The organism is Legionella nigrisilvae (genome assembly GCF_977063395.2).
The window spans coordinates 346,029-403,699 of the sequence record NZ_CDRUGZ020000022.1 but is presented as its reverse complement, the minus strand read 5'-3'; the positions used below and the strand labels follow the sequence as shown (position 1 = coordinate 403,699).

Below are 57,671 nucleotides of genomic sequence, written 5' to 3'. Positions count from 1 at the left end.
TTTAGCTGCCGATCCCCTTTTGTTTTAAACTCTCTATTATTATGTTTTGGTAAGGAGTTGGGATTACCTAATCTTCAAACCTATTTGTTGGACAGTCATTACAAATCGGCATATGAAATGGTCTTACGTTCTAAAGAAAAGATGGCAAAGGCAGAGAGATTGTCTCACTATTCAAAAATTGATATTTCCAATGAACGAATATATGAGCGTTGTATGGAATATTTCTCTACAATGGCAGAAAGTTATGGCGATGTAGGGGGAAATTCCCCTTTTACTCTTGATGAATTAACAATGCTCTCCGACGATCGCTATATATCATCAATGTGGGGACCTAGTGTACGAATAAAAGTATCCTCACCCCAAAAACCCGGGATTTATACAGATTGGATGGAATTTTTTCAGAGCAAAAGCAAAGAAAAGGAACCTATTTCAAACCAAAATAAAAAACACCAACGAACTGATTCGGATGAGGATGAAGAACAACGATTTAATAAAAAGAAACAATGAATAGGGAATAGGATTAGGTTTGGTAAACTTGGGTGCCCATCTATGTCCGATAATTTAAGCCCTCAGTTTAGTGCTCTTTAGACGTAATTGTTTTTTGAGTTTAGGACAATGAAATGCTCCAAATTATAGGAAGAATCTATCTGATTAAAATATAGGGAGAAATATAATGCATACACGGATTGATTATACTAAATTTGCTCCTGACGCAGTGAATGCGATTTTAGGTCTTGAACAGTATGTTGTTCATAGTGGAATAGAACGATCTCTTCTTGAATTGGTTAGGCTACGTGTGTCACAAATTAATGGCTGTGTCTATTGTGTTGATATGCACAGTGCGGATGCTAAAAGAGATGGGGAGTCTGAGCGTCGTCTCCATTCATTGGTTGTATGGAGAGAGTCTCCTTTTTTTACTCCTCGGGAACGAGCAGCTTTAGCTTGGAGTGAATCAGTTACTTTATTATCAGAATCCCACGTTCCTGACGAACTCTATAATGAAGTTTTAAGTTGTTTCAATGAAAAGGAGCTCATTGATCTGACTATGGCTATTATTACCATTAATAGCTGGAACCGCATGGCTGTGAGCTTTCGAAAATTACCAACCTGAAATTTTGCGAAAGGTTTCAACCGTCTTGAACCGTTGTTATTACATCCGGAGGGGGATCAGGGTTCTAGATACCGTGCTTTATGCGCGGTACGTGGGAGTTAAATTTTTAGGGCCGGCCAAGTCCAATTCGAAGCTAACCCAAATATAAAGGAGTAAGCAATTTATAGGTTTCTATTTTTGAAATAATGAAATAAAAAAATCACAAAAAAATAAATGAACAGTGGTTTAATAAATACATTAAATATCAAAATCATTTGTAAAAACAAATTGCTTGAATGCCATAACTTCTGACATAGCTTTAAGAAACCTAGAGATTGGTAGGGCTTTATATACAAAAGCATTGCCACGTACTGAATGATAATAAAACCGAGTAGGGTACAAAGAATTGCAATGGGATGCCTAATCGTATAGAAGAAATGAAACCATGAATTTTTTTTCATTGATTTCCCTAGGGTTAACTGCACACATTGAGTTATAAGATAGCACTTCTTAAGACTAGAAACCTGTCAAGAATCAAAAACTTGTACGCAATTTCGTCCTTCTTTTTTTGCTTTATATAGAGCCTGGTCAGCGTTTTTGATGGATTCTTCAATTGTAATACCTGTCTTAAGATGCGATATACCAAATGAAGCTGTTAAATGAATAGTTTTAAGGTTATCTATATTAATTTTTAGTGAAGAAATTCCTATCCGAATACGTTCCGTGATCTCAAGAGCGAGATCAGTATTAGTATTTTGATAACACAGTAAAAATTGATCGCCGCCAACTCTAAAAATTTTGTCGTAAGGGCGCATATTCTCCATAATAAATCGACATACGGAAGCTAATACGCTGTCACCCGCTGCATGTCCGTATTTATTATTAATTTCTTTAAAATGATCTAAATCAATCATTACTAAGCTGCATAATTGTATTTGTCGATTAACTAATTCCTGTTGTTCTCGTAAGATGGGTAACATATTATTCCGGTTGATCGAGCCCGTTAATGGATCACGATTATAAAGTAATTCACTTAATTCTCGTTGCATTGCCAAAATTTCGAGATGTAATTTTTCCATGGTATTTGAAAAAATATCATAATCATGAGGGGATACAGCATTGCCTTTACTTATTGCGACTAACAGGGTAGCGGCTGCTCTATGCATTTGCAGATGCTCTTCTCCCAGTGCGATAAATCCTGGATGTTGATTTAATCTCTTGGACGCAGTTTCATAATACCATTGGCCGAATTGACATTCTTTATGAGCACTCGTACTCATGTCGTGTAAATCAGGCGGTAATCTACATATAAGGGAACGTATGATTAGATTATACCATTGGTGATGATTGTAGAGTGCTTGTTCAAATTGGAATATAAAATCTTGTAATTCCTCACGACTAAAAGAATCAAAGTACATGTATCTGTCCTTAATAGTTAGTTTATTTCAATCCTAAAAATATTTGATTCGATACTTAAACAAACTCATCACGGAACTGGTTCAAAAATATCTATTAAAATGAGAAATTATAAATTTCATAACTTCAAATAATTACATCAATAAGTATAGGAAAAAACATTTGATTCTGCTTCATAGTCCTCTTGGAATTAAAAATTTGTAAAGAAAACCAACATCGCTTTTGGTAGTTCATAGAATATTATTTTCAAGATTTGACGATCTAATAAACACCGTGATCAATACGGTATCCAAATTATTAAATTCATAACAAACTAGGAAGATGCTTATAAAATAATTAAGACGTACCAATGAATGGATTGATGAAATTATTTTCTAAAAACGAGCAGGGTAAGGCCCTAGTCATGTTCGTTTTTTTGGCCGGGGTATTAGGTATAGTTATCTTATTTTTTGAACTTATATATTGGTATGATATTCGAGAGAAATTCGACCGTATCTTATTTGCAATTTCAATATATATTTTTCTATTAGCCTTTTTTGTAGGGAAGCCAGTTGAACATTTAGGATCATTGTGTACTATTTTATTCGGATTAGTCTTCATGTGTTTTTCTATTTTTTTTCAAGTCTTTTATTTCAGGACCACTTCAATTGCACATATGCTATTTCTATTTATCTGTCTTGGAGGTATGTGGGGTCTTGGACGTATGTTATCTGTTATTGTTAATTTTTCTAATTCCGTGGAGGTGGGCTCTTAGTAAGTCAAACCTTGCTAGAAAGGGAATTCGATATCAGTGGGATTCTGTACACAAGTTGCTCATTATTGTATAATAATCCTAATAAATTATTATCGATGTACTAGGTAATGCATAAAATTGATCACTATATACACACGGAAACAGCAAATGTAGACAATATTCTAGATACCACTCTGGCAAATATCTATTTAAAAGATAAAAAAGGGCGTTATCTAGACTGCAATCAGAACATGTTATTTGTAAATAAGATGCAAGATATGAAGGGAATGAGGGATTCGGACTTATTGTGGAAAGAACAAGCTCCTATACTCGCAAAAAATGATGCAGAGATAATACAACAGAATAAAGCAAAAACATTTATTGAGACAGTCCAAGTGGATGGTTCTATTCAGCATTATCTGAGTCGTAAAGCACCATTGTATACGCGACAAGGAACGATCATGGGGGTTGTGGGAATATCTTTTTTGATAGATGATGATGCTTCATTGTTTAAAGCCATACACGAGACACTACCCTTGGCTATGCCCAGCCCTGTTGAGTTCAATGTTCTTCCTTCTCAGCGGTCAGATCAAAATTCGTACCCTCAACTCACAACGAAACAAATTAAATGCTTATATTATTTGGTTAAAGGAATGACAATAAAACAAATTGGTCAACAATTAAACCTATCACCAAGAACAGTTGAAGATCACCTTAATGCAGCTAAAAATAAACTCAACTGTCATAGCCGCAGGGAGTTAATTACAACCGCATTACAATTGCCAATTATTAGAAACCAATTGTAACAAGATCATTTTAAACTGATAAACAATCGGAACTATTATATGGTGAAATCAATTCCTCCAGTGAGCCCGTATGCACTTTTCACCTGAGTTCCGTAATAGTTTTGGACTAGGGGAACATTAACTCCAAAATAACACGAGAAATTGGTATTCATATTTACTCTTAAGCCAGGTAATAAAAAAATACTATTTCCACCGCTGTTTGGATCACTTAAACCTGCAATATTATCTTTTTCAGCATATTCGCCAGTAAGTTCGATAATACCATCAACGTGTAATTTTTTTTTTGTGTACATCTCTATGACAGCCGCAAAATTATAATCGAATATGGAGCCTTGAGTTGTCTCTTGAGAACCTTCAGTACTTTGTGTATATAATAAGTTTGCGCTTAAGGAAAACTTCTTAAATTGTTTTGAAATAATAATTCCTGCAAAGGGAGTCCAGGCACCACTTCCTGGTTGATCGGATGCAGAAAAGAGTACACCATAATTATCTCTTACTGTGGTTTTACCTGTCGGGGCATTGATGCCATAGAGTAATGCCAGTGAAGCAAAAGCTTTGTTCCCATTCAAAAATTGCCACAAAGAAAAGATATTGGTGTCGCCTATACCCGAAGGGCTTCCCAATTGAATAATGTTTTTTATATTGGTTTCCGCATCAAAATTAACAGCAGAGATGGATGAATTAACCACATAAGGGATACTGATGCCTATGGTTATATTATCTTCTAGTCCATAAAATCCCTGAAGATAATTCGTAAAAGTAGACTTCTGGCTTTCTGCTAAGGGATGTTGTAAAAGTTCAGTACTAGACAAAGGGATGCTTGGATAATATTCTGCGCGTTGACTGATCCCTATTTGGCCTTTATCCAGGGTATCCGCAGTCGCCGTAGTAATCGGCGACCCAAGCCCCGGTGAATAACTAATTGAGGTTTGAGTAGCTGCATGAAGAGTAAAAGAGAAGCAGTATAAGCCTATAATTCGCTTTAAAATTTTGTTCATTTCATACGTATTAATTAAAAGTTTATTCTAACTTACAATTTGGTTTATGCCCATTACGTATAATGATAAGAGCTCACAGTTAACCTATTAAAAGGTAGCTCCCTCATCAATGCTTCGAAAGTTTAACCTATCAAGGACTTTTATTTAGGGTGTTTATTCTTTGTTGTATGGGTAAAAGTGATTTATACTGCTACTATTTGTTTGCCTTCTTCTACAAAAATTAATGATCCGAATGTCATTAGTTTAACTAACGACAACAGTCGTTGTCCTACAGCGAATACCTCGCGTGTAACCAATATTGGTTCAAATTGGGGTGAAAATTTCCGCTCTTTACTAGATACAACGCAGTCAGCGAACGGCGTGGCTCGGTTTGATGCATCACTTTTAGAACCCAATTAATTCAAGCGATTAAAACGAATAATTTTAGCAACACCGATCCAAATGTTATCGCAGATTGGTTGTTGGGGCCTAATAATGATGGGAATAACGGACATCTAGTTTTTGCCCCCATATATATGGATCTCAGGTGGCTGGGTGGCAGTCCGATGCAAATGACAGTCCTATACGATTTGATTGGAACTTTGGCTTTTTATTGAACTCAGGTTTTCCATTTGTAATCGGTGAATTAGGATATGACGTTCAAATACCTGCAACTGGGGGCGAAGATTTTTTTCTAAATTCAGTTGCACCTTATTTGATTAATAAAAAAATAAATTATAATTTATTTTTTTGGACCTTCAATAATGCTGATTTTCCTGTAGGGCTTCGAGCAAGTGACTCTGATCTAAGTCTATTTGCATGGAAAGAACAAGATTTGCATGATCTCTTTAATGCACTCTTACCCGTGCAACAATACGGCAAATTATGCGTAACAGTACCTATGCCAATTGTATATACGGGAACAAAATTTCCTGTGACCACAGCTACAACGGTTAATAACAGTTATCAATTTAACTTAACCGCTTTTGATACATTGACCTGTTTAAACAACGTCCTTGTAGGAAATTATACGTTAACCGGAAACTCAATTACCAATAGTGACGGCATCAATTATGTGCCCGAAAATACAAACACGGCTCTTGTTTCTTTAAATACTGAAACGGATATTAAAGTTAAATATGTTGAAGAGCCTAAGGGCACTCTCAATATTCAGATTACAGGAGATAGCAATTGTCCTATCAATGCGGACCAGCTATTTACGGTAACTTATTCTTCGAACTCTAATACCAGTAGTGTTCAGCTACTTGGCTCAACACCAAAAGATGTTTCCCTTCCTGTTGGTAACTACACAATCAATGTTACACCGCTTCAGTTACCCCAAAATACACTATGTTCTGCTCAGTTTAATACAAATTTGAGTATCAGTGCGAATACGGCTCAGCAAGAGACTATTCATTATACCGTGGTGGCATCTAATAATTGTAGTGTTAAGTCCCAATGTAGTACTTGGGGGGCCCCACAAGACTCTTGGGCTGGGAGTTCTTGTAACCTATACATCAGCACCAAGTCACCTATGACTAATCCTGCGATATTAAGTCTAGTAGCTAAGGGGATTACTGCGGTGACCTCAGTATGGAATGCAACTATATCCTTTACCAATGGAAATTTAGCAATGACTTTAAACGATGCGGTATATGTGCCAAATATTGGTTTCAACGCGAATGGTATTATTAGCTTACCCTCTCAAGCAACCCTTTCCACGAAGGGACAAACGTTCACTTGTCCGGTGAATGCTTCATATAAATAAGAATGCATGGGCTCTGCTCAGAGCCCATTATTTCAATCTTATCTAAGGAATGGTGAGTGCTTTGCGCTGCCTTTATAGGGCTTAAAACTGTGACCTGACCAAGAAAAATCTTACAATGGAAAACGAGTGACTAATAATTCACATTATTATATTATCATTTTTTTTTTACAGTGAGTTAAGAATGCCATCAAGTCAATTAGCGTTATTATGTCACCAGATTGAAAATCAAAATACTGACCATTTTGGTAAATTTTATATGTATGTCAGTTTGTTAAATACTCTAACAGTAAGAAATAAAAGTTTTGCTGACGGTTTACCCAAATACTCGAGTGGATTGGCTTTTTGGAGAACAAATCATCTGGATATCGGCAAGGAATTGTCGGTTGAGTTTATTCAAAAGTTGGATCTTTATTCTCGAGAATTTATGAATACCGAACCTCATTGGTTGAAGACACTTTATAACATTGTAATGGTATATATTCGTAAAGGGACAATAACAGATTTAACCTATATCATTGAGCAAATGTTAAATCATCTCAGCGCGATGCAAGGTTATCAAAGTCATAATCAAGACATTTATGATTACATTAATTTTGAACAAAATAAGAAGGGGTTAGCTGAATTTATTAAACAAGTTTCAGATTTAAATCAGCAATTATTATCTATTGCTGATAGTGGTTGTAATACTGTGTTATCCACATTGGCGGTTGCCACAGGCTTGGTGCTGGTTTTAGCTTCGGTTACTTCTATAGCGCCTCTGGTTATTGGTTTGTCGCTGGTAGTTGGAGGTACATTTGGTATCTATCATTATGTGACCCAGGCAGAAGCACAAGCAAAACAATTAGAATCTCAAGGAAATAAAATAGTTGAAACTATGAGCAAGCTACCGCAAAACGTGAACTTTTTTGGTAATAAAAACTACAGCAGCTTTTATGCTGCAGCAGTTAAACCTTTGCCCTATACCGTGATTACAGCACTTGAGCAATTGATGTTTGATAAGTCCCAACAAGACGAACTAACAAAACAACGCAAGCAAATTGATGAAGTAAGCACATTATTATCTATTTAGTCGATCTCGCTTTTATGCTTTTAAGACTTCATTTGTGCATGCAGATTAACTTTGCATGTACGAAAAATTTAGGGGGCTTCAATTGAGTTACCTATCATTAGATAACTAAGACCATTATTTTTGAGTCCATATCATTGAAGCAAATTAAATATATTTTATTTCTCGAATTAGGTATGATTACTCGAACAAGAAAAATAAATTTATGAGTCAATTATGAAAAAATTAGTTTTGATTTTAGCATTCTGTTCGTTGAATGCATTTGCTGTTAATGCAGTAAATCCAAATAATAGCACTTGTGACGATATACAAGATCCTGCGGAGCGAAAGGATTGTTATAGTATTGAAAAAAAGGATGAAGCGGAAGAAAATTTTAGAAACTTTCAAGGAAACCTTCCGGATTCTTATCAGGAAGAGTTCTAATAAAAAGAGTTTGATGAATAGCGGTAGTGCATTGAATTGATCGCTTGAATTTAATGTATTACCTATAAAAGATGTTGCTTTTGCTCCCCTTCTCTTACATTAAATAGACGCAAAATTTCAATTCAGATGGCTATAATTCAATTTTGATTTGTTTATAAAATTAAAACAAATTTCGAAAGATTATGATTAAAATTCTTTATTTTATCCTGAGCCCAACAAATATTTTCTCTAAAAAATCCTAACAAATGTTCAATTTATAAACTATAAATACATATAGAAGTCATTTTTATGGGTTCAAGGAGAAAATAATGAAAGCAATAATTACATCTACAGCATTACTCATGTCTTTAAGTTTAGTGGGTTGTAATACGATGAACCAAGCTGCCCAATACAGTAATCAAACTGTAGGCGCTGGAGTAAAATATGGTGCTAATGTGGTAGGTACCGGGGTAGGTTTTATAGCTAATACGGGTGCAGCTGTAGGTCATGGTGTAGGCAGGGTAGTTGGTACTGGCGTTGGAGTTGTAACTGGACATACAGTTTACAAAGCACAACCCCAATATGTGGATCACAATGGCCATAAGTATATGTTACAAAATGGTCGCTATGTTCTTGTGCACTAATTTTTAAAAAGGCTCTTCATTTAAGAAGAGCCTATATCAATCCAAGCCTACGCAATAATTCATAATGTATTAGAGCTGTTTACGTGTGTAGTTTCCTCTAAGGCTTTTGTACTTCTAATCTCTGCCGCTATGCATTGAATTAAGGGCTCTTTTAGGCCCAAAGGAATATCTTTATGGACTTTTGCAACTCTAAGAGTAGTTGGGACGCTGTAGCGGGAATTTAATTCTTCTAATTCCTCAGAATCTACTACGCTTGCCGCATCATGAATGGTTAACAAACGTTCGTGCATTCCTATTAAACCTAATTCTCGAGCTCTTTTATTCATGCGTTCAAAGTTTTCAAGCATTATTCCATCTGAGAATACTACTTCAAGAGACCACACTCTTTTTTTGAAATCTGGATTTTCTATATCTTGGACGTGCACTATCTCATTGGAAGCCATAAATTTTCCTAGGAGGCGACCAGGACCTCGTACTTGAATTACTTTCATTACGTCTTCAGAAACGTTTAATGCCCAATTATCGTCTTTAGCAGCACCAATAACAATCGTTACTTCATTGTTGCTCGCAGTGGTTTCCTTTATAGGATAAAATTTTTCATGCTTGTCCAATTCTTTAATTTTTTTTCTTGTATAACTATCAAATAATTCCTCGTTTAAAAATAAATGTTTTTGCGGAAGCGTATATACTTTAGGCAGTCCAGTGACCCAAATGAAACCGCGACATGGAATGATTGATATGCCAGCTGCATAGGGCTGTGCTGTATATTTGCAGGGCGATGCAGAAAAAAAATATCGACTGTCATTATCAACGAGATAGCTCACAATATCATGATTGGATGATTTTTTTCTCTGAACGGAAGACATCCCAAGATAATTACTCGTCATGGCTTCAAAAACTTCTTTAGTACCTTCTGTTCCTCTGAAAAGTAAGTCACTTCCGGATGGAAGGCTATTATGTAATTGCTCAGCTCCAATCTTTATTTCTTTTGATGACAGAGATGCATACGAGATATCCAGTTTGTCTGAAAACAAGGGATAATTTGATTTAGTTAAAGACTTTAATACGCGTTGAACAAAAATCGATCTATTTATGGGGGTTAATTTGGATAGCACACAGTACTCCTATTATTGCGGATCAATTAATTGCCACCAGAGTCATTAAATGAGCTCTGCGAATGAAAAAGGATCATAGCAGATAAATTTTGTTTAGTGGAATAGAAAAGAGGTTTATTAATGTTCAATCGAGAAATTTATAAGATATAGGCCTATCTGAGTCTTTTAGGAAAGCAATATGTGAAATGAGAGAGGACATTATTTTTCAGAAATAGCGCAACTTTTTAAATGCTGCGCTATGGGAATAAGAAACATTGGATTTTGACTTACAAGATAGTACATTTCCATGGATCCGAAAGTTCTTCTTTGGAGGGTATCTGTACTTTCTTAGTTCCTTGAGCATACAAACCATAGGGATTAAGCTCTACGGGTGTTTTGGTATTTGATTTGGTTGCTAAGTTTCCCAGTTTTATACCATCTAAATGTTTTTTAAACACCTCGAAGTTAGGTCTATGTTCAGCATCTATAATTGGGAATATGATATGTTGAAAATGTTGTGCTCGTTTTTCAATTTCTTCGGAATAGATTTTGGCAACAACCTCTGGATTATTTTTAAAACTTCCGCATCCCCATGCTCCCATAATGGCGTCCGTTTTTCCTTTGAGAATTAAGGTATCTAATTGGGCACCGATACGACGACTTAGATCTTGGGTATATTCTCTTACAGAATCTTCATTCTTGAAGTCAATCGTTCTATCAACAAGCTCAGGAGCGGCTGACCGCAATTCATAAAAAGGAAAAATTTTGTTTTTTGGAAGGAAGGTATAACTCAATGCACTGTCCGCTACAAATTGTTTTTTTGATGCGAGTTCATCAGAACTTATTGGAACCAAAATTTCCGGGCCACGAAAGCAAATCTGTGGCTCATCATTCATAAAGACTTTATAAGCTTGGGGTATTTTTATGCCTCGTCTTATACCTAAGGATTCCAGTTCTTCTGGGCTCATTTGTTCTTCAGCAGTTAGGAGTCTGCGCGCGTGTTCATCATAAAGAAAACATTTTTGAGTTTCATCGTAATAAATTCCTCGGGAGCCTAATGAACGGACACAAGATGAACGATGCCACATATTTTCTTCTTGAGCACTCCCACCTTCTAGAGCAGCTCCTCCCGGAAACAAAGAATTGGCCATATTCAAAATAGGATATATTCTTCCATGCTTTTTAGTTGCTTCCAAAGCGGCATCTCCAAAGTCTCGGCAAACCACTTCAACTTTTTGGGGAGGCTCTACTTTTTCTTTTTCCCATGCTTTTAAATTTTCAGCAGCATGTGACTTTAACTCATTATATAGCTTAGGATCTGTCGAGTGGTCTATTGTTTTTTCCATGCTTTTATGACGCCATCCATTTCCTGAAAAAATTCCTAAAAGAAAGCCGGGTCGGCTGTAAGAATGAACTTCCTTTATTTTTGATAAAGGAATGGAATTTGGAAGATGGCGTAATTCTCTATATGCTCTCATAAAATAACTCCCTTGATATTTTGTCTCATTCTGGTTTTTCGGAGACAGATCCTGTTATTTATTGATATAAATTCATCAATAATGATCCTTAATTTGCATTATTGTGCTTTTTATATCGTGTGGGTTATCTCACATATTGTCCTATTTGGTCAATAAAAATCTTTTGTTGAATTGATTGGCAGGAAGTGAAAATATCAGCTCTTTCGTGTAAAAATGCTTTTAAAGTGAGTAGTTTATTTGAATATTTTTTATTTGCTGCTCTTGAATTTAATTGGATAAAAATATTCCAAATAAAGTTTCAATAATGAGAGAGTTTCTTACAACAAGCATTCAAATTAGTAAGTCGAAGTTTTAGATCTTTTTGTTCCAGCTTTCGATACATATGAAATTTTGAACTAATATAAAAACAACGATGATATGATACTTTGGCGCATCTCCAGCTGGTTGAAGTTTTGGCTCTGTTATTTCTGACTATAAGAGATGCATATCTAAAAGGAAATTATTTTGAAAAAAGTACATGTCTGTTTTCAGCTTGTCCTATTGCTGTTAGCTTTTATGTTGAGTGAAAGGGGGTGGTCTGCACAAAGATTGCCACTTTTAAGTGATTATATGCGGATAAAAACTGTCGCTGAGCCCGATATGTCGCCAGATGGAAAATGGATAGTTTATACAGTAGAAGAAAATATCAACGAAACAAGCGCAATAAGAAATATCTGGTTAGTGTCTTACGATGGCAAGGTCTCCAAACAACTGACTCATAATAAGAAAGCCAGTAATTATCTACCTAAGTGGAGCCCTAATGGCCAATGGATTGCTTTTTTATCGGATAGTGATGATAGTCTTAGATTATTGAGTAGAAAAAGTGGGCAAATTATCCGATTAACTAATAACCAGTACGAGGTAAGTGATTTTACTTGGGCACCGGACTCTCAAAGCATCGCTTTTATTGCCAGCGATCCTCAAAAAAAATCTTCTAAAAACAAACCTATAATCATTACACGGTTTTTATTTAAAAAAGACTCTGAAGGTTATCTTGGCGACAAAAGAACGCATCTTTATCGTATCGCACTTCAAAGTAAACAAATTGAGTTATTAACTCCGGGACCATATGATGAATGGGCTCCGGCTTGGTCACCCAATGGAGACTATATTGCATTTGTCTCTAAAAGAGGGATGGAACCGGATAGGAATTATAACTCAGATGTATATGTGATAAGTAGTAAATCTGGAAGTAAGGCGATACAATTAACTCGTTTTCCTGGAGCTGGCATGGATCCCGATTGGGAATCTATTCCCTCCTGGAGCCCGGATAATTCTCAAATTACCTACCTAAGCTTTAATAATAAATCACCTATCTATGCGCCAACACAACTAGCGGTTGTTAAATTAACCAGTCATCAAGAACGAATTATTGCCCCTCTTGATCGATGGTTTACAAAGCCGGAATGGTCTGAGGATGGTAAAAAAATTTATGCGCTAATTGAAACAAGCAGAAATACCCATCTTAGTGAGGTTGATGTGCTTACAGGTAAGGTCAAAACATTAACTCAAGGAGAACAAGTTGATAGTGAATTTTCAGTAGCGAAGGAACATATTGTAGTTGTCTCTTCGGATGATCAACATCCACCAGAACTCTATGCAGTAGAAAATTCATTAAGACCCTTGACTCACCATAATCAAAAACTTTTGGATGAGGTTATATTTCGCCCTGTAGAAAATATCCAGTTTAAAAGTGCTGATGGCACGTTGATCGATGGTTTATTGCTAAAACCTGCAAATTATAAACCTGGGACACAATTTCCCGCGCTTTTAAATTTACATGGTGGTCCCGTTTATCAATTCAGTCATGAGTTTAATTTTGACTGGCAGTGGCTTGCTGCTCAAGGCTATACCATCATAGCACCTAATCCACGGGGTAGTTCCGGAAAGGGATTTGATTTTTCTAATGCGATTAACGCAGATTGGGGTAATCTGGATGTTAAAGATGTTCTTGCTTCAGTGGATTATGCAATTGAGAAGGGTATTGTCGACCCCCATAAACTAGCTGTGGGAGGCTGGAGCTATGGCGGCATGCTTACGGATTATGTGATTGCCAGCACTGACCGTTTTAAGGCGGCGGTAAGCGGCGCAGGGACTGGCAATATTTTGGGCAACTATGGCGTAGACCAATATACTTTAGATTATGAATCAGAGTTAGGTAAACCCTGGTTAAACACTCAAATTTATATGAAACTGAGTTATCCGTTAATGAAGGCCAATAAAATTAAAACACCTACTTTGTTTATGTGCGCTAGTTTGGATTTTAATATGCCATGCATCGGATCGGAACAGTTATATCAGGCATTAAGATCACAAAACATACCCACCGAATTAATAATATATCCTGAACAATATCATTCTCTTGATAGACCCGATTTTCAAATCGATCGTTTACAACGATTTAAAGACTGGATGGATTTTTATCTTAAAAAAACCAATTAATTCAATAAAAAGTGCGAGTTTACGGTTCAAAAAAATTAAAAAATATCTTTTTTATTCTAAGCATTGAAACTGGCCAAAGTGATAGCCAATGGACTATAAATATCTATAGGGTTTCAATTTGTTGCGAAAGAGTTTTTTATGGATAATGAAAAATGTAATATCCTGTATGTTGATGACGAAGCGCATAATCTTACCGCATTTGTCGCGACATTTCGCCGTCATTTTAATGTGTATACTGCTACTTCAGGACGGGAAGGTATGGATATTATGCGTCATAATAATATTCAGATTGTTATTACGGACCAAAGAATGCCCGAAATGACCGGCGTTCAATTTTTAGAGTCCATTATTCCTGAGTATCCTCATACAATTCGCATGATTTTAACGGGTTTTACTGATGTTGAAGCAATTATTAAAGCCATTAATACGGGACGAGTTTTTCGTTATATAACTAAGCCATGGGATCCTGTTGATTTAAAGATCAATATCGATACAGGTTTAAAGATGTTAAATCTTGAAAAAGAGCGTTTGTCTTTGGTTGAAAAACTGAACCAAGAAGTATTATATCAAAAACGAATTATGGAGTTATTTCAAAAATACGTGCCTAAAAATATAGTTGATGAAATTTTAAATTCTCAGGGAGAAGAATCTCTGATCCGCGGTGAATATCGTATAGTTTCAGCCATGTTTGCAGACATACGCCAATTTACTTCTATATCAGATAAATTAGGGCCAGTTAAATCTGTGGAACTACTCAATGCTTTTTTTGAATTAATGACGCATAAAATTCGCGATCATCATGGCAGCGTAAATAAATTAATTGGTGACGGAATATTGGCTTTATTCGGTGCACCTGTTTCGCATATTGATAATCAATTAAATGCTGTACTTTCCGGGTTAGCAATGATTGACGCACTGGGTGAATTTAATGAAAAATACCGTGATGCAATTGGCCAAGAAATTGCTATAGGAATTGGCATTAACACAGGAGAGGTAATCGCAGGGAATGTAGGCACTAGTGAACATATGGAATATACAGTTATTGGCGACACGGTCAATACAGCATCGCGAATAGAAGAGCTTACCAAAAATAAACCTAATACTTTATTGATTAGTGAAAGTACCTATAGACCTATTGCTAATGAAATTTTGGTTGAAGAATTAGGGCCCCAAGTAATCCGAGGCAAACTAGAAAAAGTCAAACTTTACAGAGTACTTGGAAAGAAAAAATGAACTGGGACACTCTAAAAACATGGCAATTCTGGTACCAAAACCTAATTATAGTTTTGCTTTATACCATAGGAGGGGTAATAAGTAATATTTGGATGGTCCCTAATACCTTAGTTACCCCTCTTTGGCTTCCATCAGGTGCCGCATTGGCTATGGTGCTGTGGTGCGGAAAGAATGTTTTCTTCGGAATCGTTATTTCTGAAATAATAGTCACTGGGACATTAGGTAATCTGATTTCTTGGCAAAATTGGATTGCATCCACCTTGATTGGAATTGGAGCGGGACTACAAGCAATTTGGGGGGCTCAATTTATTCAACACTACACTCGCACCAAAACACCATTCTATACAGTCAGAGATGTTTTAATTTTTACATTCGGAGGTGATTTTCTTATATCTCTTACGAGTTGCACTATAGGTATTACATCGCTCGTGTTATTTGATTTAATTAAAACTGATTTTATCATTAATAATTGGTTTATTTGGTGGATAGGGGATGTGGTAGGCATTATCGTTATAACCCCTCTTATTATGACTTGGTATCATAGTAAACCTACGTTCAATTTGAAGCAATTTCTTGAATATACTTGCTTAATCACCCTATTATGTGGCGCAATTAGCATGATCTATATGCTGCATTATCCTCTAGCTTATATTTTACTGCCCTTTTGTGTATGGTCAGCCGTGCGTTTTAGTCTTCGATTGGCAGTCATTACTGCATTTTTAATCTCAATTTCGGTACTCTGGCTGGAGATCCACGGTTATCAAGAATTTAATTTCATGAACATTTCAACCAGTTTAATATTTTTACAGGCATTTGTTGCAGTCATTTTTTTTACTACACTAATCTTGTCTGCAGTAATTAACGAACGAAAAAAAGCGCAAGAAGAATTACTGCAAGCAAATATCAAGCTCGAATCCCGGGTGGAACAACGTACACGGGATCTTAATAAAAAGAATATGCAACTCAATAAGACATTAGAAACGTTAAAACAGGCTGAGACTCAATTAATTCAAGCAGAAAAAATGTCTTCTTTAGGAGTATTAACCGCAGGAATCGCGCATGAAATTAACAATCCAGTTAATTTTATCTCCGCCAATATTGGCCCATTAAAAAATGATATTGACGATATTATGAAGCTGTTAAATAAGTACGAGGAAATTAACCCTGAAATACCAATAAAAGAAAAACTGCTCGAAATTTCAAAATACAGCAAAGAAATAGACTTGGCTTTTACGCTCCAAGAAACGCATAATTTACTTGATGGTATTGAAGAGGGTGCAAGACGCACCGCGAGTATTGTAAAAGATTTACGTACTTTTTCGCGGCTTGATGAGGGGGATCTGAAAAAAACAAATATCCATGAGAATATCGATTCCACCTTAACTTTATTACACAATCAATTTCGTGATCGAATTATCATTAATAAAAACTATGGGGATATTCCTGAGATCGAATGTTTTCCGGGAAAAATCAATCAAGTATTTATGAATATTATCACCAATGCAGCACATGCAATTCCTGAACAGGGAGAAATTACTATTACAACCTCTAAGAAAAAGAATCATATTTTAATTAGTATCCGTGATACAGGTGTAGGTATGACTAAAGAGACAATGGCTAAGATTTTTGAGCCCTTTTTTACGACCAAACCCGTTGGAAAAGGGACTGGCTTAGGTTTGTCTATTTCTTATAGTATCATTCACGAACATCACGGAACCATTTCAATAAAGAGTGCTTTAGGAAAAGGAAGTGAATTTAAAATCACTCTGCCTATTAAATACATCAAATAACTGATCACGTAGTAGAGGACCCAGAAAGCGCTTAAACTCAGTTAACCTGGGTCCACTTCATTTTGCCTGCAAATTTTGCGCGCCTACTTCTATCATCTACATTTTAGCCATGGTTGAAACAAAATTCGGAATATTAGGTGAACCTATACCCACTGCATCATTCCAAAATTGATCTTCCGGTTCTAGGGTAAGTGAGGAATCCCATCCAAAAGTTTTATTTTTAATAGTAAAAGCTGAAGCTGGAGGAGGGGTATCTTGAATCGATGTAGATGGTGGTGGTGTGGCACCACTAATAATAAGAGCTGGAGGAATAATAAGATTGATTGCTCTATTGGCGAGTAATACATGATTCATTTGATACAAATAAGGTGCTGCCTGACCTATTGGTGTTTTTTTATTGAGTAAACTACGAGCTTGATTTACTAAGATTAAAGTGGCGGAAAATAACGGACATGCCAAGCTGGTGCCTCCGTCCTGAATTTGTGCTCCATCTGCAATAATCAGTAGTCCGGTTTGTGGATCTCCAAGCATTGCAATATCAGGTAATGCGCGGCGATTTCCAAAGCTACTAATAACTCCATAACCACCTGCTGTGAAATTTCTAATGGAGTTCTGCCATTTAACTGGACCATAAAATTTGCTAATGCCTCCACCAGTTCCCCCATCATACACATAGCTCCCTTTGGATGCTTTCACTGAGCCCCATACGGTTTCAAATGCATAATTGTATTTTTTATCTACAAATAAGGCTGTCGCTCCAACTGCAGTGGCATAAGCAGAACTGGCGGGATAATTAACTTTCGGAGGAGAAGGCCAAGTTCCAGTACATTTTTTTTGGGTGCTGTAGGTAAAATCTCCACAATCTCCGGAAGAAAAATTCACACTGAGCCCTGCGGCAGCAGCTAATTTCAATGTTTGTTCGAGCGAAGTATCTAACGTTTCTTCAGCACCCCAACTATTAGAAATCACATACGCATTAGGAAAACCTGCAATGTTATTTTTATTCTTAATCAGATTGTGGATTACCTCGATTAGTAGGGTCTTTTGATCTTTACCCAATACCAAAACTGTATTATTCCCAGGTGCTATTGTATGGGATGATTCAATATCCAGGAAGATTTCATTGCTCGAAGAGGTTGCATTAGGGCAATGTGTAAAGGGGGTGCCATCAGGATTAATTATCGCAAAATTCTTTAATGGCCCTGTAGTCACAAAAGGTTTTATTTTGTTTGCTTTAAAATATTGATTTGCATCTCTTAAAATCTGATCTGGCCTGTTCGTGCCGCAAGAATCAACAATTACCAGAGTCTGGCCTGTCCCATCGAGTTGTTTTCCATTAATACGAGGAATGTTCTTCAGGTTATAACTCTTTTGCAATTGTTCACCTGTAAAACCTTGTAATGAAATATCTGTGGGAATTGCAAATGGAGTAAAAGTATTCCAAATAAAATTTAAATCATGGACTTCATCCGTATTGTTCTTGATACTTTCTATATTCGAATGAAATTCAGGAATGGTACTAAGTCCCGTAATTTCGGCGATATATTGCGCAATCTCTGCATTTACTTTGGGCTTGTTTGCATTAGCATAAACGATTTTATTTTGATACTGATAAGAGTTCATTTGCACGTGAAGCGCTTGCGTAATTTGCGCTACTGAACCGGTGATATGAATACTATGATTAACAATGCTTGCTTGCATTCCTTGAGATGAAAAAAATTGTTGTACTACTTCTTCTGCTTCTTTATTTGGCGCAAATTCTTGTTCATAAAGAGTATAAGTTAAAAACTGATGGTATCGGGTACTATTGGGGTCATAAATATCTTGCACAAGCTTGTCTAATTCTGTTTCATTTCGTATTTTTAATCTCACTATAAATGAAATATGTATATTAGAATCCAGAGGGCGAATCAGAGTAGCCTGATTTAGTAAATTTAGTCCTGGGCTGGGTATGCTCGATAAGCTAGTTGCTGGATTTGCATAGGGAGTGGTTGCCACAAAACCACATGACAATAAAAGAAATACTACTTTTTTAAGTTTCAACATGAATTATCTCCCTATGTTATCCGAAAAAAAATAGACTAGTAATCGGGCTATATGTGATAAATCCCAAATCATCGCCAGTGGTTAAAGAAAATACATGACCATTTTGAGTTCCTGCATGGATTACAGTTGCATCTGCATTCACGAACAGGGTGTACGTTATCTGGGATAAAAAAGTCCATATCGGATTTGAATTAGTTAAGCTGTTAGTAAAATAGGCATATTCAAAATTGATAGTACCAGGGGGTAGGGTACTATTCGATGAGGTTTGACGGGTATTAACATAAAGTTGGCTCTTGGTAGCAAAAACATTTTGGATAGGAACAGGGATACTTGGTTGTGGACCGTTGATTTTATTCCAAGTAGTTCCATTATTTAGTGAATAATAAACATTTCCATCATCGCTTCCTGCATAAATAGTAGAGGGAGTTAAAAAGATACTATTGAGCGCTCCTGTACCTGGATTGGTTGGGGTAGATACCCAAGTAATTCCTTTGTCATTTGAGTAGTAAACTTTCCCCTCTTGTGTTCCAACATAAATGTTTGCTGCTTTTGTAACCGAAACACTATTTACGGCTGAAGTGCCTGGGGCGGTGGTAGCGCTCCAAAAAGTACCGTTGTTAGTCGAGTAGTACACTTTACCATCTCCACTTCCTACGTATAAGGTAGTGGGGGTTACGAATATCCCATTCACTGAATTATTCGAGGAGGGTATTTTGGGCGTAGGAGTCCAAGTCAAACCATTATTAATAGAAAAATAAACCGTACCGCTAGCAGTCCCTGCATAAATTATACCGGCTCTTGTGAATGTAACCTCCACTGTATGATTGCTATCAATATTAAATAGCGTGAACGTGGATCCACCTTTTTGCGCCGTACCTCCGTCCAGTAACCATTGATCAACTTGGTAACCTGCATTTGGCGTTGCCGTAAAAGTCAAATTACTACCCGCGATGATAGTTTGGGGCTTATTAGGTTTAATTGTTCCCTGTGCACCCGCTGTTGGCGTAATTACATATTTTGTTACAGGAATTTGCGTAATATTTAGAATGTTAGCTGAGGCAGGTCGATAACACTCCAGTCCATTTCCTTGTTCACAAACAATAGGACCACCCTTAATATTGCCTGATAGTTTACTTCCATTCACCAACAAATTAAGTGTACAGGATTGATGATAATTTAATTTAAATGGATTTGGGCAATTTCCCGTTGAAGTAACCTGGGTAATCCCCTCAATACGTTTCATAGATAAAGTGTGGGTTTTACGGGATTGATTGGTTATCGTATATTTAATTGTCGCGGATCCTATCGGGGTTATATAAATTTTGGGGGGATAATTGGGATCTGGTGTAAAAGTCCATACAGGTTTACTGGCATGGCTAAGTGTAAGGAATAGTATAGCAAACACACCGATACAAAGCTGAGGCAAAGTAGTTTTTAATATTTGCATCTTCAAATCCATCTTCGGATATTCATTTTAGTGTTTATCTTAAGTTGATTACTAATCCCAGATCAATAAAATTAGATATTTTTTCAAAGAGTTAAAGATCACTCCACAAGACACGCTTATTCCACGTATATTTTGGTATTTAGAATAGAAATATCAGTCATCGAAGGAGAGATATAAGGCTAATCACCAAAGTACTTATTATAAATGGTTAAATAAGTGCCATCGGTTTCTATTTCTAATAAGGCTTTATTAATTTTATCAATTATAGGAGCATTTTTTCTCAATGCGATGATTCCATACCCGTTTCCTATCACGATGGGTTTTCCTACGAGTTGGAAGCCTTGCAGGGTATTATTCAACAGATATTTAGCAACATTTTCATTGACTAATGCGGCATCAATTTCATGATTGTTGAGGGCTTCTATTAATGAGGTGATTTTAGAATATGCTTTAATATTTTGTTTCGAAGTATAATTAGGTAATACATTATATTGGATGAATGTTGCTTGCAGTGCGCCAATTTTTTTGTTCTTAATATCGTTGATTGAATTGATATTCGAATTTTTTAATGACATAAATTGTCCATTACTTGTTATATAAGGCAGACTGAAAACATAATTTGTTGGTTCAGTTGAAGGAAGAGGGCTGGGTAAAAAAGTAATGTCAATAAAACCTGTATTCAGATCTCTAAATTGAGAATCCAAATCTGTGGGTTTATAGATACAGTCCGTAGCAATGCGTTTGCATATTTCATCCATAAGGTCGACGCTAAAACCAAAATAATGATTGTCAATGTCGGTCGATGAGAAAGGTGGTGCAAATTTCAAAACCCCAACAGTAAGTGGGCTACTATAAGCAAAGAAAGAGCTTGCTAATAGGATTATAAAAACAAGTTGCTTAATAAGCTTCATGTTGTAAATCCGTATTTTATATAGTTAAACTCTAGGATGTTAGAAAAGGGTTGTCAATGCAGTCACTGAATGCCAGCATTTTTTTGAAGGGTTAACATTGTTTTTGGGTCTTCATATAAGCGAAAAATTTAATTAAATCATTCAAGTCTTTATCGGATAGAGATTGTCTATCAGAACCAGTCATTCGGCCCTGTGGAAGAGAACGCACTGATTTGGGATCCCGAATAAATTTTTTCAATTGAGTCATGTTAGGATAATAATTCAAAGGATTTTTAGGACAATTCAAGTCCGGACCGATATCGCTTTTTCCGATATGATTTATGGTATGACACCCCTCACAATGACTAATATAAATTTTGTACCCATTAGCAATCGATGTATTTTTTGTTTTGGGAGGGGAGAGCACATGGTGGTAATTAAGTTCTCGAGTAATTTTTATCGCAACAACACTCCATGCCCAAAATTCTGGAGATATATACGAACGCTCTGGATAAAGCCAAATTATCTCATAAGGTCCTGCTGTAAGCCCGGTGTGATTTTCAATTATTGACCATTTTGATGAGGGTTCTATGGCCAACATTGCTATGGATGCATTTTTACTACAGTCCATAACTTTACCTGCAGGCACATAGACATGGAAATTATCTTTCGCTATGAATTCAATGATATCTTGTTTTTTTATGTGAAAGGGAGCGAGCAACTTGCATAAAGGGATGGCTTTATGGTGCATGACTTTATCAGGATAAGCGCGGTCATTATTAATTGTTACTTGGGTTAGATTTGGATGGGATAGCAATTCAGTTCGAGTCAGGGTAAGGGATTTATTCGGAGTAGTGATATGAAGCGTGCTGGATGATGAAGCGTTCGCGCTGGAAGCAGTTACACTTATAAGCCAGAGACCTATCAATAAAAAAAAATATTTCAATCCGTTCACTTTAACTCCTGGCATTTATCGATGTGTGATCTGAACAGCCAAATTATATTACATTGATGTGGGAATTTTTCCAGGGAAAAATCAACCTACTTGTTTCTACGGATTTTTACATGACAGCTGAAGGATAAATGGAGCTCGAAAATAAAATCTTGACTTTTTGCCTGCATACTCATCATAGTGCAGAGCTAAAACCGGTGATACGTAAAAAACCTCCGTTTGACATAAATATATTCTTAACAAGGAGTATGAAATGGGCTACAAATTTTGTTTAAGCGTTGCCTTACTACTGAGTCTACCATCGTTATTATTTGCAGATGATACCCTAATTTTTGCAGTGGATATCATTCGGCATGGGGATAGGACTCCGATTGTCCCACTTTCAGTTGTAAATTATCAATGGCAAGAGGGTCCGGGGCAGCTTACAGCAGAAGGTATGCAACAAGAATATAAAATGGGTATCCAGTTCCGTAAAAAATATATTGAGCAAAACCATCTATTGCCTGAGTGCTACGAGCATGGAACAATGTATGTGCGCTCTACTGATTATGAACGCACATTGATGAGTGCACAGTCATTATTAATGGGATTGTACCCGCCAGGGACAGGACCAAATACAACGGAATCTTCTCTTCCAGCTTTGCCTTATGGATTTCAACCCATTCCTGTTTTTAGTGCTCCCTCTAAATATGATGAAGTGATCATCCAGCAATTAAGTGCCGTGGAACGAGCAAAATTAATGGAACAATATGTGTACTCTACGAGAGAATGGCAACAAAAAAATAATGAACTCAAAGATAAATATCCCCTTTGGAGTGCTCTGACAGGGGTTCAAATTAAAAATCTGACTAATCTTGAATTATTAGGCGATGCTTTATACATTCATCAACTCCATAATGCACCGATGCCCGTTGGTTTGAGTAGTCAAGATATAGAAACAATCATTAATGCCAGTAACTGGGCTTTTATGGCACAAGAAAAACCTCAAGCAGTAGCAGCTGCTTACAGTTCAAAACTCATGACAAATATTGCCAATTTTCTTAATAGTGGTAGCCAGAAAAAATCCAAGCTTAAATACGTTTTGTTATCTGCACACGATAGGACTATTGCAAGTGCATTAAGTTTTTTGGGATCTCCTTTGCAAACCGCACCGCCGTATGCTTCAAATCTTAATTTCTCACTTTATGAACATGATGCAAATTATTACCTTGTAAAAATCACTTATAACGGTAATCCAGTTGCAATTCCTGCTTGTGGTGGAACTACTTGTGAGTTGCAGCAATTTATAAAATTGGTGAATGACTCCAAGAATTATTCAATTTGAGATTCTTTTCTCCCACGCAAAGCGAGAACTTAGGTGGATAAGTGTCTTATCCAAACTATTTATTCCACAAAACTTAAAAGGGGAACCTAGAAATAAAAAGTTTAATTAATTATTCTCTCAATTAAATAAACATTCTAATTTAAAAAATAATGCTAATTAGTGGTGATAAAATAGGTATCGGTTTAAGACCTCCACATTATACGCAAATCATCAGGAAAAAGCCTGAAATTGATTGGGTAGAAGTGCATACAGAACACTTTATGAGTGACGGAGGCCCATTATTAGATATCTTATTTTCAATAGGGGAGATCTATCCTATAAGTTTTCATGGGGTAGGCTTATCTTTAGGTTCTGCCTGGGGACTAAGCAAGAATCATTTAAAACGAATTAAAACATTGATTAAGCGTTTTGAGCCAGTTCTAGTTTCAGATCATTTATCTTGGAGTAATAACGGGCGAGCTTATCTTCCTGATTTATTACCTATTCCTTATACTGAAGAAAGTTTAGTAATGATTGCGAATCATATTGATGAAGCGCAAAACTATTTACAAAGAACCTTGCTTATTGAAAATCCAACTTCTTATTTGGAGTATCGAAGTTCAACTTATTCAGAGGCTGAATTTTTAGCGGAGTTAGTAAAACGCACTGGGGCTCAAATTTTATTGGATGTGAATAATATTTTTGTGTCGTCTGTTAATCATGACTGGGATCCATATCAATACATCCAATCTATTCCTTCGGGAAAAGTACAAGAAATTCATTTGGCTGGACATTCAGTTCAGGTGTTTGATGAAAAAAATAGTTTGCTTTTAGATACCCATGATCGACCTGTATGTGAGGAAGTGTGGGGATTATATCAATATGCTGTAAACCGCATGGGGCATGTCCCCGCGTTGATTGAATGGGATGCGGATCTACCTGATTTGGAGGTTTTACTGAATGAAGCAAGAAAGTCAGTTAAATATAGCAACAATAAAGCAGATCCAGGAGGATTTTACCCAAGCAGTGTTTTACCAAAACGATAATGAACTGACAGAACATATCTCCAAAAATCAAGTAGATCCTGAGTTTAGACTCAGCATCTATCGAAACAATATTATGCTGAATTTATGTCGTGCGCTAGAAATTACCTATCCCTTTATTTGGAAGCTGATAGGGGAGGAGTGTGCCCATCAAATTGCCCGTATGTTTTGCCAAAAAGAAATGAATTTACCTGTAACAAATTGTCTTGATGATTGGGGGGCGAATTTTCCAGGATTTTTACAAGAAATTAATTCAATTCAACATCTTGTTTATTTGAAAGATATAGCAGAATTAGAATGGTTGATACATAAAAGTTACCGTGCCTTAGATTTTAAAAGCCTTAAACCCGGGAAATTACAAAAAAAGTTGGAAGGTTCAGGGGATTTACGTTTGGTTTTTAATCCTTCGGTGCATTTATTTTCATCACTGTATTCATTAAAAGAAATTATCGAGTTCATTGAGTGGCCAGATGGAAAAAAAATTGATCTACGTCACATTCCTTCTTATGCAGTGATTGCTCGTCAAAACAGCCAAGTAATCACTCATTGGATTTCTAAAGATCTGTTCTATTGGCTCGTATGCCTCAAAAATCGTACACCTTTGATGCATGCCTATGACCATATAACCACATTCAATCCTGATTTTGATTTGGTTGCAGGCTTAGAATTTATATTAAAAAATCGTTTATTGTGGAAATGCTTGAGTTGAAGTATCCAATTTGTTTGTCTCCTAACTCAGTAGTGATGGTTACTCAGCTAAAACCACCAAATCCATAGGATCGTCAACTCCTGCAACACTCCGGGATTTTCGTTCTATTTTTGGAGCTTCACTTTCATAGTTTTGTTTTAGCGCTTCTGTTAGTGTAGATGCAGTAGTTAATGCTTTTGAATGTTCCACTTTATTGTGCTTCTCTAATTTTGCGGCTAAATTCGCAGTTTCTCCTATCACTGTATATTCAAGTCGGTCTGCATTACCAATAACTCCAAAAACGATTTCTCCCACTGCCAGTCCCATACCCACATCAAGCACAAAATCTCCATTTTTTTTACGTGCTTCATTCCATACTAACAGCTTTGCAAGAATCTCATCTACTGCTCTTAAGGCATCTGCTGCATAAGTATTTGAAGGGGTGACCGCACCAAAACTCGCCATGATGCCATCTCCCATAAACTTATCAATCGTGCCATTATGTTTTTGAATGATTGGCACGAGCAAACGCTGATACTCTCCTAGTAATTGGATCAAGTCACTTGGTGACAGAGTTTTAGATGCTTTGGTAAAGCCGCGCATGTCGGTAAATAAAATTGCTGCATGACGTGTTTCTCCATAACCTGCTTGCAAAATCGAATCAGAGTGGATGATTTTTTCGGCAACGCTTAAGTCAAAAAAACGGGAGAGATCTTTTGCGGCACTGGTTTGCGCTACTGCTTGGAACAGTGTCTTTTGGGCGCGTTGGAGTACTAATGCCAAGATCACTGTAACTAAGAAAATAGATAAAAGTATATCGAATACTGCGCCTAAATAAACACTCTGGGTGGAAGCATAAGTTATATAGTCCCAGGTAATAACACTCATTCCGGTGCTGGATAAGGTTTGCCAAACAATAACAGTCCACCCTATAACTGCGGTAAAGCCTGAAAGTAATACCCATTCTGGTTCAAAACGCAACGCGCGAAGAGCTATCAGGATATAAACATAATTGATGTGGGTATTTTTTAAATTAATGGTTGCTGAGGTTTCATATTGTAGGTAATAAGTCCAGATAATAAACAGCAATAAGAACATTTCGGTGATGACGAATAATCCAAGTACTTTAGGGGTTAACTGATTTGTATAAGCAAACCATAACCGCGTTAATATTAGAATAGTAAATAATGATAAGCCCAAAGAGGTAGAATGCACTGGAGCATGAGGGGTATAACCTATAGGAGTTAAATAGTCTATGATCATCAACAAAAATATAACCCCTAATTGCACCCCGCCAACCAGTAATTCGCTTCGGTACTGTTGGGACTTCATATCATCTCTAATGCGCTGCGGTAATTGATTATAACTAAGCACTCTTTTCTCCTACGATGCGCTCACATAATCCTTTAGGTAACATGATGTATTCCTCTGGATCTCCATCCTTCGTTGCTTGCGCGGCACAGGAGTGTTTCGATGTCGCACAATCATTTTTACTCGCACGTACTACGCCATAACATCGCTCAAGCTCCTCTGTCTGGTTTTTTTCAGACAACCAATCAGTATTGGTATATAAAGCCACGAGCGAAGCACTTAAAGCTGCAGCAATAACGGCACTATTTTGAATCTTGCGTTTATTCATGATTTTAATCCCATTTAGGATTTATAAATATCGTTCTTTAATATGTGCAAAATAATAATCAGGATTTAATGTTTCACCTGTTGCTTGACGCAATAGTTCTGGAAAGGTTAATAACCTTCCTTTCTGATGTATATGTTCCCTCAGCCAAGCTAACAATGATTTGAAATTACCTTGCTGCAATTGATCTTTCAGATCCGGAATGGATTTCTTTACGGCTGAAAACAATTGAGCAGCAATTAATGCTCCAAATGTATAAGCAGGAAAGTATCCAAAAATTCCGGATGGCCAATGAACATCCTGCATCACGCCATTTTTATCATCGCCTTTGGTGGATAAGCCTAAATACCTTTGCATAGAGGTATCCCATACTTCCGGCAAATCAGCAACAGTAATCTCGGAAGAAAATAATAGTTGTTCTATTTCATAACGTAGTATTACATGTAAAGGATACGTTACTTCATCCGCATCAACCCGGATTGGGCTCGGTTGTACTTTCGTGTATTGAAAAAAAAGGTTTTCTGCAGTGATATGCTCTACATCTTTGAAATATTTTTGTGCTATGGGCTCAAGAAAACGGAGGTATTCCAGGCTTCTGCAAATTTGCATTTCAATAAACAAGGATTGACTTTCGTGCATAGCCATTCCTAAAGAATGACCCACAGGTTGTGTACTCCATTCTTTTGATAATCCTTGTTCATAAAGAGCATGACCCGTTTCATGGGTAATTGCCATTAAGGACGATAAAAACTCGTGATCGTTATAACGTGTTGTGATACGAACATCACTAGATATTCCACCACAGAATGGATGATGGCTTACATCAAGTCGCCCATGATTAAAATCAAATCCTAGACGAGCCATTATTTCCATTCCCAGTTGCTTTTGTTTTTCTACCGGAAAAGTTCCTGTAAGTGTTTTAATTTGCCTATTCTTTTGATTTTCAATAATACTGGGAATAAGTTGAGCCAGTTCTTGTTTTAATGAATTAAAAATCGGAGTAATTGTATTACAATCCAAATCTGGAGAATATTCATCAATTAATACATCCAACACTGGCTTATTAAATGTTTGGGATTTAATTTCAGCAATTGTTTTTACTTTTTGAAATAATTTTTCCAGGTAGGGTTTAAACGATTTCCAATCATTTTTTGCGCGTAATTCTCGCCATGCTTGACCACAAATTAAAGATTCATTAGTAAATTCTTCGACTAAATGCACGGGAATACAGGTCGCCTGTAGGTATTCTTTCTCCATCCAATAAAGATTCTTTTGCTGCCATAATGATAAACCCTCAATATCTTTTGCGTGTTTTATCAAGTCACCAACTTTTTTATCAGTTAACCAATCATGCTGAACAGCACTTAATGTAGCTAAAGCCTCTGCTCGGGCTTTCCCCCCACCAGGTGGCATCATGGATGCTTCATCCCAGGAGACAATTGCGGCTAGATTTTCAAAATCATAATACTTTTTAAAATGATGTTCTAACTGTTGGTATGCATTCATGTAGGGTTCTCATTAGTCTGTTTGGATTTAGGCATGCTTAAAAATATACATATTGAGATGATGCAATAAATTTATGGGTAGGGTCAAACTAAAGCCCTAGAGCATCGTTATCTATTTAGCTTAGAATTATTCTAACAATGTAAGCCCAAATTGATCGTGGAGTCAAAATTAACTGCACGAATTCACATAAATTTATTTTAAATCATTTGGTTATGTACGGTTTTTAAGACTATTTTCTAGAGAATGAATATCTGATGATAATTAAATTTGTACATTTGCTCTACCAAAATTTGTAAATTAACTGTAAACTTTTTCCTGAAAAGACATGACCGTTATAATGCGTGGTCATTTCAGAGGTATTTTTATTATCGGATATAATTATTAATTCTAAAGGAGCCATGTCATGCCTCATACACCACCTGCCTCACCTAATGCTGAAAGAAAAACTGAAGAAGCAAAAAATTTATACAGTTCCCAGGATAGTAGCTTTGATGAAAGCAGTTTTGAGGAAAGTAGTTTTGAGGAAAGTAGTTTTGAAGAAAGCGATGAAGAGAACTCCGAACTAAGCGAAGATGAAGGTAATGAGCAAACTTCTGAAGAGAGTTCGCAACCTACCACCGAGCCGACTGAAGAATCACCAGCCCCCCAAAATCATGCGGAAAGAAGAAATGCCAATACGCTCTTTGGTTTTGCTCCACGAGCCCCTCAAGTCTTTGTCTGTCAACATGGGCATTTACACCTTATAGATGCCATTGATGAAAACACTCTAATTTTCATGACCTTAAATGGCTCTCCTGAATTAATGCGTATGATAGCTCTCGCTACACTATTGACGGCTCTAGATTTAGATGAAGAAAAGAACTTGGAAGAACAAGTTGGTTCACAAACTGAGCAAAAGCCGGAAGAAGGACCAATAAAAGCAAGCGAAGAACAAAGTCAAAAAGAAGAAGAAAGTAGCGAGGAAGAAAATAACGAAAGTTGGGGTTATAACTACTTTTCAATGTAGCACTCGGACTCCGCAGCCAAAGTTGCGGAGTCCCTTATCTAAATAGGTGTTTTTTTACCCCCTCTAGAATGTCCAGCATTGATAATCCATACCAACATCTTATATCATCGCACCTAAAATGCGCTTCTGAAATTTAAAAAGGAACTAATAATAATGCGTATGCAATGGATGTTAATAGCACTCTTTACTTCAATGGCTCACGCCAACTTACCTTATTTTCCTTTAGACTTTCCTCGAGACGAGGCAGCACACCATCAAAACATACCCTACTCATTTACACACATGATTGAATGGTGGTACTTCAATGGCAAGTTGGTTACTGATGAGGGAAGGCATTTAAGTTTTGATGTTGCTTTATTTAATGCCGCTATAAATGTAAAAGGACGTGTCTATACACAACCCATGCTCCACATGCAACTTGCTGATTTGGACAATAAAATAGCCTATGGAGTAGGTAAAGATTATTTTGTTAATGAAGGTAAATTTGATACTGAAAAATTAAATATTATTGTAAAAAATGACTATAGTTTACAAAAAAAGGGTGAAAAAGAGAAAGAAGTTTATTTGTTGAACGCAGAAGCTCATCAAAATAACACTGCCTTAAAATTCAATTTAATTATGGAGCCAAAAGGATCTTTTTTCTTGATCAATGAAAATGGACTGATGCCAATGGCTGATAATACCAATTCATATTATTATTCCATACCTCATTTCAAAACAACGGGGACGCTTAAACTCAATGATAAGACGTATCAAATCAATCTAAATCCAGGTGATGCCTGGATGGACCATCAATGGGGCGACTTTAACCTTGACTCGAATGGGTGGGAGTGGTTTGGAGTGCGCCTGAATAATGGTATTGACGCCAATATCTTCCTTATCTTCAATTTTAATGATAACAAGGTAATTGGCGGGCTAGCAAACGTAATTTTGCCTTCTGGCGAAAAGCGATTTATTTCTTACCAAGATATGGAAGTGTTTCGCGAAGATTATTGGTTTGACCCCTTATTATCAATTCTTTATCCCACTACATACAGAATTAATATACCCAGCATTGGACTATCCCTTACGAATGTTGCCGCTTTTCCCGAGCAGGAAAAACATGGTTACTGGGAAGGATATTGCGAAGTATCAGGAAGCTATAATCAGCAAGAGGTTACTGGTTTTTCTTATACAGAAATTGTTTACAGCACTCCAAGCCTATCTGTTTTCTCCAATCTTGAGGGTAGTTCAGTGGTAGATGAAATTAGACCTGGTATAGTGTCTAAGGAAGAACTAACAAAGACTGAGTACAAATGAGATTTTTAATAAAGGCTATAATGAAATTTTTCCTGTTCTTTCCTTTCCTAGGAATGCTTCTTTTTGTTAAAGCCCTTGCGGTCAATGGAACTCCTGAATCGAAAGAGATTCAACTGCAGATAAATCAACTTTCAGAAATCAATAAAATAGCGACAAAAGTTGCACCTTCTCAATTGCCAAGTCCCTATAATGAATTATTGACTCAGCCCCTAATGACTAAAAGCATAGAAAAATATTATGCACGTAGTGCCATTATAAAAACAATTTTTGCAGCCCAGAGGCCTGAAAAAAATACTTATCAACGTACTATAGTTATGTTTATTGATAGCAAGAAAGAGAGAAATCAACCTGAGTTAGCCCAAACAAAAAAAGAAGTGATTGTAGTTGAGTTAGCATTTATTACGATGAACTTTAATGAGCTGCCCAAAAATATGATAGAAGAAATACTCCATACGAATACTCCTTTTGGTAAATTGCTCCTCAAGTATCATCTGGAAATAGTCACACAAGATCGAACGTATTATAAGGTTAGATGTGACCGTGCATTAGCCTCACTAATTAATTGCAAATTTAATGATTTCATCTATGGACGCACCAACAGTATTCTTAGGGCTGATAATAAAAAATGGCTTGCGCATGTTGTAGAGATTTTACCTAACCCTGCTGAGGTAGGTGAAGGAGGAAAACTACCCCCAGCTCCAGATTAATGCATATTAAATGTTTCTTATGATATTATAAAGCTCAATTTTCATGATGTCCTAATAGGACTCCAATTATTCAAAGTAAAGGAACGTGGTGATTTATGTGGAATGAAAAAGTAACAAAGCCTTTTCTGATTATTTATATTGGTCTGTTGTTCCTTGCAACCTTTTTCATCATTCCAACCATAACCAGTTTTTATTACTACGCTTGGGGTAAACAATTAGCTTGGTCTTATTTTGACGGACCACCCATGATTGCCTATTTTTTCCATATTTCTCGAGCAATTTTTGGGGATACTTTTTTTTCCATTAATATTATCGGTTTTTTATGCTTGATTGTAGGTGCTTATTATATATACAAAACCGGTACACTCTTGCACAACCAACAAACAGGATTAATTAGTGCGCTGATATGGGTTGTTTTGCCTACTACCACCGAAAGTGTTTTTGTTCGTGTTTTATATGATGCACCATTGAATTTATTTACGATTCTGTCGTTTTATTCTTTTGCGCGTTACATTTTATACAAACGCATTCTTGATGTGTATCTTTGTGCTTTATTTATTGCAGCAATGATCTTATCTAAATATACTGCTGTTGTAAGTGTGATGGGGCTTTTGGTCTATGTTATTTTTTCCAAACAGCGGCAACTTTTTAAAAATGGACATTTTTACTTAGCCTGTCTAATCATTATTTTAATGATTTCTCCTGTAATCTATTGGAATATCCAGCATGATTGGATCTCAATTACTTATTTATTAAATTTCCACAGTCAAACTCAAAATCATACTACCATATCCCATAGTCTCTTAAGGCTTTTAAGTACATTAGTAGTTAATTTTTCAGTTTTCCTCTTGTTGACTGCATTTGGATGGTATAAGTATCGAAAAACCCAGCCTACATCCGATAACCAAGTTTTGGAACTCACTTATGCAGTATTATTTGTAGGCTTATTATTTTGGTTCATATCAACCCTTCTGGGTGGAAGTGCCCGTGCTATTTACCTAACACCTCTAGGCATGAATATTGCCTTAGCAACAGGATATTTCATTACAAAATATAATTACCACCGTTTTTTTAAGTGCTGTTATCCCGTTTTTTTAATCTTTAGCCTCATGGTGATTGTTGTTAATTCATGGCCAATCGCAACATATATGAAAAAAGGTAAGTTTTACACGGTATTACAAAAAGCGATTAAAGAGCCAGAAATCATAAAAAAAGGACAGCCTATAGCTGCTGGATATTATACTAATGCTTCAGCGTTGAATTTTTTTATGCCCAATGAGTCAGTTCATGCAATTCCTTGCAACGATATCAATCAATATCAATACTGGGATAAAGCCTTTTTAGAAGCATTATCCAAAGGGGAAATTGCTAAAATCTACTATTTTGATTTTAAAGATACGAAACAATGTCCTGAACAATTTTTTAATCAATGCCGATCAGTCGCAACAATTTCTCACAATAAGATCATCCCAGTAATTCACAAATTAACTAAGCCAAGATATTTGTTTGTGTACGAATGTTCATCGCCACGTACCCAAATTTCAAATGCAAAGACCTAATATAACCAGGGAAACAGGAGCATAAATACTTGAGTTGGATGCCCTCGAGCTGCTCCTGAACTTATTTCTTGGTTCAGATTTTTCCGATTGCACTCCTAGTCTTATAAAGTAATAATACATTCTGAATTCCACCCGTCGCAAACATGTTGTGTTTGTATGGCTTATTTTATAAGGATGATAAATGAAACAAAAACTGCTCATTGGATTTACAGCTGTCGCTCTGACTTTTGCAAGCATATCTTATGCTGATTTTACCTTTTACTCGGGTTCAAATAAATGTGAAGATATTCCTGGAAATTGGGCTGGATCAGGTAAGGCTTCTAATTGGTTGATAGGGGAGTGTCATTACAATGGAGCAGGAACAGTTGGAGCTGTAGATACTACAGGTCATTTTGCGATTGAAGTCAATGCAGACAAACGTTCAGGAAGTCTTATATGTCCAGAACATCATTCAACGAAACTGCGTGGAATTTGTGTGAATGGAACGGTAACCATTAAGACAGAATACGGTAACTTGAACGGTATTTTTTCACAAAATTCAGGAAGCGCAAAAGGCAAGCTCACGGTTTCACCTGGCATGGACGTCGATGTTGCTATTCAATTTAAACGAGTTAGTTAGATAACTGGGAAGCGGGGAGGTGAAATTTAGAAAGTTTCGAGTCTAAATTTCACTTCGAGCGTCTAGACTTAATTTGAAGAAATAAGCCCTTTAGTTTAATGATTCTTTTAAAGTCACAATGTGCTGATAGGCTTCATTTATCCGTTCTTGGCTGATTTCTCCAGAGCGAACTTTGGCTTCAATAATATTGATGACTTGAATTGGGTCTTGTGATGGAACCGATAAATTATTACCAAATATCAGCATATCTGCACCTGCATTGATCGCCAATACTAAAGCTTGCTCAAGCCCATAATTATCGCTAATCGCCTTCATTTGCATATCGTCCGTGATGATAACCCCGCGGAAATGGAGTTGATTCCGTAGAAGCTCGGTTAAGATTTTATGAGATAGAGTGGCTGGCAATCCTGAGGGATCTAACTGACGATTCACGATATGTGCGGTCATAACCACTCCACATGCTTCAGGTGAATTCAGTGCGCGTTCAAAGGGTTCTAATTCGTAAGTTCGCCAAGTATCTGTAACATCGACAAAACCCTGATGTGAATCCTGGGTTGAGCTGCCATGCCCTGGAAAGTGTTTGTAAGCACATTGAATTTTCTGATTTAAGAAATGATGGCTATAAATATTTGCATAGCGTGTCACTTGTTTTGGATCACTAGAAAAACTTCGATTTTTTTTTCCAATGATTGGATTATCAGGGTTAACATTTACATCCAATTCTGGAGCAAAGTCTAAGTTAAATTCCGCCATTTTTAGAGTATGAGCCATAGGTGCAGCAGCAGTTTCTGCTTCTTTAACACTTCTATTACCCACTTCGGCTGCAGATAAAGTTGGAGGAAACCCGTATTGCTCTCCTAAACGATTGACTTGGCCCCCTTCATAATCTACCGAAATTAATAAAGGTAATTGCACTCGATGATGTTTTAAATTACCTTGTTCCGCAAAATATTGGAGCTCATGATTCAGCTTTTTTACTTGTTCTGGATTTTCAATATTCTTGTCAAATGTTTTTGTCCGAAAATTGTAGTCAAATAAGATAACACCACCGATATTATGATCTTCAATTGTTTTTACTATTGGGGATCGATTATTAATTTGTTTCCCATCAAAACCAATAAGAAGCATTTGACCAATTTTATCTCGTAAACTTACTTCGGTGGTAATACCAGCGAAACAACTTGCAGAGAAAAATAAAGTGAGAAAAAGCGAAAAAAAATAATTCATATGTGGTCCATATACTTACCAAATAGGTCAAAGTGTACCATTTAGTTCCAAATTGTTCAATCTGTATCTTATTTCGCCTATAGTAGTCCAGTATACCTTAGTGTTGAGAGTTGCTATTATTCGCTTATACATTATCAAATATTGTAGGAAATAGGCTATGACTACCGTCAGTGAATACTTTAATGAGAATTGGCAACGCTATCAAAGCACTATTAAAAATAATACCTTATATCATCGTGAAATGGTGCAGGCATTACAAAGATTTCTCTCGACTCATATAGGAAATCGTTCTTTTTCTTTTGTGGATGTTGGATGTGGTGACAGTAGTACGGTTGCTTCTGTACTTTCAGCTACCTCAATAGAAAGATATATAGGTATTGACGCAGCGCCAGACGTTTTAAAAATGGCTGAAAATACCTTGGCCTTACTTCCGTGTAAAAAAGAGTTCATTGCGGATAATATGACGGTGGCTCTTCCTCGTTTATCGGTTCCCGTGGATGTAATCTTTACCAGTTATGCTGTTCATCATTTATCCCTACAGGATAAAATCAACTTTATTGCTACTTGCAAACAAAAACTAAATCCCAATGGTTATTTGTTATTGATTGATGGTGTTCTTCAACTGGATCAGACACGGGAGGAATGGTTGAATGCTTTGAAATCACGTATTGTTGAAAGTAACCCTGATATTACTAATGACGAAATCATAGCACGGATGGAACATCCGCGTGCGGATGATTACCCCGAATCCATTGACACCTTCGCTCAAATTGCCCAGCAGCAATCCTGGAGTAATTTTCAAGTTCTTGTAGATAAAGGAATATTTGCTTTTATGGCCTTTTCTAAATAATATTTTGAGTTCCTTAGAACTTAGCGATTCTGAGGAATTTATCCATAACCCGTTTCGACATTAAGTATACAATTGCGCTTTTATTGCATTCATATAGATTTTATCAATTATTCCAATAATTAATGAAGCAGGGCCTGAAGCACTACTGGAAGTAGGCCCAACACATTCAGCATAAAAATGCACAGCATTCTTAGCTGCTAAAAATGGATCAGGAATTACAGAATTAAAAACACTGATAATTGCTGAAAGTAAATTGCTTATCCCCGCCACTTTTTGAACCAACTCAGAATCAAAATTAAATTGATTGATTTGATTCTCCTTAACAACGAGATGTCTTTTTCCACTGACTACAACAGATAATTTATATTTTTTTGATAATGATTTCGCATTATCTAATATCATTTTCTCTTCGAGTAGATGATTGTTACCTTGAATTATAAGTTCATCAGTCCCTAAACTCACAATTTCATTAGGATAGCCACGGATAATTGAAATTTGATGCATCTTTATCATTTTGGATACAACATCCGTTCGGTATCGACTTGCACCTGCTCCGACTGGATCTAAAATGATGGGGATATTCTTCTGGTTTGCTAGGGTACAGATGTAATTACTTAATTTAACAAATGGGTTATCTAATTTGCCTATATTGATTACCACGGCTTTAGAAATTCCCAATAGTTCTTCAACTTCTTCTTCCGCACTACACATTAATGGGAAACCACCAATACTACGTATTCCACTTGCTACATATCCCATTGGAAAATAATTGGTAATGTTTAAAATAAAAGGTTTTTGGTGTCTGATATTCCTCAAAGCTTCATTTACTTCGGGTGTCATGAAACAAATCCATTCTTCAACAAGTTCAATTAAAATTACTTTAGCGCACTTTTTTAATTAAGTGAATTCATAACGAGTATAAAGAATGATGCTATTTAAAAGGATGATTTGCTTTTTCAAGCATGTCGAACTAAGTTTAAATTTGAAGGAATTTTAATCTCAAGGAGAGTATAAATGTCAAAACATGATAAATTTAAAAAAGAGTCACAAGATGCACGTCGCCATGATCAACAGCACTCTACTCATCCTGATAAGATGAAACCTACTCACGAAAAAACTAAATTAGAGACCCATTCTAATAAGAAGAAGTAGAATAAAGTAAAGATAATTTGTTACAAGCCTTACCTTCTAAGGTAAGGCTTTGTTTGACGGTATTAATAACAGCGTAATTGTCCCCAAACATTTCTCCAGCAGCCTGGATGGTATGGAGCGGGTCTTGCATTGGGTCCTGGGCTGTTGTATACGCACATGCCATATATATTCCTATGAAATCCATGTCCACAACCTTGAGCTGCGCTGGCAATAGACGTATAACCTAGGGCGAAGAATAATGAACCGACTATAATTGCTGTACGTACTATTTTTGAAAGATAGAAACTTGTATCCATTACATCCTCCTTGGGTTTATCTTTTTTTTCACTCAGCTTAAGTATAGAGTTTATTTTTTAATTTGCATAAAATTTAAGCAAATATCTTTGATAGTTTCTATATGATTGTAAATCGCTGAAAATATCTTTTTTAAACATACTTTTGAAGTGAGTTTAAATTCAAGGAGATGCTTAAAAATTGCTTACCACGACTCATCCCATAAACTTAATTGTTTGTAGGTTGAATCTTCTTTTTTGCAAAATTTGCTGATTTCTAAATCTGGAGAGGGTTCGATATTTAAGTGGAATTTTTTACAGGCAAGGTGGAATCGAGTTTTTAATAGATTGGCATATTCCCCCTCTCCTCGCATTCGAATTCCAAATCGGGAATCGTATTCTTTTCCACCGCGCATTTGACGAATTAGGCTCATTACATGCTCGGCTCTTTCTGGGAAGTGTTTGGTAAGCCATTCTTTGAATAATTCTTTTACTTCGTAAGGTAGTCTAATTAACACATAACTGGCATGTTTGGCCCCACTCTCTGCTGCAGTCTTCATGATTTTTTCCAATTCCATGTCATTGATCATCGGAATGATAGGGGCAATCATGACACGCGAGGGTATTCCATGGTCAGTTAAGTGTTTAATTATTCTGATTCGTCCTGCCGGTGCAGTAGTTCTTGGCTCCATAATTCTTTTCAAATCTTTTGATAGAGAGGTGATACTTACTGCAACTCGAACTAGATTTTGTGCAGCCATGGAGGACAGGATATCCAAATCACGTTCTATGAGCGCATTTTTTGTAATGATAATCACAGGATGACGATGAGCAGCTAATACGTTTAAAAGACTACGCGTAATAGCAAGCTTTGCTTCTGCAGGTTGATAAGGATCTGTATTTGCACCTAAGACAATAGGTTTGCAATGATAACTTGCTTTATTAATTTCTGTTTCCAAAAGTTTTGCAGCGTCCACTTTATAAAAGATTTTGGTTTCAAAATCGATTCCAGGAGATAAATTAACATATGAATGACTGGGTCTGGCATAACAATAAATACATCCATGTTCGCACCCTCGATAGGGGTTAATTGACTGCTCAAAACCAATATCAGGAGAGTCATTATGACTAATGACTGATTTGGCGCGTTCGGGTAATAAAAAAGTTTCTAAAGGAGGAAGGATCTCTTCTTCTATATCCCAGCCATCAGCGAAATGTTCACGGGTTTGCGGTTCAAATCGACCGTCTGGATTGCTTAGAGCACCTCGATTTTTAAGAGTCAGATTAGGTTTCATAACAGCAGAGACTAAAATAAATGCTGGTTATTGTACCATTAATGCCCAAAGAAACAGAGGAAAAACTGGAAGATGTCTTATTGATTAGGCCGATTTATTAATGAGGCCGTCATTCTCGATATGCATGTTAGTTTTCCTTCTTCATTAAAAATTTTCACGTCCCAAACTTGAGTAGAACGTCCCAGGTGAAAAGGGGAGGTAATTGCTGTGACTATTCCTTCTTTAACCGAACGAATATGATTGGCATTAATTTCCAAACCGACACAAAAAAATTGATTCACATCAATAACTGCATTTGCTGCAGTACTGGCAACTGTTTCGGATAACGCGACATTAGCCCCTCCATGAAGAATACCTATAGGTTGTCTGGTGCGAGCATTTACTGGCATCGTTGCTTTTAAGAAATCATCACCTATTTCAATAAATTCAATGCCAAGAAATTCAGACATGGTATTTTTTCCGAACCGATTGAGAGCATCTAGAGTAATTTCTTTAAACCATATAGCCATTTTTATCTCCTTTAAGGACGCTCAAATTTGTAAAATGTAAAAAGACACTAAAATAAGATAAACTTTATTTCTCCAAAAACCAATAAGAAATTTTTATGACAAATCAAGCATGCATGAGATGTTATATCTCGGGAAAAGTCCAAGGAGTATGGTATCGCGCTTCAGCACAGAGAGAAGCGATTAAGTTAGATATCACAGGATGGGCGCGAAATTTGGACGATGGGCGCGTAGAGGTTTTTGCTTGCGGGACAACTGACAAGTTAAAATTATTTTATGCATGGTTAAAAAAAGGTCCCCAACTTGCTTTTGTAGAGGAATGTACTTACGAAGAAGTCAATTGGCAAGAGCATCAAGGATTTGATACTTTTTAATGAAACATAGGTATACCTGGGAGGCAGAGCGGTGCTTTTCCTGTTACTTAGAGTATACCTTAATAAAATATTCTATGGATTCAATTAATCGTGAGACTTGATCGGGTACAAATATTTCAAGTTGCGCAAAAACATGGATCATCCCTTTAAATTCCTCTAATTCAACGGTAACTCCTAGGTTTTTTATTTTTTTTGCAAAATCAATTGCTTCATCAAATAGTGGATCATATTCAGCAGCCGCAATATAGCAAGGCGGTAATAATTCCAAATGTTTAAAATACATCGGTGATGCTTGAATTCGATCTCCACCATTTTTGAAATAATTGTCAAAATACCATTTAATTTTGTCGCGTGTAAGTAAATATCCTTCTCCATTTCGTTGATACGATTGATAGTTCATGGAAAAATCTACAGACGGATAAATTAATACTAATCCTTTAATCGCTTGATCCCCAAGCTCTTTCATTTGATGACAGACAGAGAGTGCTAAATTCCCACCAGCACTGTCACCTGCTAAAAAAACATGCTGGGTATCCACTTGAAACTCTTTGAGTAATGCAACTCTTTGCTCAAAAACAGCAATACAATCCATCAGTCCCGCTGGATAAGGAAATTCCGGAGCTAATCGATATCCCACAGAAACGACTACAACTTGACAGGTAACCGCAATTCGTCGACAAAGTGCATCATGGGTATCTAGACTTCCTGATAAATGTCCACCACCATGGAAATAAATAATTAAGGATAATTTTTTTTGGGGGGCGGGATGATAAATTCGTGTGGGTATCTCAAGATCAGCAACCCGTAATACAGGATTGCTTACTAAAGGTACGTATACTTTGGGTAGAGCAAAAGCCTCGGCTGTTTTTTCAGCAAGATCACGTACTTCCTCCGGAATAAGGACAGCTTGCTTTGTATGGGTCAAATCCAAGAAGTTTTGTAATGATTGTGGTATATGACCCTGTCCCATTGCTGCCTCCCTCTGCAGAACTATAGTGTCGATGGTTAATCTGAATCTCCTGATAACAGCAACGTATTATTTACCCTTAAAGCCTTTATCAGCAAGAGTCCAACAACCAGGAGCCAAATAATACCTAAAATAATAATAAAACTTAATAAAGGATTTACCATCAGATAACCCATAACTATCACACCCAGTGTTGCAAAACACATGTTAACAAAACTCATCATTGCTGCAGCGCTGGCTTTGTCACTCAGTGCATTTGAAGCAACAAATGACCCACCTGAAAATAAGAAACTGCTAAATAAATAAAGACTTCCTGTGATTAGGAAGAACCACAATGAAGATTCGCTTTTTATGTGCCACATCATCAATAAATTAAATATGCCTAAAGCAACTCCTAAAAAGCCAATGGCAATGAGTCGATTTGCCGAGAAACGAGCCAGTAATTGTTTGGCTAATAATCCTCCACAGAGCATGCCAATGATGTTGAGAATATTCCAATAGCCATACTCTGCTGCTGAGAGTTTCAATATTTCTTCAGCTATTTGAGGACCTGCAGCAGAAAAACAGTACGAAATTGCAGAGCAACATCCTACTACTAATGAAAAAATTACTAATTTAGCAGAAGTCAATGCAGCATAGTAATCACGGATAATGGCCAAGACGTGTATTGATTTGGGATGAGTTAAGGTTTCACTAAACACGCACGTTCCCCAGAGCATAATTACGCCATGTACCAGTAATATCCAAAAACATCCTTGCCAATTGAGGTATTCTGTAATTAATCCACCAAGTACTACAGCGATTCCGATGCCAAGAGCAAAAGACAACACAGAATAGGCCATAGCAGTTTTTCTTTGAGTTTCGGGTAACCATTCATTGATTAACATGAATGTACAGGCAAGTCCGCTTGCCGCACCTAAAGCCGTTATGAGGCGTCCCCCGATTAGTAACCAATAACTTCCTTGTAATAAAGCGAACAAACAAATGAGAATGCCAAATAAATTAATCAACAGTCCTGTACGTAGGGCTTTTAAGCGTCCATAGCGATTAGCAAGAGGTGCATAGACCAATTGCCCTACTACATACCCAATTAAAAAAGCAGAAACTATCCATTCGATAATACCCGGACCTAGAGCATATTCAGATTGAATTTTTGGAAGAGCAGGGGTAATAATCGCTGCTGAAACTGAAGCGATGGAGATGTAGTTGAGCAACCAAAACAGATTAAATGAAGATGGTTTTCCAGTTGCGCTCATGATTGTCCTTAATGAAACTTAAAAATAAAGGGGTCCCATTGTAAGTTCTTCTTTATCTTAGTCAACATATTCTTTTACTGTGTGAACGCATTCTGACCCATAGTTTAGGTATTCCAGAACCTGATCGGAGCTTATTCTATAGGGGCTTTGCGAAATGTTCTCACGGTTTTGTTTGTAGTATTATCGATAATTTCACCGCGGATATCATCAAAGTGCCCATTAACTTGAATCAACATCCATGTGTACAGCTGATCAAGATCATCTCCTGTTTGGGTCGCAATCATAGCTTCTTTACAGTAAACATTTGCAGTAAATTGCTTGCTCATTTTAAAGAATCCTTTGATCCAAACATATATATAAGTTTAGCTATTTTTGCCTGATTCACCACGTTATAAAGGTGGATATTCTACTATAATTTAAATAGGAGAGTTTTATATCAGGAGATTGTTATGGGTACCAATTTTTTAGCAGCAGTGCTAGGTTGGTATCTGGTAATTGTGAGCTTGCTTTTACTTGTACGACGTGAAATTGTAGTTACCGCGATGAGGGAATTAATGGGGCAACGAGCGGTCATGTTGGTTGTTGGCATAATAACATTAATAATTGGATTATTAATGGTTCTGAGTCATAACGTATGGGTATTAGGTTGGCCTGTTATTGTAACCGTCTTTGCGTGGTTAATACTGATTGGCGGCTTATTTAGGCTCTATTTTCCAGATACCGTATATAAAGTTTGGAATAAAATGATAACTAAGACGGAACTATTCATTATAAGTGGGGTAATTACATTACTCATCGGTCTATTCTTACTGTACAAAGTGTATTTCGGTTGATGCAATGTATAAACTGGGGAGCACCCCCAGTTTTATTTTGTATGCCACTCATTAGAGGTATTAGCAATTCACTTAGTGCACGGCAATCAAAGAATTCACGAATAAATCAATGATGTGCTTGATTCTGATTCGGAAGTATACTCGCTATAAAAATCGCTCACGTCTTCAAAAAGTTCTTTTAATTCTTCTACATCATATATTCCTCTTTGAGCTTGTTTGTTTAACTCACTGTATGTTTCAATGAAATCTTCCATTTTGTTCTGTATTTGGGAGTCGCTCAAGTCGTCATTTTTTTTGATTTCGATAATAAAGTCATCGAATTTAGTTTTAATTTCTTCATACTCCTCTTTGCTTCCTAACAGTTTCACTTTGGGTTCTGATTTATTAAAGGATAGGTACAATAAATAAAGTGCTAGAAAGCCAATGGGAACTAAAATAATCATCCCTAGATACATCCCTGTAAGATCGTTACGGGGTGAGTCATTTTGCACCTTACATACAGTCATATCTTGATCAGTACAGGCTGATGCAATCGCAGGTGGTTGTTCAATGGGAAGACGGCATGTTGGTGGTTCATAGCTCAAATTAGGAGAGCAATGGTCTATAGCTTGCTTTTTATTTGACTCAAAAAAGGAGGAGTGCAGTTTAGGTTGGTAATGAGGTTTTTGCTGCGCTCTGGGCTCGGGTATTAACTGTAGTTTTTCAGGTTCTTTAGGGGGCTGCAATCCTTTAATGGAGTATTGGAATGAGATCCAACGATGCATAGAATCCATTAATGCATTTAATTCCTGAGCTTGTCCAGCTAATGTTACGAAATCAGTATCTTTCAATTTAGGACCATTTAAATGAGCAATAACATAATTGACCTGTTGTTTTAATACTTGATTCGTTTTCGAAAGATCACTTGTTGTAGAGGGAAATTGTGCCAGAGTATCTTGATTTGTGATAAAGGTATTCAATTTTGATTGTTCAGAAGTTATCCATTTTTTAATTAAAGATAAATTTTGTTCCTCCTGAATCGCTTTATGATACGCATTGGTATTGGCGTGGATAATTGCTTCAATATGAACGGAAGATTCATCAATAAAGGAGTCAATTTGTTTCAGTAGTGAAGATAATTGTTCCTTAAATTGAAGAACGGTAAACACCTCACCTGCTTGCCCCAAAAGATCCATTGTCTGAGTAATGACTTTTTGAAACTGGTCGAGTTCATTTAAATCAGTTATGGCTTGAGCATAATTTTCTAATACATTATCTTGCATATTTACTAATTGGAAATCCGGGCAGTTTTTAAGTTGATCCGCTGTCAACTGCAATGTAGAAATAGGACTGTCTACGACCGCAGTTGAACTTTTCCCGCATTCTTTTACTGCTTGAGTAGGATAGGCTTTTAAATCAGCAGGTTTATCGATTGCAAAGGTATAGGGATGAGGATTAACCTGATTTGCATTCAGAGCAAAGTGCAAAACGCGGTTACGTTCAGTGGATAGTTGTTCAATTGTTTTGGATACGTCACCTAGGCGATCTCTTAATAGTTGCGATTCAATCTTGTGGGCTAACAGGGGATGAATTTCATCGTCAATTGTACTGCGAAAATTAGCTAAAAATAATCGATCTGAACCTATAAAAGGAGATATATTCTTTTCAATAGTACGTACATAACGAGTGACTAATTCTAATTGTTCGCTTGTTTGCTTGATATTGGGATTTTGACTTATTCCTTTCAGTATATGATTAAGATCCAATAAGAAAAAATTCATAGGCTGATTTAAATGATCTGGACGTAAGTTCTGATTCCTTAACAATAAATAATCACCAATTTTTTGCATTAGTTGATATAAGGCAGTCCATTGCAAACGTTGACTATCGATGGGTTGGACATGAAAATCATCCCGAGTTAAAGCATGACGTGTTTTGAATGCATTAGAGTAAAACCAAGAACGCTCATAAACGTTAATTAAAGCTTGGGAATCATCTGCAAACCAAGAACTGGGGTTGGCTAAATAATCCGGATGAATTCCTGAGTTGGCACGTGTTTTAAGAATCCATTCTCTTTGCGCTAATTCTTCATCTGTATAACATGACTCCGAATGAAGCCAAAAACGAGAATGCTGGGGTTGGGGTTGATATGAGGTGTAATACTCCTTTTTTTCCTTTGCCATACTTCTCACTCCTTGAGATTCGAATAACCCGAGGGTTATTGTACGGTTGGTAACTAAATAGAATATTTTTGAGCCAATTAATTTGATAACACTCTTTAAGTGAATATGCAACAATAAGAATTGAGAATTGGAATGTGGTGCAACATTCTGTTTTTTGTTAAATTATATTTTTTAATTTGAATGAGTAACTTATGCCTTCTTTTGATATTGTCTCTGAAACAAACATGGTTGAATTACGTAATGCTGTTGATAATGCTTTGCGTGAAATGGGGACTCGCTTCGATTTTCGCGGAGTGGACTCAAGCATAGAGCTTAAAGAACTCACGGTAACCTTACGCGCTGAATCAGACTTTCAAGTCAGACAATTAGAGGATTTATTCCGTAATCATTGCAGTAAACGCAATCTTGATGCTTCGGGAGTAGATATGGAAGATGAGCCCGTACACAGCGGAAAATTTTATTCTTTAAATATGACTTTCAAGCAAGGAATCGACCAGCCTACAGCTAAAGATATAGTGAAATGTATCAAAGATTCCAAAATTAAGGTGCAAGCATCAATTCAGGGAGACAAAATTCGGGTTTCAGGAAAAAAGCGAGATGAGCTGCAAGAAACCATTGCGCTCCTGAAGAAATCAAATATTAAATTGCCCTTGCAGTATGAGAATTTTCGAGATTAGTTTTAAATATTGTTTGGCAAGCTGCAATAGGAACTCCATGACATAAATTGTTGTTGGAGTTTCTTTTACTTACTGCGATTTTATTTTTTTGGTAAAAAATATACCCCGGACACAGAGTTTAAAAAATTGTTCCTTTGCATAATGAAGATAGATACTAGAGGTCCAGTAAAGATCTTTTATTATTTGCAAGCAACTTCAACATCATCATTCCATCATGTACCTTTTCATTATTAGATCGTGAATAACAGGTCATAATCCAGGACATCCATTTTGCCGCTGAAAAGTGGATATCGCTTTCTTTAATTGTCAAAGGCAAAGCATAAGCATCTCGAAACAGCTTTAATTCATGGTTATTTAATACATATTCCTCATTATCTTTTTTAAGGGTCCAACTGGTAATAGTATCAATAAAATCAATTTCAGCTCGCATGGTAGATAAATCTTCCCAATCAATAATGAAAAACTCATCCTTACGATTCCAAATAACATTCTTAGGTTTTATATCTGCATGGGCAATCACTAAGTTACTCTTATTATTAACATCCCAGAGGGCTTGAGTGGTCACTTCGTTGGATATTTGATCAAGAAAACTATTTAAAGCGTTATCTTGAAGAGGAGCAGCTAATTGCTTTACTAAACTTATTCCCTGATTGTTTAGAAAAAATTGCCAGGATTGGACAAGAAGATCAATTCTTATAGAAAAAAAACTAGTATCATAATGACTTAAGTCTGTTTGATGGACTAACCTTAATATTCGGGCAATATCCTGTTTCTGAGCTGGAGTAATAGCCGAGATATCCCGAGTTTCTCCAGGGATATAATCCATAATATAAAACAGTATATTATCCATTTCCTGTACAAAGAAATTATTAAAACGGATTAAGTGGGGTGCAGGTATAATTTGAGTCAAATCATTAATACACCCCATTTGAAACTCCATAAAACGAAGAAATTTTTGGGTATTTAACTGATAAAGAGTTTCCAACTCCTTTTTATTAAATACTTTAATGGTTATTTCGCGCGTTCCCACTTTCGCAAAATATAAGGAGCTTTGTAGATTTTGCGAGATTTGGGTTAGTGAGGGGTTATCAAAGTCATTTTGTATTAAAAAATTGGTAATCGATGATACTGTTGAATCGTTCATAGAGATCCCTCCGCATTTTATTGCTGCTTCTGTTTCTTTTATTGGAAACATTTATAAAAAGCATAGTCTGCATAATTAAGCAAAGCTAAGTTGCTTGGGCTATCCCCATATGCATATAAAATATAACTATTCCTGGTGCTGTATCTTTTTTTAAATTTTCCAGCTTATATTTTCCAAGACAGTACTCTTTTTTCATGCGACCAGTATATTAACTCTGTGCAAATCAACTGATCGAACTGATAATGATCAGCAGAATGTTTGAGATAAATGTCCCCGCCACTCACAAGAATACAAGTATGTCCTAGTTGTTAATGAAAATCTAAGCGATGTAATGCTTCTTTACGTAATTTCTTAATCAAGACTTGATTGAAGAAAATTAAAGCCTCTTCATTTAAGAAATCCATATCCTTTTCATTGAGAACAAACTGATCTAACTCAGTGTGCCAAGTCACACTATCCGCCTTAATTTGTGACTGAAATGCGGAATAAATTATACCTCGTAACATTTTAGACATAATCATGAAGAAACCTTACCGATTATCGTATGAAACGTGAGACATATTTTTCTAGTATAGTACTGTATGATAATTCATCAATTTGATTCGTGAGTAAGAATTGAGCTAGCGTTATTTATTTCGTCTTAAAGTTTTATGAACGAACAGTGTGTTGGCGTCTCGCTCTATCATAAGATAGGGTGTATCTATCGATAGAGCATGAGCGGAGCGTGTACGAAAAAAGCTCTTTTGATTAGTTCATAATTTCATCAATTTTGGCAGAGATTCTTGCTGATAAATAAGGATCTTTTTTTGCCAGGCTTTGGGCCACCTTTAGTTGAGCTACCGCAGCTCTTTTTTGTCCTTCAAGTAGTAGACATTGGGCTTGAGTAAAATAAGCATAATCTTTTTGATGTGATTGCGCTTGGGCTCGAGCTAACTCGCGACACAAAGGTAGATCATGTTTATATTTTCTACTTCCTTTAAGTAGAATACTGGTAGCCTTCTCATTTTGATTCGCAGCCAACAAACCTTGGGCATACGCCATAAGAGCGGCGTAATTATCAGGGTAATTTTTTTGTATTTCTTCTAATCGGGAGAGGGCTGCTTTATGTTGGGACATTCCTGTTTCAGCTTGTGCCATAGCAATTTGAAAATAGAGATTATTATTTTCTGTCAATAAAGGAGTTAAGACAGTGGCTGCTTTTGCATAATTGTTATTATTGATTAAAGTAAGGGCATGCCCATATTGGCAGGCATAAGCAGGGGTTTTTTTGTTGCATTGATGCTCATAATAATCAAATAGCGTTTTAGGATCTTGAGCGACTGATGTGCGGATTAATTCTTTAACCAAAGGATATTCCGGAGAATCTACATGGTGTTTGTGTGAAGATTGCGCGATACGGTTTTCTGCTTCTGCTACCCTGTCTCCATCCAGAGGGTGAGTACGTAGAATAGCAGGTACGTTTGCCGTATAGTAATACCGCGAATTTTCCTGCATTTTTTTAAAAAAAGCCGCCATCCCTTGGGGGTTGTATCCTGCTTTAGTCAACATATCAATCCCAATCCTATCCGCCTCTTTTTCTTTGGATCGTGTAAAATTGATATTGTCTTGTGAGAATCCTGTTAAAGCACCCATCATTCCAGCCATTCCTACTGTGGGATTAATTACTCCTAGAGCAGCAGATGCCAATATGGATGCAAGCATGGGAACGCGCATTTGTTTTTGATGTTCGATCATCCTGTAGAGATGGTGCAACCGTACGTGTGCAATTTCATGGGCCATGACTCCCGCCAGCTCACTTTCAGTACTCGTTGTTAAAATAAGTTGCGAGTTAATACCTATATGTCCCCCTGGACCGGCAAATGCATTGATTTCATTCGATTTTACTATAAAAAAATCAGGAGTTTTAATATGCCCTGCATGCGCTAGGCTTTTTCCGATGCGATTAATATATTGGCTTGCTAATGGATTTCGCTCCACGCTTTCTGATTGATTAATTTGCTGTACGAATTCTTTTTCTAACTGTTCCAGTTCGCTGGTGGAGTATGGAGACAGACCCTCGGCAAATGAGGGTCGGACAAGAAAACTCGCTAACAGTATCCAAAAAATGTTTTTCTTAATGTTCAATTTAATCATTAGGCTACTCAAAAATTGAATAATTTGTTATCATTCACGCATCGTAACTACTCATCCTTTCTCGTCATCCCGCGGTTTGTCCTTGGGATCACGTCTATTTAGCGTTGAGCAGCTACCATGCATCATAGAAAGGTACTTAAATAATGCACAAAAAGTTTTTGCTCGCAGCACTTGAACAGGCCCGTATTGGACAAGGTCATTGCGCCCCCAATCCCTGTGTTGGCGCGGTTGCTGTGCAAAATGGAATTATTATAGCACAAGCAAGTCATGGAGGGGCAGGAACTCCGCATGCAGAACAATTATTGTTAACACAAATTCCTCCTCAAATGCCAGGGGTTTGTCTATATATTTCTCTTGAGCCATGTAATCATTGGGGAAGAACGCCACCTTGTGTCGATGCGATTATCAATCATGGAGTGGAAGAAGTTGTTTTTGCTTATTTGGATCCTAATCCAGTAGTTGCTAAAAATAATTCCTCAGAAAAATTAAGAGCCCATGGAATTAAGGTGACGCATTATCCTGTAGATGAAATTACTGAATTTTATAAAAGTTATTCCTACTGGACTCAAACTAAAAAGCCAAGAGTAACCGTGAAAATAGCACAAACACTAAACGGTAAAATTGGTCGTTCCGTAGGAGAGCGGGTAATTTTATCTAATGCTTTATGTGGGGAATTTACGCATAAAATGCGCGCTGCCGCAGATGTGATTCTCACTACTGCCCAAACAATCCGTAGGGATAATCCCAAAATGAACGTGCGTTTAGGCCAGGAAGAACAGGCAAAGCCTGTTGCAATTATCGATAGAGAGTTGAACCTGGGGCAGCAGTCTATAATTTTTTCAACCGCCGCTCATTGTCATGTGTATCATTGCAATGAACGAGAGGTTTCTTATCCTAACAGTACTTTGCATTTAATGCCCATGAAAAATGGAGTAATGGATTTAAATGTTATGATGAGCCATCTGGGGGAGCTTGGGTATCATGATGTTTGGGTAGAAGCCGGTGGTGCACTTTTTAGTGCGTTGCACCAACAAGGGTTAGTTCATCGAACTTATTTATATATTGTTCCAAGTATTTTGGAACACGATGCAATTTCAGCATACCAGCAGAGTGGGATATTTGACCGAGCGCATACTATTTCTTGGCATGCTATGGGCGACAATATGATAGCATGTCTGGATTGGCTGGAGGATTAAATGAACACTGGATCAAATGAGGTCGCGTTATGAAGTATTCATTAGCTACAATAGAACACGCAGTGGAAACACTCAAAGCCGGTAAAATGGTTATTTTAATGGATGATGAAGATAGGGAAAATGAAGGCGATTTGGTCGTGGCTGCGGAATATGCTACACCAGAGGCAATTAATTTTATGTCTCGCTATGGTTGTGGTTTGATCTGCTTGTCTATGGCTGATGAACTCATTGATAAATTGCAATTACCGATGATGGCGCAAAATAATAGGTCTCCTTATGGTACTGCATTTACGGTATCCATAGAGGCAGCAGAAGGTGTATCTACAGGTATTTCCGCTAAAGATAGGGCTCGGACAATTAAAGTTGCGATTTCTTCTGAGAGTGGTCCTGCGGATGTTATTTCTCCAGGCCATGTTTTTCCTTTGCGTGCCAAGAAAAAAGGCGTTTTAGAACGTCCTGGACAAACGGAAGGTAGTGTGGACTTGGCAAAACTTGCTGGTTTAACTCCTGCTGCTGTAATTTGTGAAATTATTAACGAAGATGGCACCATGAGTCGACGTGATGAATTGGTTACATTTTCCGAACAACATAATATTCCTCTGGTAACGATTAAAGATTTGATAGAATATCGAATTCGCCATGAAAGATTAGTCAATGCGGCTGCTTCAACACGTATTCCTTTGCAAGACAAAGGTGATTTTAATATGACTGTTTTTGCAAATGAACTGGATGGTGCAGAACATTTCGCTTTGGTGAAGCCACCTATATTTGCTAATCGAGTACCTCTAGTACGTATTCACTCAGAATGTATTACAGGTGATATTTTGGGCTCGTGTAAATGCGATTGTGGCAAACAATTGGAGCAATCTTTGTCTCTAATTGCGGCTGAAGGGGGTGTTTTAATCTATTTACGCCAGGAAGGCCGTGGAATTGGTTTAGCAAACAAACTTAAAGCTTATGCCTTGCAGGAAGAAGGTTGGGATACCGTTGATGCGAATCATCAACTAGGTCTTCCTGCGGACAGCAGAAATTATGCCATTGCTTATCAAATACTTAAATATTTTGGTATTGATGCAATAAGATTATTAACTAATAATCCATCAAAAATTGCTGCGGTTGATCATTATGGTGTAAAGGTTATGGAGAGAGTGCCTTTAGAAATAGAACCTACTAAGGAAAGTCACCGATATTTAAAAACTAAGAAAGAGAAAATGGGGCATTTATTGGCTATTAGTTAGTTAGTTTCGATTCTTTTATGTTTGTATAGCCCTGGGTAAAGCGAAGCGAAACCCGGAGAATTTGGAAGCGAAAATCCAAGATTTCGCTTCAATCTCCCAGGCTATATGGAATCCGAACTCTATATTCTCTACTAAACAGTACTTAATTAGCAGGATACAAGGTCAATTATGACAAATTTTATTTTTATTACAGGTGGAGTAGTATCTTCCTTAGGAAAGGGTATTGCAGCTGCGTCGCTCGCGGCGGTTCTCGAAGCGCGTGGTCTTAAAGTAACACTGATTAAGCTTGATCCCTATATAAATGTTGATCCTGGAACGATGAGTCCATTCCAGCATGGCGAAGTTTTTGTGACCAATGATGGTGCTGAAACAGATCTCGATTTGGGCCATTATGAGCGTTTCGTAAATACCGTTATGACAAAACGTAATAATTTTACCTCAGGGAAAATTTATGAAAATGTCATTAAAAAAGAAAGAAGAGGGGATTATTTAGGGGGAACGGTTCAGGTAATCCCCCATATTACTAATGAGATCAAACGCTGCATTAAATTAGGTGCCGACGGTTTTGATGTGGCAATGGTTGAAATTGGTGGAACTGTAGGTGACATCGAGTCATTACCTTTCCTTGAGGCCATTCGTCAAATGCGAATTGAATTGGGTGTGCAAAGAACGTTATTCCTTCATCTGACTTTGGTGCCCTATATCGCTACTTCAGGTGAAACGAAAACAAAACCAACGCAGCATTCGGTAAAGGAATTGCGATCTATAGGTATTCAACCTGATATTTTGATTTGTCGTTCAGAAAAAGCATTACCCATGTCTGATAGGGCAAAAATTGCCTTATTTACTAATGTGGAGAAAGAAGGAGTTATTTCTCTAGAAGATGCGCCAAGTATTTATCAAATTCCAAGAATCTTGCATGAGCATGGGCTCGATGACATTGTAGTAAAAAAATTGGGTCTTGACGTAAAACCAGCTGACTTAAGTGAATGGGATCGGGTTGTGGCTATGAGAGCCGTTCAAACCGCAACAGTGAAAATTGCCATGGTCGGGAAATATATTGAGTTAAATGATGCGTATAAATCCATTAATGAGGCCTTACTGCATGCTGGGCTTCATACCCAAACGAAAGTCGAAATTGTTTATTTGGATGCGGAGTTAATTGAAACTCATGGTGCTTCGCTTATAGAAAGTATTGATGGAATTCTTGTCCCAGGAGGTTTTGGAGAGCGTGGTGTTGAAGGTAAAATCAAAGCAATCCAATATGCTCGAGAGCATAAAATTCCTTTCTTAGGGATTTGTTTGGGAATGCAAACAGCCGTTATTGAATTTGCCCGAAATGTTGTTGGTTTAAAAGATGCAAATTCGACTGAATTTAATAAAAATACCTCGTATCCTGTGCTGGGCTTAATCAATGAGTGGATGGATGCTGATGGGTCCAAACAACTTCGCGATGAAGATGGTGATTTGGGTGGTACCATGCGATTAGGGGCACAAATGTGTCAATTAGTAGAAGGTACATTGGCATATAGTGTCTATGGAAAACCACAAATAATAGAACGTCATCGACACCGTTATGAAGTGAATAACAAATATGTAGAAAGCCTGGTTGAACATGGGTTGATTATCTCCGGCCGCTCAGCAGATAATTCTTTAGTGGAAATGATAGAATTATCCGATCATCCCTGGTTTTTGGCATGCCAATTTCATCCGGAATTTACATCGACTCCAAGAGCAAGTCATCCATTGTTTAAACAATTCGTACTTGCTGCTCGCAAAAAACATCAAGGAAAAAATTAAGAATGAAATTATGTGGATTTGAAGTAGGTTTAGATAAGCCCTTATTTTTAATTGCTGGACCCTGTGTCATTGAAAGTGAAGAACTGGCTTTGGAAACCGCGGGTTATTTAAAGGAACTATGTAATCAATTGCAGATTCCTTTTATATATAAATCTTCATTTGACAAAGCAAATCGTTCTTCTATATCCAGCTACAGAGGACCAGGCTTTGAAAAGGGCTTATCCATTTTAGAAAAAGTAAAAAATCAAGTGGGTGTACCTATTTTAACGGATGTCCACGAAGATACTCCATTATTGGAGGTATCGAGCGTGGTAGACGTGTTACAAACTCCCGCATTTTTATGCAGACAGACTAATTTTATTCAGAAAGTGGCTTCGATGAATAAGCCTGTTAATATCAAAAAAGGTCAATTTTTAGCTCCATGGGAAATGAAGCACGTGATTGATAAAGCAAAGGCATGTGGTAATGAGCAGATTATGGCCTGTGAGCGCGGCGTAAGTTTTGGATACAATAATTTGGTTTCTGATATGCGCTCTTTAGCCATTATGCGTGAAACGGGTTGTCCTGTCGTTTATGATGCAACGCATTCAGTGCAATTGCCTGGAGGAAATAATGGGGTTTCTGGGGGGCAACGCGAATTCGTTCCTGTTCTTGCTCGTGCTGCAGTAGCTGCAGGTATTTCAGGATTGTTCATGGAAACTCACCCTGATCCCGATAAGGCGTTGAGTGATGGTCCTAACAGTTGGCCTTTAGAGAAAATGAAACCTTTGTTGGAATCCTTAAAGGCGTTGGATGCAGTATATAAAAATACAGGGGAAATTGAGTAATCAATTCTTCCCCTTAATCTCATGCTATGGGCATCATGCTATAATATACTTAAATACTTTTATTGAGCATATTATGAAAAATTCTAAATGGCATGAGATTAAATTAAAGCATGAGGATAAAGAAGAACTGACTAAGGATAAAATTAATTATGATCCTATCGATACTAAAATAGAATTAGAACAGAGCAGGAAAATTAATTATGATCCAAATGACACCCAAGGTGAAATGGATGTTCTTACGAATACTCGCGTGGGTGAGACACGTCTCCCTGCACAGCTCATGAATCAGCAAAACCCTTTAGATTCGAATGATACGCCTGCGGAGACTGAAGATCTGGAACCTGATGCTCCAAAACTTAGCTAATCATTGCATAGTGTTCTGAGGACCTGCCTCCTTTAATTTCACACTATTTTTTAAATTGTTTATCCATCTTTGTCTATTTTCATTGCCCATGTCACTTTTCTTAATGACATACTGCAAAAGATAGATTCCATTGTTGTCTTTAATTAACATTTCCAGCTCATCTCGAATTTGGTTTTCTGGTTTTTCTATTCTTATTTCTAATAACACCCGGTTTTCTGTATCTTCATGGAAAGTAATGATGGGTTGATAACCCAAATCGGTTAGATTTTTTATTAAGGTGTTAGCAAATTGTTTTAATGATGTTTTTTTCTGTAAGCCGGGAAAATACTGACTTGTAACTAATTCAAGCCAATGATTTATATCATCGCCTGCGGGAACGTATTCGATTGTTGTGCCAATTGAATTTTTGTTGCCCCAAGCCATTTTCCAAGGACGCTCATCAAATGAAATTTTTAATTGCTCATAGTTTCTTATTTGAGAATCTATGGGGTTAGAGTCTGTTGTTGAATTACAATAAAGGACACCTTTATACAGGTAGTATTGCACGCACTGAGTGTCATTTTCTGGAGTGACCTTGATCATATTGTCTAAAGAAAATGGAGCTCCCTGTGCTAAAGAACTCATCATAACGAAGGTCCAAATAAATGGAATCGAACTGAGGGTTTGATGCATGATGGCTCTTTTTAAGGATTGGTGTATAAAGAATAGCTTATAAATATCAATTCGTTAAAGTTTTGACTCTTAGTCCACGAACTAATCTTTTGGAGAAACCTTGATTATGAACTTTGGGGAGGGGGAGATAAGGTGTAATTATATTTCGTTAAAATTTGGCTCCTGGTTCGAGCCAAATTTTGGGTTTTGGAATAAAATTTACTTGCGCTAGAAACCTCTCCGGATTATAGGAAAGGTAAAAAATTAGCTGATATCGCTCATAGTGGATACCGCATGATAACCGGCATCAACGTGAACTACTTCGCCAGTAATCCCTGAAGCCAAGTTAGAGCACAAAAATGCAGCTGTATTTCCGACTTCTTCAATAGTAACGTTTCTATGGAGCGGGGTAATATTAGCATAGGCAGTTTGAATTTTACGGAAATCTTTAATTCCAGCCGCAGCAAGTGTTTTGATTGGTCCTGCTGATATAGCATTAATGCGGATGCCTTTGGAACCTAAGCTTGAAGCTAAATAACGTACTGAAGCTTCAAGACTAGCCTTTGCGACTCCCATAACATTATAGTTAGGTACTGCTTTTTCAGCACCATAGTAACTTAAGGTTAAAAGAGAACCTTCAGTACCTTCCATCATAGGTAAAGCGGCTTGTGCTAGCCCTATTAGACTGTAGGCACTGATATCATGAGCAATTCGAAAGCCTTCACGTGTGCAAGATGTTACAAAATCTCCACTAATTTGATCCGCTGGAGCATAAGCTACTGAATGAATTAAGATATCCAAATGATCCCAATGCTTGCGAAGATTTGAAAACAGAGCTTGGATTTCTTCATCATGAGCTACATCACAAGGAAAGGTTAGGGATGAATTGAATTCAGCTGCCATTGTTTCAACACGATCTTGTAAACGCTCATTTTGATAGGTAAAAGCTAACTCAGCCCCTTGCTCATGAAATGCTTTGGCAATGCCATAAGCAATCGAGCGATTGCTAGCTAGACCAATAATAAGTGCTTTTTTTCCTGTTAAAAATCCCACCATTCTCTCCTCAATTAATTAACATGAGTTCGATATAAAAGGCATTTGATGACTTTTATCGCTAAACGAATGTTATCCCGTAAAATGCTCGCATTTATAAGCGGCTCTAGTTTTAAATAATTAAGTTCGATATGAAAAAATAAAATTCTTTTTTTCCATTTCGAACCCACATTAATTAGTATGCAATGCTAATAATTCCCGCATCTTAGCTTGAATCATTTCAATAGCAATCCTGTTTTCTCCTCCGCGAGGAATAATAATATCTGCATAGCGACTAGATGGTTCTATAAACTGCAGGTACATGGGACGTACCGTGGTTTCATATTGGTGTACCACAGATTCAAAAGTTCTATGCCGTTCAACCACATCTCTTTTTAAACGCCGGGTTAAACACACATCGAGCGGAGTGGACATGAAAATTCGAATATCCATTATTTCACGTAATTCTTTATCGCTAAAGAGTAAGATACCTTCAAGGATAATAATTGCGTGTTGCCCGACTGTTCTGGTTTCAGGCAAGCGCATGTGTTTTGAGTGAGAATAAATTGGAATTTCAACCGGTCTACCATCTCTTAATTGTCGTAAATGGTCACAAAGTAATGCATGATCAAAAGAATCAGGGTGATCGTAGTTTATTTTTTCTCTTTCAGGGAACGGTAAATGACCATTATCTTTATAGTAGGCGTCTTCAGAAATAACTACTACTTGTTCCGAGCCAAGCTCATTGACAATTGTATTCGCTAAAAGACTTTTACCTGATGCAGAAGGGCCTGAAATCCCAATAATTATCGCTTGTTTGTTCATGATGATATCGTTAGAAATTTCGTGCAAATACTAAAGGTTTTTTGCGTTAAATTCAATCTTTAATTAGGGTTTGCTTGTTATAGTACTGTTTTTTAAAGCTTCAAAACATACCAATTCTTTAATATAAGTTTAGCTGATTTCTATAGTTAAAATAGTGCCCTGGGCTGTTAGAAAACCCAGGGTCTATTTTTAATTAAAAGCCGATACCACTTCCAGCAAAGGATGTCCCACAGCTCCAGATGGATTTTTTATCATAAGTATCGCGGATAAAGTAGGAGCAATATCCGTCGTGTAAGTGGAACGAAAGATACGTTGTGGTTTAAAATCAGGATGGACGAACAGGAGCGGAACATAACTGTCATATTGCCATGGACTTCCATGAGCTACACGGTCTATACCCTTAGTACCATTGGATTGATTTGGAGGTTGAACCAGGTACAGATCTCCAGACCGGTCTGGGAAATACATTTTATCCACTTTAGCACTAAGCCAATCTTTTTCACTATCCGTAAGTGGCAATGCATAAGCTTTGAAAATTCCAGGCTGTAGCGTTAAAGCCCGTGCAAGATAACGCTTCACCTCGCTCAGTTTTATTTTATGCTGACTTATCACTTTATGATTGAGATAGATATAAGGCGGAGTGACGGACATTAATGTTTCTTCTGGGAGCGTATATTGTTTCTTTAATAATCTACGAATGTATTGCTCCATTTTAGGGACGTCAATGGGATTAATTTCATGCATACGATGTGCTTTGAGATAAGTTGGTCCATCATTTACACCATGATCGGCAGTAAGCACAATAAGCGTATTGTTGAGGCCTACCTGTTTGTCAATAACTGATAAAAGATGTGCGAGAGTCTTATCTAGTTCTAATAAATTATCCTCTGACTCCAGGCTATGGGGACCAAATTGGTGGCCAATTGCATCAACGCCAGAAAAGCTAATACCTAAATAATCAGTTTTTCCAGAAGATTGTCCCAATCGTTCTTCAGTTAAAAGATGTTCGGCAAAATCTGCAGTGAGTTGGTCCGCTTTGGGGGAACGCGATAGAGACTTAAAGTATTCGGGGCTTGGTGCTTGAGTTATGTGGTGCGGAAAAGTTTGACCAAAAAGCTCATCTTCATGGTAAAAAATAGGCGAGTTAGAATTTTGATATTCAGTTTTAGAGCGACTCAGATGCCAGGCGTAGTCTTGAGGAGAATAGTTTT

The 57,671-nt window shown here is 36.9% G+C and carries 56 protein-coding genes (2 of these 56 cut by a window edge); 29 read left to right on the top strand and 27 right to left on the bottom strand.

The window, feature by feature from the left end; genetic code table 11:
- Both ACWTE2_RS14925 and ACWTE2_RS14920 read left to right on the top strand, forming a co-directional pair.
- On the top strand, nucleotides 1–507 hold the final stretch of the coding sequence (locus ACWTE2_RS14925) for a hypothetical protein (RefSeq protein ID WP_454785969.1). It extends 867 nt beyond the left edge of the window; the window shows 507 of its 1,374 coding nt (coding positions 868–1,374); its start codon lies off the left edge, out of view; its stop codon occupies nucleotides 505–507.
- A 166-nt stretch (nucleotides 508–673) separates the two neighbouring features.
- Complete coding sequence (locus tag ACWTE2_RS14920; protein WP_454785968.1) at nucleotides 674–1,111, top strand: carboxymuconolactone decarboxylase family protein; 438 nt, start codon at nucleotides 674–676, stop codon at nucleotides 1,109–1,111.
- A gap of 506 nt (nucleotides 1,112–1,617) precedes the next feature.
- Here ACWTE2_RS14920 and ACWTE2_RS14915 read toward each other — a convergent pair.
- Entirely contained in the window at nucleotides 1,618–2,508 is an 891-nt protein-coding gene (locus ACWTE2_RS14915; RefSeq protein WP_454785967.1) for a diguanylate cyclase, read from the bottom strand.
- 859 nt (nucleotides 2,509–3,367) lie between these two features.
- Between ACWTE2_RS14915 and ACWTE2_RS14910 the strand changes: the two genes are divergently transcribed.
- Nucleotides 3,368–4,045 carry a helix-turn-helix transcriptional regulator gene (locus tag ACWTE2_RS14910; RefSeq protein ID WP_454785966.1) on the top strand — a complete coding sequence of 226 codons (678 nt, stop codon included), beginning with the start codon at nucleotides 3,368–3,370 and terminating at the stop codon, nucleotides 4,043–4,045.
- Nucleotides 4,046–4,080: 35 nt separating this feature from the next.
- Here the strand turns inward: ACWTE2_RS14910 and ACWTE2_RS14905 are convergent, their stop codons facing one another.
- Nucleotides 4,081–5,043, bottom strand: coding sequence for a transporter family protein (locus ACWTE2_RS14905; protein ID WP_454785965.1), 963 nt, complete (start codon nucleotides 5,041–5,043; stop codon nucleotides 4,081–4,083).
- A 177-nt stretch (nucleotides 5,044–5,220) separates the two neighbouring features.
- On the opposite strand from ACWTE2_RS14905, the gene ACWTE2_RS14900 reads away from it, so the two are divergent.
- The 5 genes from ACWTE2_RS14900 (at nucleotide 5,221) to ACWTE2_RS14880 (ending at nucleotide 8,902) form a co-directional block, all read left to right on the top strand.
- Nucleotides 5,221–5,442 (top strand): hypothetical protein, encoded by a 222-nt coding sequence (locus ACWTE2_RS14900; protein ID WP_454785964.1) that lies wholly within the window; start codon nucleotides 5,221–5,223, stop codon nucleotides 5,440–5,442.
- A 127-nt stretch (nucleotides 5,443–5,569) separates the two neighbouring features.
- Complete coding sequence (locus ACWTE2_RS14895; protein WP_454785963.1) at nucleotides 5,570–6,790, top strand: hypothetical protein; 1,221 nt, start codon at nucleotides 5,570–5,572, stop codon at nucleotides 6,788–6,790.
- Nucleotides 6,791–6,971: 181 nt separating this feature from the next.
- Nucleotides 6,972–7,859, top strand: a complete 888-nt coding sequence (locus ACWTE2_RS14890; protein ID WP_454785962.1) for a hypothetical protein — start codon at nucleotides 6,972–6,974, stop codon at nucleotides 7,857–7,859.
- 213 nt (nucleotides 7,860–8,072) lie between these two features.
- Entirely contained in the window at nucleotides 8,073–8,279 is a 207-nt protein-coding gene (locus tag ACWTE2_RS14885; RefSeq protein WP_454785961.1) for a hypothetical protein, read from the top strand.
- Nucleotides 8,280–8,587: 308 nt separating this feature from the next.
- Complete coding sequence (locus ACWTE2_RS14880) at nucleotides 8,588–8,902, top strand: hypothetical protein (RefSeq protein WP_182393163.1); 315 nt, start codon at nucleotides 8,588–8,590, stop codon at nucleotides 8,900–8,902.
- Between the two features lie 59 nt (nucleotides 8,903–8,961).
- Here ACWTE2_RS14880 and ACWTE2_RS14875 read toward each other — a convergent pair whose 3' ends face one another.
- On the bottom strand, nucleotides 8,962–10,017 hold the full coding sequence (locus ACWTE2_RS14875) for a hypothetical protein (protein WP_454785960.1): 1,056 nt from the start codon (nucleotides 10,015–10,017) through the stop codon (nucleotides 8,962–8,964).
- A 266-nt stretch (nucleotides 10,018–10,283) separates the two neighbouring features.
- Nucleotides 10,284–11,474, bottom strand: a complete 1,191-nt coding sequence (locus tag ACWTE2_RS14870) for a poly(ADP-ribose) glycohydrolase domain-containing protein (RefSeq protein WP_454785959.1) — start codon at nucleotides 11,472–11,474, stop codon at nucleotides 10,284–10,286.
- Between the two features lie 555 nt (nucleotides 11,475–12,029).
- Between ACWTE2_RS14870 and ACWTE2_RS14865 the strand changes: the two genes are divergently transcribed.
- From ACWTE2_RS14865 to ACWTE2_RS14855, 3 genes are all read left to right on the top strand, one after another.
- The gene (locus ACWTE2_RS14865) at nucleotides 12,030–13,955 is read left to right on the top strand and encodes a S9 family peptidase (RefSeq protein WP_454785993.1); all 1,926 of its coding nucleotides are present in this window, start codon (nucleotides 12,030–12,032) and stop codon (nucleotides 13,953–13,955) included.
- Between the two features lie 138 nt (nucleotides 13,956–14,093).
- Entirely contained in the window at nucleotides 14,094–15,188 is a 1,095-nt protein-coding gene (locus tag ACWTE2_RS14860) for an adenylate/guanylate cyclase domain-containing protein (protein WP_182393166.1), read from the top strand.
- A complete protein-coding gene (locus ACWTE2_RS14855; protein ID WP_454785958.1) occupies nucleotides 15,185–16,978 on the top strand; it encodes an MASE1 domain-containing protein in 1,794 nt (597 codons plus the stop codon). The genes ACWTE2_RS14860 and ACWTE2_RS14855 overlap by 4 nt, the downstream gene beginning before the upstream one ends.
- 96 nt (nucleotides 16,979–17,074) lie before the next feature.
- Here ACWTE2_RS14855 and ACWTE2_RS14850 read toward each other — a convergent pair whose 3' ends face one another.
- From ACWTE2_RS14850 to ACWTE2_RS14835, 4 genes are all read right to left on the bottom strand, one after another.
- On the bottom strand, nucleotides 17,075–19,024 hold the full coding sequence (locus ACWTE2_RS14850; RefSeq protein ID WP_454785957.1) for a S53 family peptidase: 1,950 nt from the start codon (nucleotides 19,022–19,024) through the stop codon (nucleotides 17,075–17,077).
- Nucleotides 19,025–19,040: 16 nt separating this feature from the next.
- Nucleotides 19,041–20,471: a DUF6242 domain-containing protein gene (locus tag ACWTE2_RS14845; RefSeq protein WP_454785956.1), complete on the bottom strand. Its 1,431-nt coding sequence runs from the start codon at nucleotides 20,469–20,471 to the stop codon at nucleotides 19,041–19,043.
- 179 nt (nucleotides 20,472–20,650) lie between these two features.
- Complete coding sequence (locus tag ACWTE2_RS14840) at nucleotides 20,651–21,382, bottom strand: transporter substrate-binding domain-containing protein (protein WP_454785955.1); 732 nt, start codon at nucleotides 21,380–21,382, stop codon at nucleotides 20,651–20,653.
- A 91-nt stretch (nucleotides 21,383–21,473) separates the two neighbouring features.
- Nucleotides 21,474–22,316 carry a c-type cytochrome gene (locus ACWTE2_RS14835; protein ID WP_454785954.1) on the bottom strand — a complete coding sequence of 281 codons (843 nt, stop codon included), beginning with the start codon at nucleotides 22,314–22,316 and terminating at the stop codon, nucleotides 21,474–21,476.
- Nucleotides 22,317–22,566: 250 nt separating this feature from the next.
- Between ACWTE2_RS14835 and ACWTE2_RS14830 the strand changes: the two genes are divergently transcribed.
- The 3 genes from ACWTE2_RS14830 (at nucleotide 22,567) to ACWTE2_RS14820 (ending at nucleotide 25,368) form a co-directional block, all read left to right on the top strand.
- A complete protein-coding gene (locus ACWTE2_RS14830) occupies nucleotides 22,567–23,637 on the top strand; it encodes a histidine phosphatase family protein (protein ID WP_454785953.1) in 1,071 nt (356 codons plus the stop codon).
- 149 nt (nucleotides 23,638–23,786) lie between these two features.
- Nucleotides 23,787–24,662, top strand: a complete 876-nt coding sequence (bufB, locus tag ACWTE2_RS14825; protein WP_454785952.1) for an MNIO family bufferin maturase — start codon at nucleotides 23,787–23,789, stop codon at nucleotides 24,660–24,662.
- On the top strand, nucleotides 24,577–25,368 hold the full coding sequence (locus ACWTE2_RS14820; protein ID WP_454785951.1) for an HvfC/BufC N-terminal domain-containing protein: 792 nt from the start codon (nucleotides 24,577–24,579) through the stop codon (nucleotides 25,366–25,368). Before bufB ends, ACWTE2_RS14820 begins: the two co-directional genes overlap by 86 nt.
- Before the next feature lie 39 nt (nucleotides 25,369–25,407).
- Here the strand turns inward: ACWTE2_RS14820 and ACWTE2_RS14815 are convergent, their stop codons facing one another.
- From ACWTE2_RS14815 to ACWTE2_RS14805, 3 genes are read right to left on the bottom strand one after another with little or no spacing between them, the layout of a single operon-like run.
- Nucleotides 25,408–26,721 (bottom strand): adenylate/guanylate cyclase domain-containing protein, encoded by a 1,314-nt coding sequence (locus tag ACWTE2_RS14815; protein WP_454785950.1) that lies wholly within the window; start codon nucleotides 26,719–26,721, stop codon nucleotides 25,408–25,410.
- Nucleotides 26,714–26,986 (bottom strand): BufA1 family periplasmic bufferin-type metallophore, encoded by a 273-nt coding sequence (locus tag ACWTE2_RS14810; protein ID WP_454785949.1) that lies wholly within the window; start codon nucleotides 26,984–26,986, stop codon nucleotides 26,714–26,716. The genes ACWTE2_RS14815 and ACWTE2_RS14810 overlap by 8 nt, the downstream gene beginning before the upstream one ends.
- A 21-nt stretch (nucleotides 26,987–27,007) precedes the next feature.
- Nucleotides 27,008–28,489, bottom strand: coding sequence for a carboxypeptidase M32 (locus ACWTE2_RS14805; RefSeq protein WP_454785948.1), 1,482 nt, complete (start codon nucleotides 28,487–28,489; stop codon nucleotides 27,008–27,010).
- Nucleotides 28,490–28,892: 403 nt separating this feature from the next.
- Between ACWTE2_RS14805 and ACWTE2_RS14800 the strand changes: the two genes are divergently transcribed.
- The 5 genes from ACWTE2_RS14800 (at nucleotide 28,893) to ACWTE2_RS14780 (ending at nucleotide 33,679) form a co-directional block, all read left to right on the top strand.
- On the top strand, nucleotides 28,893–29,495 hold the full coding sequence (locus ACWTE2_RS14800) for a hypothetical protein (RefSeq protein WP_182393178.1): 603 nt from the start codon (nucleotides 28,893–28,895) through the stop codon (nucleotides 29,493–29,495).
- Nucleotides 29,496–29,648: 153 nt separating this feature from the next.
- Nucleotides 29,649–30,794, top strand: a complete 1,146-nt coding sequence (locus tag ACWTE2_RS14795) for a lipocalin-like domain-containing protein (RefSeq protein WP_454785947.1) — start codon at nucleotides 29,649–29,651, stop codon at nucleotides 30,792–30,794.
- A complete protein-coding gene (locus tag ACWTE2_RS14790; RefSeq protein WP_454785946.1) occupies nucleotides 30,791–31,501 on the top strand; it encodes a hypothetical protein in 711 nt (236 codons plus the stop codon). The genes ACWTE2_RS14795 and ACWTE2_RS14790 overlap by 4 nt, the downstream gene beginning before the upstream one ends.
- A 95-nt stretch (nucleotides 31,502–31,596) precedes the next feature.
- Nucleotides 31,597–33,060, top strand: a complete 1,464-nt coding sequence (locus ACWTE2_RS14785; protein ID WP_454785945.1) for an ArnT family glycosyltransferase — start codon at nucleotides 31,597–31,599, stop codon at nucleotides 33,058–33,060.
- 181 nt (nucleotides 33,061–33,241) lie between these two features.
- Nucleotides 33,242–33,679, top strand: a complete 438-nt coding sequence (locus tag ACWTE2_RS14780; protein ID WP_454785944.1) for a hypothetical protein — start codon at nucleotides 33,242–33,244, stop codon at nucleotides 33,677–33,679.
- Between the two features lie 90 nt (nucleotides 33,680–33,769).
- On the opposite strand, the gene ACWTE2_RS14775 is transcribed toward ACWTE2_RS14780, so the two are convergent.
- Entirely contained in the window at nucleotides 33,770–34,906 is a 1,137-nt protein-coding gene (locus ACWTE2_RS14775) for a glycoside hydrolase family 3 protein (protein ID WP_454785943.1), read from the bottom strand.
- Nucleotides 34,907–35,063: 157 nt separating this feature from the next.
- Between ACWTE2_RS14775 and ACWTE2_RS14770 the strand changes: the two genes are divergently transcribed.
- Nucleotides 35,064–35,756: a class I SAM-dependent methyltransferase gene (locus tag ACWTE2_RS14770; RefSeq protein ID WP_454785942.1), complete on the top strand. Its 693-nt coding sequence runs from the start codon at nucleotides 35,064–35,066 to the stop codon at nucleotides 35,754–35,756.
- Nucleotides 35,757–35,816: 60 nt separating this feature from the next.
- Here the strand turns inward: ACWTE2_RS14770 and thiM are convergent, their stop codons facing one another.
- Nucleotides 35,817–36,596, bottom strand: coding sequence for a hydroxyethylthiazole kinase (gene thiM, locus ACWTE2_RS14765; RefSeq protein WP_454785941.1), 780 nt, complete (start codon nucleotides 36,594–36,596; stop codon nucleotides 35,817–35,819).
- Nucleotides 36,597–36,770: 174 nt separating this feature from the next.
- On the opposite strand from thiM, the gene ACWTE2_RS14760 reads away from it, so the two are divergent.
- A complete protein-coding gene (locus tag ACWTE2_RS14760) occupies nucleotides 36,771–36,908 on the top strand; it encodes a hypothetical protein (RefSeq protein WP_454785940.1) in 138 nt (45 codons plus the stop codon).
- 62 nt (nucleotides 36,909–36,970) lie between these two features.
- Here the strand turns inward: ACWTE2_RS14760 and ACWTE2_RS14755 are convergent, their stop codons facing one another.
- From ACWTE2_RS14755 to ACWTE2_RS14745, 3 genes are all read right to left on the bottom strand, one after another.
- The gene (locus ACWTE2_RS14755; protein ID WP_454785939.1) at nucleotides 36,971–37,204 is read right to left on the bottom strand and encodes a GCG_CRPN prefix-to-repeats domain-containing protein; all 234 of its coding nucleotides are present in this window, start codon (nucleotides 37,202–37,204) and stop codon (nucleotides 36,971–36,973) included.
- A 182-nt stretch (nucleotides 37,205–37,386) separates the two neighbouring features.
- Nucleotides 37,387–38,475 (bottom strand): PA0069 family radical SAM protein, encoded by a 1,089-nt coding sequence (locus ACWTE2_RS14750; RefSeq protein WP_454785938.1) that lies wholly within the window; start codon nucleotides 38,473–38,475, stop codon nucleotides 37,387–37,389.
- Between the two features lie 77 nt (nucleotides 38,476–38,552).
- On the bottom strand, nucleotides 38,553–38,984 hold the full coding sequence (locus ACWTE2_RS14745) for a hotdog fold thioesterase (RefSeq protein ID WP_454785937.1): 432 nt from the start codon (nucleotides 38,982–38,984) through the stop codon (nucleotides 38,553–38,555).
- 95 nt (nucleotides 38,985–39,079) lie between these two features.
- On the opposite strand from ACWTE2_RS14745, the gene ACWTE2_RS14740 reads away from it, so the two are divergent.
- On the top strand, nucleotides 39,080–39,355 hold the full coding sequence (locus ACWTE2_RS14740) for an acylphosphatase (protein WP_182393189.1): 276 nt from the start codon (nucleotides 39,080–39,082) through the stop codon (nucleotides 39,353–39,355).
- Between the two features lie 43 nt (nucleotides 39,356–39,398).
- Here the strand turns inward: ACWTE2_RS14740 and ACWTE2_RS14735 are convergent, their stop codons facing one another.
- The 3 genes from ACWTE2_RS14735 to ACWTE2_RS14725 all read right to left on the bottom strand — a co-directional run bounded on the left by ACWTE2_RS14735 (nucleotide 39,399) and on the right by ACWTE2_RS14725 (nucleotide 41,904).
- On the bottom strand, nucleotides 39,399–40,325 hold the full coding sequence (locus tag ACWTE2_RS14735; RefSeq protein WP_454785936.1) for an alpha/beta hydrolase: 927 nt from the start codon (nucleotides 40,323–40,325) through the stop codon (nucleotides 39,399–39,401).
- 35 nt (nucleotides 40,326–40,360) lie between these two features.
- Nucleotides 40,361–41,578, bottom strand: coding sequence for an MFS transporter (locus ACWTE2_RS14730; RefSeq protein ID WP_454785935.1), 1,218 nt, complete (start codon nucleotides 41,576–41,578; stop codon nucleotides 40,361–40,363).
- Between the two features lie 131 nt (nucleotides 41,579–41,709).
- Complete coding sequence (locus tag ACWTE2_RS14725; RefSeq protein WP_454785934.1) at nucleotides 41,710–41,904, bottom strand: hypothetical protein; 195 nt, start codon at nucleotides 41,902–41,904, stop codon at nucleotides 41,710–41,712.
- Nucleotides 41,905–42,027: 123 nt separating this feature from the next.
- Here ACWTE2_RS14725 and ACWTE2_RS14720 point away from each other — a divergent pair, with 123 nt between their 5' ends.
- Nucleotides 42,028–42,411, top strand: coding sequence for a hypothetical protein (locus ACWTE2_RS14720; protein ID WP_182393193.1), 384 nt, complete (start codon nucleotides 42,028–42,030; stop codon nucleotides 42,409–42,411).
- A 95-nt stretch (nucleotides 42,412–42,506) separates the two neighbouring features.
- Here ACWTE2_RS14720 and ACWTE2_RS14715 read toward each other — a convergent pair whose 3' ends face one another.
- Nucleotides 42,507–44,573, bottom strand: a complete 2,067-nt coding sequence (locus ACWTE2_RS14715; protein ID WP_454785933.1) for a hypothetical protein — start codon at nucleotides 44,571–44,573, stop codon at nucleotides 42,507–42,509.
- Between the two features lie 191 nt (nucleotides 44,574–44,764).
- Between ACWTE2_RS14715 and ACWTE2_RS14710 the strand changes: the two genes are divergently transcribed.
- Nucleotides 44,765–45,250, top strand: a complete 486-nt coding sequence (locus ACWTE2_RS14710; RefSeq protein WP_182393195.1) for a YajQ family cyclic di-GMP-binding protein — start codon at nucleotides 44,765–44,767, stop codon at nucleotides 45,248–45,250.
- Nucleotides 45,251–45,404: 154 nt separating this feature from the next.
- On the opposite strand, the gene ACWTE2_RS14705 is transcribed toward ACWTE2_RS14710, so the two are convergent.
- The 3 genes from ACWTE2_RS14705 to ACWTE2_RS14695 all read right to left on the bottom strand — a co-directional run bounded on the left by ACWTE2_RS14705 (nucleotide 45,405) and on the right by ACWTE2_RS14695 (nucleotide 48,527).
- Nucleotides 45,405–46,394, bottom strand: coding sequence for an aminoglycoside phosphotransferase family protein (locus tag ACWTE2_RS14705; RefSeq protein WP_454785932.1), 990 nt, complete (start codon nucleotides 46,392–46,394; stop codon nucleotides 45,405–45,407).
- 308 nt (nucleotides 46,395–46,702) lie between these two features.
- On the bottom strand, nucleotides 46,703–46,909 hold the full coding sequence (locus ACWTE2_RS14700) for a hypothetical protein (RefSeq protein ID WP_454785931.1): 207 nt from the start codon (nucleotides 46,907–46,909) through the stop codon (nucleotides 46,703–46,705).
- Between the two features lie 232 nt (nucleotides 46,910–47,141).
- Complete coding sequence (locus ACWTE2_RS14695) at nucleotides 47,142–48,527, bottom strand: M48 family metalloprotease (RefSeq protein ID WP_182393198.1); 1,386 nt, start codon at nucleotides 48,525–48,527, stop codon at nucleotides 47,142–47,144.
- A 143-nt stretch (nucleotides 48,528–48,670) separates the two neighbouring features.
- Between ACWTE2_RS14695 and ribD the strand changes: the two genes are divergently transcribed.
- From ribD to ACWTE2_RS14670, 5 genes are all read left to right on the top strand, one after another.
- Complete coding sequence (gene ribD, locus ACWTE2_RS14690) at nucleotides 48,671–49,723, top strand: bifunctional diaminohydroxyphosphoribosylaminopyrimidine deaminase/5-amino-6-(5-phosphoribosylamino)uracil reductase RibD (protein WP_454785930.1); 1,053 nt, start codon at nucleotides 48,671–48,673, stop codon at nucleotides 49,721–49,723.
- A 29-nt stretch (nucleotides 49,724–49,752) separates the two neighbouring features.
- Nucleotides 49,753–50,961 carry a 3,4-dihydroxy-2-butanone-4-phosphate synthase gene (gene ribB, locus ACWTE2_RS14685; protein WP_454785929.1) on the top strand — a complete coding sequence of 403 codons (1,209 nt, stop codon included), beginning with the start codon at nucleotides 49,753–49,755 and terminating at the stop codon, nucleotides 50,959–50,961.
- Between the two features lie 168 nt (nucleotides 50,962–51,129).
- Entirely contained in the window at nucleotides 51,130–52,761 is a 1,632-nt protein-coding gene (locus ACWTE2_RS14680; protein ID WP_454785928.1) for a CTP synthase, read from the top strand.
- Nucleotides 52,762–52,763: 2 nt separating this feature from the next.
- Entirely contained in the window at nucleotides 52,764–53,588 is an 825-nt protein-coding gene (gene kdsA, locus ACWTE2_RS14675; RefSeq protein ID WP_182393202.1) for a 3-deoxy-8-phosphooctulonate synthase, read from the top strand.
- 73 nt (nucleotides 53,589–53,661) lie between these two features.
- Nucleotides 53,662–53,952, top strand: coding sequence for a hypothetical protein (locus tag ACWTE2_RS14670; protein WP_454785927.1), 291 nt, complete (start codon nucleotides 53,662–53,664; stop codon nucleotides 53,950–53,952).
- On the opposite strand, the gene ACWTE2_RS14665 is transcribed toward ACWTE2_RS14670, so the two are convergent.
- The 4 genes from ACWTE2_RS14665 to ACWTE2_RS14650 form a co-directional block, all read right to left on the bottom strand.
- On the bottom strand, nucleotides 53,953–54,624 hold the full coding sequence (locus tag ACWTE2_RS14665) for a hypothetical protein (RefSeq protein ID WP_454785926.1): 672 nt from the start codon (nucleotides 54,622–54,624) through the stop codon (nucleotides 53,953–53,955). It lies immediately after the preceding gene.
- A 243-nt stretch (nucleotides 54,625–54,867) separates the two neighbouring features.
- The gene (locus ACWTE2_RS14660) at nucleotides 54,868–55,659 is read right to left on the bottom strand and encodes an enoyl-ACP reductase FabI (protein ID WP_454785925.1); all 792 of its coding nucleotides are present in this window, start codon (nucleotides 55,657–55,659) and stop codon (nucleotides 54,868–54,870) included.
- A gap of 168 nt (nucleotides 55,660–55,827) precedes the next feature.
- The gene (gene udk / locus ACWTE2_RS14655; protein ID WP_182393204.1) at nucleotides 55,828–56,460 is read right to left on the bottom strand and encodes a uridine kinase; all 633 of its coding nucleotides are present in this window, start codon (nucleotides 56,458–56,460) and stop codon (nucleotides 55,828–55,830) included.
- 189 nt (nucleotides 56,461–56,649) lie between these two features.
- On the bottom strand, nucleotides 56,650–57,671 hold the 3' portion of the coding sequence (locus ACWTE2_RS14650; RefSeq protein ID WP_454785924.1) for an alkaline phosphatase family protein. It continues 598 nt past the right edge of the window; the window shows 1,022 of its 1,620 coding nt (coding positions 599–1,620); its start codon lies beyond the right edge, outside the window; it ends in the stop codon at nucleotides 56,650–56,652.

Bases quoted from the DNA above. Each gene is read 5' to 3' on its own strand.
- ACWTE2_RS14870 (WP_454785959.1), bottom strand. From the start codon at position 11,474: ATGAGAGCATATAGAGAATTACGCCATCTTCCAAATTCCATTCCTTTA.
- ACWTE2_RS14790 (WP_454785946.1), top strand. From the start codon at position 30,791: ATGAGATTTTTAATAAAGGCTATAATGAAATTTTTCCTGTTCTTTCCT.
- ribB (WP_454785929.1), top strand. From the start codon at position 49,753: ATGAAGTATTCATTAGCTACAATAGAACACGCAGTGGAAACACTCAAA.
- ACWTE2_RS14710 (WP_182393195.1), top strand. From the start codon at position 44,765: ATGCCTTCTTTTGATATTGTCTCTGAAACAAACATGGTTGAATTACGT.
- ACWTE2_RS14855 (WP_454785958.1), top strand. From the start codon at position 15,185: ATGAACTGGGACACTCTAAAAACATGGCAATTCTGGTACCAAAACCTA.
- ACWTE2_RS14885 (WP_454785961.1), top strand. From the start codon at position 8,073: ATGAAAAAATTAGTTTTGATTTTAGCATTCTGTTCGTTGAATGCATTT.
- ACWTE2_RS14730 (WP_454785935.1), bottom strand. From the start codon at position 41,578: ATGAGCGCAACTGGAAAACCATCTTCATTTAATCTGTTTTGGTTGCTC.
- ACWTE2_RS14805 (WP_454785948.1), bottom strand. From the start codon at position 28,489: ATGAATGCATACCAACAGTTAGAACATCATTTTAAAAAGTATTATGAT.
- bufB (WP_454785952.1), top strand. From the start codon at position 23,787: ATGCTAATTAGTGGTGATAAAATAGGTATCGGTTTAAGACCTCCACAT.
- ACWTE2_RS14830 (WP_454785953.1), top strand. From the start codon at position 22,567: ATGGGCTACAAATTTTGTTTAAGCGTTGCCTTACTACTGAGTCTACCA.
- ACWTE2_RS14665 (WP_454785926.1), bottom strand. From the start codon at position 54,624: ATGCATCAAACCCTCAGTTCGATTCCATTTATTTGGACCTTCGTTATG.
- ACWTE2_RS14715 (WP_454785933.1), bottom strand. From the start codon at position 44,573: ATGGCAAAGGAAAAAAAGGAGTATTACACCTCATATCAACCCCAACCC.
- ACWTE2_RS14700 (WP_454785931.1), bottom strand. From the start codon at position 46,909: ATGTCTAAAATGTTACGAGGTATAATTTATTCCGCATTTCAGTCACAA.
- ACWTE2_RS14775 (WP_454785943.1), bottom strand. From the start codon at position 34,906: ATGAATTATTTTTTTTCGCTTTTTCTCACTTTATTTTTCTCTGCAAGT.
- ACWTE2_RS14695 (WP_182393198.1), bottom strand. From the start codon at position 48,527: ATGATTAAATTGAACATTAAGAAAAACATTTTTTGGATACTGTTAGCG.
- ACWTE2_RS14810 (WP_454785949.1), bottom strand. From the start codon at position 26,986: ATGAATAAACGCAAGATTCAAAATAGTGCCGTTATTGCTGCAGCTTTA.
- ACWTE2_RS14820 (WP_454785951.1), top strand. From the start codon at position 24,577: ATGAAGCAAGAAAGTCAGTTAAATATAGCAACAATAAAGCAGATCCAG.
- ACWTE2_RS14755 (WP_454785939.1), bottom strand. From the start codon at position 37,204: ATGGATACAAGTTTCTATCTTTCAAAAATAGTACGTACAGCAATTATA.
- ACWTE2_RS14660 (WP_454785925.1), bottom strand. From the start codon at position 55,659: ATGGTGGGATTTTTAACAGGAAAAAAAGCACTTATTATTGGTCTAGCT.
- ACWTE2_RS14880 (WP_182393163.1), top strand. From the start codon at position 8,588: ATGAAAGCAATAATTACATCTACAGCATTACTCATGTCTTTAAGTTTA.
- ACWTE2_RS14725 (WP_454785934.1), bottom strand. From the start codon at position 41,904: ATGAGCAAGCAATTTACTGCAAATGTTTACTGTAAAGAAGCTATGATT.
- ACWTE2_RS14910 (WP_454785966.1), top strand. From the start codon at position 3,368: ATGCATAAAATTGATCACTATATACACACGGAAACAGCAAATGTAGAC.
- ACWTE2_RS14780 (WP_454785944.1), top strand. From the start codon at position 33,242: ATGAAACAAAAACTGCTCATTGGATTTACAGCTGTCGCTCTGACTTTT.
- ACWTE2_RS14770 (WP_454785942.1), top strand. From the start codon at position 35,064: ATGACTACCGTCAGTGAATACTTTAATGAGAATTGGCAACGCTATCAA.
- ACWTE2_RS14800 (WP_182393178.1), top strand. From the start codon at position 28,893: ATGCCTCATACACCACCTGCCTCACCTAATGCTGAAAGAAAAACTGAA.
- ACWTE2_RS14760 (WP_454785940.1), top strand. From the start codon at position 36,771: ATGTCAAAACATGATAAATTTAAAAAAGAGTCACAAGATGCACGTCGC.
- ACWTE2_RS14670 (WP_454785927.1), top strand. From the start codon at position 53,662: ATGAAAAATTCTAAATGGCATGAGATTAAATTAAAGCATGAGGATAAA.
- thiM (WP_454785941.1), bottom strand. From the start codon at position 36,596: ATGACACCCGAAGTAAATGAAGCTTTGAGGAATATCAGACACCAAAAA.
- udk (WP_182393204.1), bottom strand. From the start codon at position 56,460: ATGAACAAACAAGCGATAATTATTGGGATTTCAGGCCCTTCTGCATCA.
- ACWTE2_RS14840 (WP_454785955.1), bottom strand. From the start codon at position 21,382: ATGAAGCTTATTAAGCAACTTGTTTTTATAATCCTATTAGCAAGCTCT.
- ACWTE2_RS14735 (WP_454785936.1), bottom strand. From the start codon at position 40,325: ATGGGACAGGGTCATATACCACAATCATTACAAAACTTCTTGGATTTG.
- ACWTE2_RS14795 (WP_454785947.1), top strand. From the start codon at position 29,649: ATGCGTATGCAATGGATGTTAATAGCACTCTTTACTTCAATGGCTCAC.
- ribD (WP_454785930.1), top strand. From the start codon at position 48,671: ATGCACAAAAAGTTTTTGCTCGCAGCACTTGAACAGGCCCGTATTGGA.
- ACWTE2_RS14915 (WP_454785967.1), bottom strand. From the start codon at position 2,508: ATGTACTTTGATTCTTTTAGTCGTGAGGAATTACAAGATTTTATATTC.
- ACWTE2_RS14740 (WP_182393189.1), top strand. From the start codon at position 39,080: ATGACAAATCAAGCATGCATGAGATGTTATATCTCGGGAAAAGTCCAA.
- ACWTE2_RS14905 (WP_454785965.1), bottom strand. From the start codon at position 5,043: ATGAACAAAATTTTAAAGCGAATTATAGGCTTATACTGCTTCTCTTTT.
- ACWTE2_RS14860 (WP_182393166.1), top strand. From the start codon at position 14,094: ATGGATAATGAAAAATGTAATATCCTGTATGTTGATGACGAAGCGCAT.
- ACWTE2_RS14845 (WP_454785956.1), bottom strand. From the start codon at position 20,471: ATGCAAATATTAAAAACTACTTTGCCTCAGCTTTGTATCGGTGTGTTT.
- ACWTE2_RS14705 (WP_454785932.1), bottom strand. From the start codon at position 46,394: ATGAACGATTCAACAGTATCATCGATTACCAATTTTTTAATACAAAAT.
- ACWTE2_RS14750 (WP_454785938.1), bottom strand. From the start codon at position 38,475: ATGAAACCTAATCTGACTCTTAAAAATCGAGGTGCTCTAAGCAATCCA.
- ACWTE2_RS14680 (WP_454785928.1), top strand. From the start codon at position 51,130: ATGACAAATTTTATTTTTATTACAGGTGGAGTAGTATCTTCCTTAGGA.
- ACWTE2_RS14745 (WP_454785937.1), bottom strand. From the start codon at position 38,984: ATGGCTATATGGTTTAAAGAAATTACTCTAGATGCTCTCAATCGGTTC.
- ACWTE2_RS14785 (WP_454785945.1), top strand. From the start codon at position 31,597: ATGTGGAATGAAAAAGTAACAAAGCCTTTTCTGATTATTTATATTGGT.
- ACWTE2_RS14720 (WP_182393193.1), top strand. From the start codon at position 42,028: ATGGGTACCAATTTTTTAGCAGCAGTGCTAGGTTGGTATCTGGTAATT.
- ACWTE2_RS14890 (WP_454785962.1), top strand. From the start codon at position 6,972: ATGCCATCAAGTCAATTAGCGTTATTATGTCACCAGATTGAAAATCAA.
- ACWTE2_RS14920 (WP_454785968.1), top strand. From the start codon at position 674: ATGCATACACGGATTGATTATACTAAATTTGCTCCTGACGCAGTGAAT.
- ACWTE2_RS14850 (WP_454785957.1), bottom strand. From the start codon at position 19,024: ATGTTGAAACTTAAAAAAGTAGTATTTCTTTTATTGTCATGTGGTTTT.
- kdsA (WP_182393202.1), top strand. From the start codon at position 52,764: ATGAAATTATGTGGATTTGAAGTAGGTTTAGATAAGCCCTTATTTTTA.
- ACWTE2_RS14865 (WP_454785993.1), top strand. From the start codon at position 12,030: ATGTTGAGTGAAAGGGGGTGGTCTGCACAAAGATTGCCACTTTTAAGT.